Source organism: Streptomyces sp. NPDC057616, from assembly GCF_042800575.1.
Classification (GTDB): Bacteria; Actinomycetota; Actinomycetes; order Streptomycetales; family Streptomycetaceae; genus Streptomyces.
Window position 1 is genome coordinate 186,023 of the sequence record NZ_JBHVGU010000003.1, and the last position, 56,878, is coordinate 242,900.

General features: G+C 71.0%; 49 protein-coding genes and 2 pseudogenes (2 of these 51 cut by a window edge). 21 read left to right on the plus strand and 30 right to left on the minus strand.

Features of this window, described 5'->3' with window-relative positions:
* Positions 1 to 733, plus strand: partial view of an ABC transporter ATP-binding protein gene (locus ACFU97_RS04405; RefSeq protein ID WP_384250677.1) — the 3' portion only. It extends 311 nt beyond the left edge of the window; the window shows 733 of its 1,044 coding nt (coding positions 312-1,044); the start codon falls outside the window, past its left edge; it ends in the stop codon at positions 731 to 733.
* A 139-nt stretch (positions 734 to 872) separates the two neighbouring features.
* Here the strand turns inward: ACFU97_RS04405 and ACFU97_RS04410 are convergent, their stop codons facing one another.
* Genes ACFU97_RS04410 through ACFU97_RS04420 form a run of 3 tightly spaced genes read right to left on the minus strand, consistent with a single transcriptional unit; the run spans position 873 to position 3,065 of the window.
* Entirely contained in the window at positions 873 to 2,147 is a 1,275-nt protein-coding gene (locus tag ACFU97_RS04410; RefSeq protein WP_384250679.1) for an MFS transporter, read from the minus strand.
* Between the two features lie 45 nt (positions 2,148 to 2,192).
* Positions 2,193 to 2,534 carry a hypothetical protein gene (locus ACFU97_RS04415; protein WP_384250681.1) on the minus strand — a complete coding sequence of 114 codons (342 nt, stop codon included), beginning with the start codon at positions 2,532 to 2,534 and terminating at the stop codon, positions 2,193 to 2,195.
* 48 nt (positions 2,535 to 2,582) lie between these two features.
* Positions 2,583 to 3,065: a hypothetical protein gene (locus tag ACFU97_RS04420; RefSeq protein ID WP_384250684.1), complete on the minus strand. Its 483-nt coding sequence runs from the start codon at positions 3,063 to 3,065 to the stop codon at positions 2,583 to 2,585.
* Positions 3,066 to 3,186: 121 nt separating this feature from the next.
* Between ACFU97_RS04420 and ACFU97_RS04425 the strand changes: the two are divergent.
* Positions 3,187 to 3,744 (plus strand): annotated as a pseudogene (locus tag ACFU97_RS04425) (DUF5753 domain-containing protein); the annotation flags it as partial.
* Between the two features lie 8 nt (positions 3,745 to 3,752).
* Positions 3,753 to 3,953, plus strand: coding sequence for a DUF397 domain-containing protein (locus ACFU97_RS04430; protein ID WP_384251128.1), 201 nt, complete (start codon positions 3,753 to 3,755; stop codon positions 3,951 to 3,953).
* Here the strand turns inward: ACFU97_RS04430 and ACFU97_RS04435 are convergent.
* The 7 genes from ACFU97_RS04435 to ACFU97_RS04465 form a co-directional block, all read right to left on the minus strand.
* Positions 3,950 to 5,065, minus strand: a complete 1,116-nt coding sequence (locus tag ACFU97_RS04435) for an ABC transporter ATP-binding protein (protein WP_384250687.1) — start codon at positions 5,063 to 5,065, stop codon at positions 3,950 to 3,952. The two genes, ACFU97_RS04430 and ACFU97_RS04435, sit on opposite strands and share 4 nt — an antisense overlap.
* An 11-nt stretch (positions 5,066 to 5,076) precedes the next feature.
* Positions 5,077 to 6,138: an ABC transporter ATP-binding protein gene (locus tag ACFU97_RS04440; RefSeq protein WP_384250690.1), complete on the minus strand. Its 1,062-nt coding sequence runs from the start codon at positions 6,136 to 6,138 to the stop codon at positions 5,077 to 5,079.
* A 21-nt stretch (positions 6,139 to 6,159) separates the two neighbouring features.
* Positions 6,160 to 7,140 (minus strand): ABC transporter permease, encoded by a 981-nt coding sequence (locus ACFU97_RS04445; protein WP_384250693.1) that lies wholly within the window; start codon positions 7,138 to 7,140, stop codon positions 6,160 to 6,162.
* A 95-nt stretch (positions 7,141 to 7,235) separates the two neighbouring features.
* Positions 7,236 to 9,044, minus strand: coding sequence for an ABC transporter substrate-binding protein (locus ACFU97_RS04450; RefSeq protein ID WP_384250696.1), 1,809 nt, complete (start codon positions 9,042 to 9,044; stop codon positions 7,236 to 7,238).
* A gap of 82 nt (positions 9,045 to 9,126) precedes the next feature.
* Positions 9,127 to 10,164 (minus strand): ABC transporter permease, encoded by a 1,038-nt coding sequence (locus ACFU97_RS04455; RefSeq protein WP_384250700.1) that lies wholly within the window; start codon positions 10,162 to 10,164, stop codon positions 9,127 to 9,129.
* A 541-nt stretch (positions 10,165 to 10,705) separates the two neighbouring features.
* Entirely contained in the window at positions 10,706 to 12,613 is a 1,908-nt protein-coding gene (typA, locus tag ACFU97_RS04460; protein WP_384250703.1) for a translational GTPase TypA, read from the minus strand.
* 137 nt (positions 12,614 to 12,750) lie between these two features.
* Positions 12,751 to 14,874, minus strand: coding sequence for an ABC transporter family substrate-binding protein (locus ACFU97_RS04465; RefSeq protein WP_384250706.1), 2,124 nt, complete (start codon positions 14,872 to 14,874; stop codon positions 12,751 to 12,753).
* Positions 14,875 to 15,210: 336 nt separating this feature from the next.
* Between ACFU97_RS04465 and ACFU97_RS04470 the strand changes: the two genes are divergently transcribed.
* Genes ACFU97_RS04470 through ACFU97_RS04485 form a run of 4 tightly spaced genes read left to right on the plus strand, consistent with a single transcriptional unit; the run spans position 15,211 to position 19,080 of the window.
* Positions 15,211 to 15,501, plus strand: coding sequence for a hypothetical protein (locus ACFU97_RS04470; RefSeq protein ID WP_384250709.1), 291 nt, complete (start codon positions 15,211 to 15,213; stop codon positions 15,499 to 15,501).
* A gap of 30 nt (positions 15,502 to 15,531) precedes the next feature.
* A complete protein-coding gene (locus ACFU97_RS04475) occupies positions 15,532 to 16,353 on the plus strand; it encodes a hypothetical protein (protein ID WP_384250712.1) in 822 nt (273 codons plus the stop codon).
* 16 nt (positions 16,354 to 16,369) lie between these two features.
* On the plus strand, positions 16,370 to 18,313 hold the full coding sequence (locus ACFU97_RS04480; protein ID WP_384250715.1) for a fumarate reductase/succinate dehydrogenase flavoprotein subunit: 1,944 nt from the start codon (positions 16,370 to 16,372) through the stop codon (positions 18,311 to 18,313).
* A complete protein-coding gene (locus tag ACFU97_RS04485; protein WP_384250718.1) occupies positions 18,310 to 19,080 on the plus strand; it encodes a succinate dehydrogenase/fumarate reductase iron-sulfur subunit in 771 nt (256 codons plus the stop codon). The genes ACFU97_RS04480 and ACFU97_RS04485 overlap by 4 nt, the downstream gene beginning before the upstream one ends.
* Here ACFU97_RS04485 and ACFU97_RS04490 read toward each other — a convergent pair.
* Complete coding sequence (locus ACFU97_RS04490; RefSeq protein ID WP_384250721.1) at positions 19,061 to 19,390, minus strand: hypothetical protein; 330 nt, start codon at positions 19,388 to 19,390, stop codon at positions 19,061 to 19,063. The two genes, ACFU97_RS04485 and ACFU97_RS04490, sit on opposite strands and share 20 nt — an antisense overlap.
* A gap of 46 nt (positions 19,391 to 19,436) precedes the next feature.
* Positions 19,437 to 20,583: pseudogene (locus tag ACFU97_RS04495) on the minus strand (hypothetical protein).
* Between the two features lie 80 nt (positions 20,584 to 20,663).
* Here ACFU97_RS04495 and ACFU97_RS04500 point away from each other — a divergent pair.
* The gene (locus ACFU97_RS04500) at positions 20,664 to 22,241 is read left to right on the plus strand and encodes a hypothetical protein (protein ID WP_384250723.1); all 1,578 of its coding nucleotides are present in this window, start codon (positions 20,664 to 20,666) and stop codon (positions 22,239 to 22,241) included.
* Positions 22,242 to 22,308: 67 nt separating this feature from the next.
* Here ACFU97_RS04500 and ACFU97_RS04505 read toward each other — a convergent pair whose 3' ends face one another.
* The 8 genes from ACFU97_RS04505 to ACFU97_RS04540 form a co-directional block, all read right to left on the minus strand.
* Positions 22,309 to 25,014, minus strand: coding sequence for a SpoIIE family protein phosphatase (locus ACFU97_RS04505; RefSeq protein WP_384250726.1), 2,706 nt, complete (start codon positions 25,012 to 25,014; stop codon positions 22,309 to 22,311).
* Between the two features lie 306 nt (positions 25,015 to 25,320).
* Positions 25,321 to 25,749 (minus strand): ATP-binding protein, encoded by a 429-nt coding sequence (locus ACFU97_RS04510; RefSeq protein ID WP_384250729.1) that lies wholly within the window; start codon positions 25,747 to 25,749, stop codon positions 25,321 to 25,323.
* A gap of 98 nt (positions 25,750 to 25,847) precedes the next feature.
* Positions 25,848 to 26,258: a (deoxy)nucleoside triphosphate pyrophosphohydrolase gene (locus ACFU97_RS04515; protein WP_384250732.1), complete on the minus strand. Its 411-nt coding sequence runs from the start codon at positions 26,256 to 26,258 to the stop codon at positions 25,848 to 25,850.
* 54 nt (positions 26,259 to 26,312) lie between these two features.
* Entirely contained in the window at positions 26,313 to 26,504 is a 192-nt protein-coding gene (locus tag ACFU97_RS04520; protein WP_384250735.1) for an SPOR domain-containing protein, read from the minus strand.
* Positions 26,505 to 26,857: 353 nt separating this feature from the next.
* A complete protein-coding gene (locus tag ACFU97_RS04525) occupies positions 26,858 to 27,610 on the minus strand; it encodes a GntR family transcriptional regulator (protein ID WP_384250738.1) in 753 nt (250 codons plus the stop codon).
* Positions 27,611 to 27,757: 147 nt separating this feature from the next.
* Positions 27,758 to 28,963 carry a DUF4190 domain-containing protein gene (locus tag ACFU97_RS04530; protein ID WP_384250741.1) on the minus strand — a complete coding sequence of 402 codons (1,206 nt, stop codon included), beginning with the start codon at positions 28,961 to 28,963 and terminating at the stop codon, positions 27,758 to 27,760.
* Positions 28,964 to 29,107: 144 nt separating this feature from the next.
* Positions 29,108 to 31,300 (minus strand): DEAD/DEAH box helicase, encoded by a 2,193-nt coding sequence (locus ACFU97_RS04535; RefSeq protein WP_384250744.1) that lies wholly within the window; start codon positions 31,298 to 31,300, stop codon positions 29,108 to 29,110.
* A 114-nt stretch (positions 31,301 to 31,414) separates the two neighbouring features.
* Positions 31,415 to 32,245: an oxidoreductase gene (locus ACFU97_RS04540; protein ID WP_384250747.1), complete on the minus strand. Its 831-nt coding sequence runs from the start codon at positions 32,243 to 32,245 to the stop codon at positions 31,415 to 31,417.
* A gap of 115 nt (positions 32,246 to 32,360) precedes the next feature.
* Between ACFU97_RS04540 and ACFU97_RS04545 the strand changes: the two genes are divergently transcribed.
* Positions 32,361 to 33,278, plus strand: coding sequence for a LysR family transcriptional regulator (locus ACFU97_RS04545; protein ID WP_384250750.1), 918 nt, complete (start codon positions 32,361 to 32,363; stop codon positions 33,276 to 33,278).
* 114 nt (positions 33,279 to 33,392) lie between these two features.
* Here the strand turns inward: ACFU97_RS04545 and ACFU97_RS04550 are convergent, their stop codons facing one another.
* From ACFU97_RS04550 to ACFU97_RS04560, 3 genes are all read right to left on the minus strand, one after another.
* Complete coding sequence (locus ACFU97_RS04550; RefSeq protein ID WP_384250753.1) at positions 33,393 to 33,581, minus strand: hypothetical protein; 189 nt, start codon at positions 33,579 to 33,581, stop codon at positions 33,393 to 33,395.
* A 124-nt stretch (positions 33,582 to 33,705) separates the two neighbouring features.
* Positions 33,706 to 34,059, minus strand: a complete 354-nt coding sequence (locus ACFU97_RS04555; RefSeq protein ID WP_384250756.1) for a PRC-barrel domain containing protein — start codon at positions 34,057 to 34,059, stop codon at positions 33,706 to 33,708.
* A 193-nt stretch (positions 34,060 to 34,252) separates the two neighbouring features.
* Entirely contained in the window at positions 34,253 to 34,438 is a 186-nt protein-coding gene (locus ACFU97_RS04560; RefSeq protein WP_384250758.1) for a hydrophobic protein, read from the minus strand.
* A 156-nt stretch (positions 34,439 to 34,594) separates the two neighbouring features.
* On the opposite strand from ACFU97_RS04560, the gene ACFU97_RS04565 reads away from it, so the two are divergent.
* Positions 34,595 to 36,163: an FMN-binding glutamate synthase family protein gene (locus ACFU97_RS04565; RefSeq protein WP_384251131.1), complete on the plus strand. Its 1,569-nt coding sequence runs from the start codon at positions 34,595 to 34,597 to the stop codon at positions 36,161 to 36,163.
* A 37-nt stretch (positions 36,164 to 36,200) separates the two neighbouring features.
* Entirely contained in the window at positions 36,201 to 37,961 is a 1,761-nt protein-coding gene (locus ACFU97_RS04570; protein ID WP_384250761.1) for a thiamine pyrophosphate-dependent enzyme, read from the plus strand.
* Positions 37,962 to 38,279: 318 nt separating this feature from the next.
* Here ACFU97_RS04570 and ychF read toward each other — a convergent pair whose 3' ends face one another.
* Positions 38,280 to 39,368 carry a redox-regulated ATPase YchF gene (gene ychF, locus ACFU97_RS04575; RefSeq protein ID WP_384250763.1) on the minus strand — a complete coding sequence of 363 codons (1,089 nt, stop codon included), beginning with the start codon at positions 39,366 to 39,368 and terminating at the stop codon, positions 38,280 to 38,282.
* A gap of 201 nt (positions 39,369 to 39,569) precedes the next feature.
* Here ychF and ACFU97_RS04580 point away from each other — a divergent pair, with 201 nt between their 5' ends.
* Positions 39,570 to 40,190, plus strand: a complete 621-nt coding sequence (locus ACFU97_RS04580) for a DUF6542 domain-containing protein (protein WP_384250765.1) — start codon at positions 39,570 to 39,572, stop codon at positions 40,188 to 40,190.
* Positions 40,191 to 40,200: 10 nt separating this feature from the next.
* Here ACFU97_RS04580 and ppgK read toward each other — a convergent pair whose 3' ends face one another.
* Both ppgK and ACFU97_RS04590 read right to left on the minus strand, forming a co-directional pair.
* Complete coding sequence (gene ppgK / locus ACFU97_RS04585) at positions 40,201 to 40,944, minus strand: polyphosphate--glucose phosphotransferase (RefSeq protein WP_384250768.1); 744 nt, start codon at positions 40,942 to 40,944, stop codon at positions 40,201 to 40,203.
* A 29-nt stretch (positions 40,945 to 40,973) separates the two neighbouring features.
* Positions 40,974 to 41,975, minus strand: a complete 1,002-nt coding sequence (locus ACFU97_RS04590; protein WP_384250770.1) for a 4-hydroxy-3-methylbut-2-enyl diphosphate reductase — start codon at positions 41,973 to 41,975, stop codon at positions 40,974 to 40,976.
* Between the two features lie 114 nt (positions 41,976 to 42,089).
* Between ACFU97_RS04590 and ACFU97_RS04595 the strand changes: the two genes are divergently transcribed.
* The 4 genes from ACFU97_RS04595 (at position 42,090) to ACFU97_RS04610 (ending at position 46,095) form a co-directional block, all read left to right on the plus strand.
* Entirely contained in the window at positions 42,090 to 43,475 is a 1,386-nt protein-coding gene (locus ACFU97_RS04595; protein ID WP_384250772.1) for an APC family permease, read from the plus strand.
* 428 nt (positions 43,476 to 43,903) lie between these two features.
* Positions 43,904 to 45,112: an exodeoxyribonuclease VII large subunit gene (gene xseA, locus ACFU97_RS04600; protein ID WP_384250774.1), complete on the plus strand. Its 1,209-nt coding sequence runs from the start codon at positions 43,904 to 43,906 to the stop codon at positions 45,110 to 45,112.
* A 9-nt stretch (positions 45,113 to 45,121) separates the two neighbouring features.
* Positions 45,122 to 45,355: an exodeoxyribonuclease VII small subunit gene (locus tag ACFU97_RS04605; protein WP_384250776.1), complete on the plus strand. Its 234-nt coding sequence runs from the start codon at positions 45,122 to 45,124 to the stop codon at positions 45,353 to 45,355.
* 149 nt (positions 45,356 to 45,504) lie between these two features.
* Positions 45,505 to 46,095, plus strand: a complete 591-nt coding sequence (locus tag ACFU97_RS04610) for a malonic semialdehyde reductase (RefSeq protein WP_384250779.1) — start codon at positions 45,505 to 45,507, stop codon at positions 46,093 to 46,095.
* A 63-nt stretch (positions 46,096 to 46,158) separates the two neighbouring features.
* Here ACFU97_RS04610 and ACFU97_RS04615 read toward each other — a convergent pair whose 3' ends face one another.
* Complete coding sequence (locus ACFU97_RS04615) at positions 46,159 to 46,686, minus strand: DUF4245 domain-containing protein (RefSeq protein ID WP_384250781.1); 528 nt, start codon at positions 46,684 to 46,686, stop codon at positions 46,159 to 46,161.
* A gap of 127 nt (positions 46,687 to 46,813) precedes the next feature.
* Between ACFU97_RS04615 and glpX the strand changes: the two genes are divergently transcribed.
* The gene (gene glpX, locus ACFU97_RS04620; RefSeq protein ID WP_384250783.1) at positions 46,814 to 47,848 is read left to right on the plus strand and encodes a class II fructose-bisphosphatase; all 1,035 of its coding nucleotides are present in this window, start codon (positions 46,814 to 46,816) and stop codon (positions 47,846 to 47,848) included.
* A gap of 94 nt (positions 47,849 to 47,942) precedes the next feature.
* On the opposite strand, the gene ACFU97_RS04625 is transcribed toward glpX, so the two are convergent.
* Complete coding sequence (locus tag ACFU97_RS04625; RefSeq protein ID WP_384250785.1) at positions 47,943 to 48,317, minus strand: WhiB family transcriptional regulator; 375 nt, start codon at positions 48,315 to 48,317, stop codon at positions 47,943 to 47,945.
* Positions 48,318 to 48,491: 174 nt separating this feature from the next.
* The gene (locus tag ACFU97_RS04630) at positions 48,492 to 49,199 is read right to left on the minus strand and encodes a DUF1707 domain-containing protein (protein WP_384250787.1); all 708 of its coding nucleotides are present in this window, start codon (positions 49,197 to 49,199) and stop codon (positions 48,492 to 48,494) included.
* Positions 49,200 to 49,345: 146 nt separating this feature from the next.
* Between ACFU97_RS04630 and ACFU97_RS04635 the strand changes: the two genes are divergently transcribed.
* The 4 genes from ACFU97_RS04635 to ACFU97_RS04650 all read left to right on the plus strand — a co-directional run bounded on the left by ACFU97_RS04635 (position 49,346) and on the right by ACFU97_RS04650 (position 55,821).
* Entirely contained in the window at positions 49,346 to 51,013 is a 1,668-nt protein-coding gene (locus ACFU97_RS04635; protein ID WP_384250789.1) for a fumarate hydratase, read from the plus strand.
* Positions 51,014 to 51,263: 250 nt separating this feature from the next.
* Complete coding sequence (locus ACFU97_RS04640) at positions 51,264 to 52,649, plus strand: class II fumarate hydratase (RefSeq protein ID WP_384250791.1); 1,386 nt, start codon at positions 51,264 to 51,266, stop codon at positions 52,647 to 52,649.
* 72 nt (positions 52,650 to 52,721) lie between these two features.
* A complete protein-coding gene (locus tag ACFU97_RS04645; protein WP_384250794.1) occupies positions 52,722 to 53,417 on the plus strand; it encodes a DUF402 domain-containing protein in 696 nt (231 codons plus the stop codon).
* Positions 53,418 to 53,739: 322 nt separating this feature from the next.
* Entirely contained in the window at positions 53,740 to 55,821 is a 2,082-nt protein-coding gene (locus ACFU97_RS04650) for a SpoIIE family protein phosphatase (RefSeq protein ID WP_384250797.1), read from the plus strand.
* 64 nt (positions 55,822 to 55,885) lie between these two features.
* Here ACFU97_RS04650 and ACFU97_RS04655 read toward each other — a convergent pair whose 3' ends face one another.
* Positions 55,886 to 56,878: the 3' end of a transglycosylase domain-containing protein gene (locus ACFU97_RS04655; protein WP_384250799.1), read on the minus strand. It continues 1,383 nt past the right edge of the window; only the last 993 of its 2,376 coding nucleotides appear in the window; its start codon lies off the right edge, out of view; the stop codon is at positions 55,886 to 55,888.

Genomic DNA, 56,878 nt, shown 5'->3' on the forward strand with positions numbered 1-56,878 from the left:
CCCGTACGCGTCGCTGAACCCGCGGCAGACGGTCGGCAAGATCATCGCCGGTCCGATGGAGATCAACGGCGTCAACCCGGCGGGCGGCCGCGAGAAGCGCGTGCGCGAACTGCTGGAGATCGTGGGTCTCAACCCCGAGCACTACAACCGCTTCCCGCACGAGTTCTCCGGCGGCCAGCGCCAGCGCATCGGCGTGGCACGGGCGCTGGCCCTGGAGCCGAAGCTGATCGTCGCCGACGAGCCCGTCTCGGCCCTGGACGTCTCCATCCAGGCGCAGGTCGTCAACCTGCTGCAGAAGGTGCAGCAGGAGCTGGGCATCGCCTTCGTCTTCATCGCCCACGACCTGGCCGTCGTCCGGCACTTCTCGCAGCGCGTGGCGGTCATGTACCTCGGCAAGATCGTCGAGATCGCCGACCGCGACGACCTGTACGGCAACCCGCGCCACCCCTACACCCGCGCCCTGCTGTCCGCCGTCCCCGAGGCCACGGTGGAGGAGACGCCGGCCCGCGAGCGCATCCGGCTCCAGGGTGACGTCCCCTCCCCCATCTCGCCGCCCTCCGGCTGCCGCTTCCGCACCCGCTGCTGGAAGGCGACGGACAAGTGCGCGAGCGAGGCGCCGCCGCTGGTGCAGGTCGAGGGGAACAAGCCCGGCCATCTGACCGCGTGCCACTACCCCGAGACGGCGGAGGCCGTGCCCGCCGTGCTCTCCAAGGACCCCGAGGCGGCGGTCTGACACACCCCTTTCGTCAGCCGCCCCCTTGCGGAACGGACCTTCAAGGCCCATTGACCCGAGCCCCGAACGTCCGCTTCCCGGGGATCTAGGCCCACGCCGCGCTCTCGCGCCGCGTGGGCCTTTCTCCGCCCTCGGGCTGTCAGGTACCCGTCTGGTGCTCCGGGGCGGGCGAGGCAGCCTCCACGGCCCCGGACGGGGCGTTCTCCGTGCCGAGCGTGCGCACCTGGGGCGAGAGCAGGGCGGCCCCGGTGGCCAGGACGATCAGGGCGGCGCAGCCCGCGAGGGCCTGGCCGGTGCCCACGGCCTGGGCGACCGGCCCCGCCACGAGCAGGCCGAGCGGGGCCAGCGCGAGGGAGCCGAACCAGTCGTAGGAACTCACCCGGGACAGGGCGTGTTCGGGGACCTGGCGCTGGATGGTGGTGGCCCACAGGACGCCGAAGACGTCGCTCGCGATGCCGGCGCAGAACATGGCCGCCGCGATCAGCCATACGGGCGCCCGGGCACAGAGCAGGGCGATGGGCACCGCGCCGGGGAAGGTGCACAGCACCGCGACGAGCATGGGCCGTCGCACCCTCACGCGGGCGGCGAGTCCCGCACCGGCGATGGTGCCCAGGGCCTGCGCGGCCACGATGACGGACCAGGCCCGCGCCCCGCCCAGGTGCTGTTCGGCCGACAGCGGTCCGAGCACCCCGACGTTGGCGTTGAGCGCGGCGATCACGACCGCGTACTGGGCGACCACGACCCACAGCCACTGCCGGGAGGAGAACTCGCGCCAGCCCTCGCGCAGATCGGCCCACCCGGACGCCTTCTTCCGAGGGGCCGAGGTCACGCCGAGGCGGGAGGTCAGCGCGGCGCTGACCACGAAGGAGGAGGCGTTGATCGCGAGGGCCCAGCCGGCGCCGGCGAACGCCACCGTGACGCCGGAGAGGGTGAGGCCGAGCAGCAGGGCGCTGTTGGTGCCCATCCGCAGCAGGCCGTTGGCGCGCTGCAGCCGGTCGGCCGGCACGATCAGGGGCAGCAGGCCGTCCATCGCGGGTGCGAACAGGGCCGTCGCCGAGCCCGCCAGGGCGGCGAGCACGCACAGCGCCACCAGGGGCGCGTGGCCGGTCAGCACCATGGCGGCCAGGCCGCCGTACGCCCCGGCCCCCAGGACGTCGGCCAGGGCCATCAGCCTCGACCGTGACATCCGGTCCGCGACGACGCCGCCGGCCAGGATGAACACCAGCTGCGGCAGGGCCTGGCAGGCCACCACCAGCGACAGCCGGCCCCCGTTGCCCCCGGGGAGCGCCAGCACCGCGAACGCGAGCGCGACCCGCGCGAATCCGTTGCCCAGGATGGAGATGACGCGCGCGCCGGCGAGCATCACGAACCGCCGGTCGCGCCACAACGGCGCTCCGCTCGAAGAAGATGTCACGGCCAAGCACCTTACGTCCGCGAGGTGGTACGCGGGCAGGACGGGTCAGGTGAGTCGCCGCCCCATCCTGGCCGACTGCCGGTTGTGTCCCTTCGTGTCCCACCACTCCTCCAGATGGGCGCGGACGAGATGCACGAGCTGCGGCAGCCGGTCGGGCTGGGGTGCGGGCGAAGTGAGCACATCCGCAAAGGACTTGTCGTCCCAGGCGAGGGTGACGACCCACCGCTCGTCCGGGTGGCCCGGGCGGCCCACGGTCAGCCGGTACGTCAGCGTCGCGGTGCGGTCCGCACGGTGCTCGACCGTCATTCCGTCGATGTCGAACCGGACTCCGTCAGCGGTGACGTACGAGCGGCTCAGGGCCCGCTCGGCCGGCGTCTGTTCCTCCACAGGGGTCGACCACCCTTTCTCACTTCGGCCCGCACCCGGGCACCGTGTTCAGCAGCGGGCGGCACCGGCGACGGCCGGCTGGTCCACCTTGTATGCCGTCAGGAGGTCGTTGTGACCGCCCGGAGTACCGATGATGGTGCGGAACTTCTCGATGCGCGGGCACTGGTTGGCATAGGTGGAGTAACCACCGCGGCCGTTGGGGTCCCCGGTGCCGATGGCGGCGCTGATCTTCCGGTCCATCGTGCTGTTCCAGCCGTGCCGCGCCTTGATGTGCTTCCAGCCCCACGTGCTGGTGCCGCAGCGCAGGGTGACGAAGGTGGGCGGGCCGACGGGCACCTGGCGGTAGTACTTCTTCAGGACGTAGGTGCGGCTGTGGCTGCGGCACTTGGCGTCGTAACTGGTGGCCTGTGGTGTGACGGTCCGCCCGGACGCGGGTGACGCGGCGGACGCGGAACCGGCCGCCGGGATCAGCAGGGCCGATATGACGGCAGCACCGGACAGCGCTGCCTTGACGGCAGTGCGGTGAAGCATGTTTCCCCCTCTGTTCTCCCCGTGGTCAGCGGGGAGTCGAGTACGAAGCGCCCCGTGCGGAACGCGGCTTCACCGTTCCATCGCCCGCCGCATGCCGTCAATCGAATACCTCCCGGGCCGATCGTTCCTGGACCTGTCCGAGCTGGAGCACCACGCCGCCTACCGGTGGGACGTGGACTTCCTTCATGTTCCCGGCCTGCTCCAGACCGAGGACTACGCCCGGGCCCTGTTCTCGCACCGCGTGCCCGAACTTCGGGCGGAAGAGCTCGAGTTGCGCGTCAGGCACCGGATGCAGCGGCGCGTCGTCGTGGAGAGGGAGGAGACCCCGTACAAGGCCGTGATCCACGAGGCGGCGCTGCGCATCAAGGTGGGCGGCCGAGCCACGTCACGTGCTCAGCTCGCCCGCATCCTGGAGCTCTCCGAAGCGGCCCACATCACCGTGCGCGTCATTCCCTTCGCGCTGGAGGCGTTCGCCGACATCACGGCCGCCATGGTGTACGCGGGCGGCGCCGTCCCGGCATTGGACACCGTCGTACGCGACGGTCCTCACGGCTCGCTCTTCATCGACTCCGAGGCACAACTCGGCGTCTTCCGAACACTCTTCCGTAGAGTGGAGGCGGCGTCGCCCGAACCCGAGCGGTCGCGTGATCTCATCCACACGCTGACGAAAGAGCTGTGAGGCACCCGATGGTCACCCCCGGCAACTGGCGGAAGTCCTCGTACTCGGGAAGCGGCGACGGCAACGCCTGCGTGGAGATCGCAGCCCACCCCACGCACATAGCCGTCCGCGACTCCAAGACCCCGGCCGGAGCAACCCTCACCTTCCCGGCCGAGGCCTTCACCCCCTTCATCGACGCCCTGAAGACCCCGCACCGCCCGGAGGGCTAGGCGTCCTCCTCCAGTGCCGCCAGCGCCGGGTCCAGCACGATGTCCTCGTCCCGCGCCTCGATCGTCGGCTCCTCCGGGAAGTGGCAGGCCGTCAGGTGGCCCTCGTGGTTGCCGGAGAGCCGGACCAACGGCGGCTCCTCCGTCGCGCACTTGTCCTGCGCCTTCCAGCAGCGGGTGCGGAAGCGGCAGCCCGAGGGCGGGGAGATCGGGGACGGGACGTCGCCGGCGAGGCGAATGCGTTCGCGCTGGGCGGCGTCCTGGTCCTCGGACAGGCTCACCTCGGGGACGGCGGAGAGCAGGGCGTGGGTGTAGGGGTGGCGGGGGCGGGCGTAGATGGACGCGCGGTCGCCGACCTCGATGATCTTGCCGAGGTACATGACCGCGACGCGGTGCGAGAAGTGCCGTACGACCGCCAGGTCGTGGGCGATGAACAGGAACGCGATCCCCAGCTCCCGCTGGACCTCCTGCAGCAGGTTCACGACCTGCGCCTGGATGGAGACGTCGAGCGCCGAGACCGGCTCGTCCGCCACGATCAGTTTCGGCTCCAGGGCCAACGCCCGTGCCACCCCGATACGTTGACGCTGGCCGCCGGAGAACTCGTGCGGGAAGCGGTTGTAGTGCTCGGGGTTGAGGCCGACGATCTCCAGGAGCTCGCGCACGCGCTTCTCGCGGCCGCCCGTCGGCTCGATGCCGTTGATCTCCATCGGGCCGGAGATGATCTTGCCGACCGTCTGGCGCGGGTTGAGCGAAGAATACGGGTCCTGGAAGATCATCTGGATCTCGGAACGGATCGGCGCCAGCTGCTTGCGGCCCGCGTGGCTGATGTCCTGCCCGCGGTACGAGATGGTGCCGGAGGTCGGCTCCAGCAGCCGCGTGATCAGCCGGCCGGTCGTCGACTTGCCGCAGCCCGACTCCCCCACCAGACCGAAGCTCTCGCCGACGTGCACGGTCAGGTCGATGCCGTCGACCGCCTGCACGGCGCCGATCGTGCGCCGGATCGGAAAGCCCCCCTTGACCGGGAAGTGCTTGGTCAGCCCGCTGACTTCGAGCAGCGGCTCCCCGGCGGGAACGTCCGCGTCCCTCGGGGCGGGGAGGACGAGGTCCTCTGTCATTGGGTCTCCTCCTAGCCCAGCCGGGGCCTGATCTCTTCCACGAAAATGGTGTGCTTCTGCTCCGCGGTGAGATGGCACGCGGACGAGCGGTCCGGGGCCAGCAGCGGGCGTTCGGTGACACAGCGGGTGCCGTCGACCCGGTCCTGGAAGGTGCAGCGCGGGTGGAACCGGCAGCCCGACGGCGGGTTCAGCAGCGAGGGCGGGGTGCCCGGAATGGGCGCGAGGGGCGCGGAGAGGTCCGAGTCCAGTCGGGGCATGGAGTTCAACAGGCCCCAGGTGTACGGGTGTTGCGGCGCCCGCAGCACCTCCGCCGTCGTGCCCCGCTCCACCGCCCCGCCCGCGTACATCACCATGATGTCGTCGGCCATGTCGGCGATGACCCCGAGGTCGTGCGTGATGAAGATGATCGCCGAGCCGAACTCCTGCTGCAGGCTCTTGAGCAGGTCGAGGATCTGGGCCTGGACGGTCACGTCCAGGGCCGTCGTCGGCTCGTCGGCGATCAGCAGGTCGGGGTCGCAGACCAGCGCCATGGCGATCATCGCGCGCTGGCGCATACCGCCGGAGAACTGGTGCGGGTAGTCGCTCGCCCGTTCCTTGGGGTTGGGGATGCCGACCTTGCCGAGCATCTCCACCGCCCGGTTCCAGGCGGCCTTCTTGGAGGCGCCGGTGTGCTTCATGAAGGGCTCGGCGATCTGCCGGCCCACCGTGTAGTACGGCGACAGGGCGGTCAGCGGGTCCTGGAAGATCATCGCGACCTTGTTGCCGCGCAGCTTCTCCAGCTCCGACTCCCGGGCCGTGGTCAACTCCCGGCCCTCCAGGAGGATTTCGCCCTCGACAGTGGTGAACATCGGGTTGTGCAGACCGAGGATGGTCAGATTGGTGACGGACTTGCCCGAGCCGGACTCGCCCACGATCCCCAGCGTCCTGCCGCGGGCCAGGTCGAAGGAGAGCCCGTCGACGGCCTTCACCACGCCGTCCTCGGTCCTGAAGCTGACGTGCAGGTCCCGCACGGACAGGAAGGCACCCGCGTCGGCCGGTACGGGAGCCCCTGCTTCCTTGGTCACAGTGGTCACGACAGTCTCCTCATACCCGACCTAGGCGAGCCGCACGCGCGGGTCGATGAAGGCGTACGCGGCGTCTACGACGATGTTGCAGAGCAGGATCATGGTGGCGGAGAACAGCATCACGCCCAGCAGCAGCGGCAGATCGCTGAAGGACACCGCCTCCACCGCGAGCCGGCCGAGCCCCGGAAGGCCGAAGGTGTACTCGGTGATGATGGCGCCGCCGAGCAGTGAGCCCAGGTCGATGCCGAAGATGGTGATGATGGGGATCAGCGAGCCGCGCCAGGCGTAGCGGAAGAAGACGTAGCGGCTGGACATGCCCTTCGCGCGGGCGGTGCGCACATGCTCTTCCTGGAGCTGCTCGATCATCGACGAGCGCGCCATACGGGTGTACTGCGAGGCGAAGATCGTGGACAGCACCACCCAGGGAACGATCAGTCCTGTGAACCAGGCGACCGGATCGCCCGAGATGGGGACGTACGCCGGCTTGTCGAAGACATGGGTCTGGTAGACGAGGATCGCGAGGGCGAGCGGGCCGAGGAAGTAGATCTGCATCGAGCTGATCACCATCGCGCCGGCCGTGAAGGTCTTGTCGACCAGCGTGCCGCGCTTCCAGGCGGCGACGAGTCCGGTGCCCAGGCCGAGGATCAGGAAGCAGACGGCACCGCCCAGGGTGAGCGAGAGAGTGGTGGGCAGCCGGTCCATCAGCGTGCCCCAGACCTCCTCGTTGGTGTGGTACGAGTACCCGAAGCAGGGGGCGGGGCACGGCCCTTGGGCGAATTCGTTGCTGCCCAGCACGAGGTTGTGCAGGAAGATCCAGTACTGCTCGGGGATCGACTTGTCGAGTCCGAGCACATGGTGGATGTTCTCGATGTTGGCCGGCGTGCATCCCTTGCCGCACATCAGGAGCGCCGGGTCCCGTGGCATGCCGAAGAACAGCAGGAACGCGACGATACTCAGCAGGACGAGGATGACGAGGGCGCCGAGCGACCGGCGGACGAGGAAGCGCAGCATGGCAGTGGCAGCTCTCAGGCGTCAGCGGACCGGGAGGTGCCCGGCGCGCGCCGCACGAGGCGGGCGAACGCGCCGGACACCAGGTCGGGAGTGGGCTACTTGACGTACACGCGGCGCGGGTCGATGCCGGCGATGATGTCGTCGTAGGCGAGGCCACCGATCTTGGAACCGGCGATCTGGACCTGCTTGAAGTAGCCGGTCGGAACGATGCTGATGAGGTTCTTCACGATGTACTTGTCGAGCTTCTCCCACTCGGCCGCGGCCTTGACCGGGTCGGTGATCTTGTTGATGCGGTCGATCTCGCTGTTCACCTTGGGGTCGTTGGTCTGCGAGTAGTTCGACGCACCGTCGGCGATCTGGCGGCCGTCGAAGGACGGCGGGATCACGGTGGAGGCGGAGGGCCAGTCGGCGCCCCAGTTGCTGTTGAAGATGTCGTAGTTGTTCTTGATCTTGCTGACCTGGTCGTAGTACGACTCGGCGGGGATCTCCTGGCGCTGGACGTCGAAGCCCGCCCGCTTCAGGCCGGCCGCCATGGCGGTCGAATAGGCCTGGCCCTCCTGGGAGTTGATGTAGCCGAAGGTCAGCTTCATGCCGACCTTGCCGGCCTCCTTGAGGAGCTTCTTGGCCTTGGCCGGGTCACCGGCCGGCTTCTCCTTCTTGCCCCACGGGTCGAAGTTCGGGTCGTAGCCGCTGACGGTCGGGCTGATGATGCCGCCCGGGATGTCCATCGCGTCGGAGCCGCCGTAGGCGCGCTGGAACGGCGAGACGGGCAGGGCGTACGCGATGGCCTCACGGACCTTCTTGTCCTGCATGGCCGGGTGGCTCAGGTTGATGTTCATCTGACCCACGAACGGCTGGTAGCCCTTGACCGTACGGGACTTCATCTTCGGGTCGTTGAGCACCTTGGACAGGTTGCCCGCGTCGACCGAGTTCTGGAAGCTGACCGAGGTCTGGTCACTGCTGCCGTTCGCCAGCAGCGCCTTGGTGGAGTCCTCGAACTGCTGGTTGAACGTGATGTTGAACTGGTCGACGTACTGGTGCCGCAGCGGGTCCGTCTTCGGGTCCCAGTTGGGGTTCTTGACGAGCACCATCGACTTGCCGGACTTGAACGACTGGATCTTGTACGGGCCGCTCGTCACCGGCTTCTTGTCGTACTTCTCCTTGGTGTCGCCCTTCTGGGAGACCATCGCGTAGCCCACCATGCCGAGCGCGTACGGCAGGTCGGGGTGCGCCGTCTTGAAGTGGAAGATGATGGTCTTGTCGTCCGGCGTCTCAAGGATGCTGTTCGGCAGGTGCTTGCCCTTGTACGGGCCGTCCGGCAGCAGCTTGCGGTAGTCGGCGCCCGGTGTGTTCGCCAGCCACTGCTGGAGATAGGTCGGGCCGGTGTTGATGAAGGGCGCGAAGAGGCGCTCGACGGACTGCCGGACGTCCTTGGACGTGACCGGCGACCCGTCCTCCCACTTGACGCCGTCCTTCAGCGTGTACTTCCAGGTCTTGCCGCCGTCGGTGGTGGTGCCGGCGTCCGTTGCCAGGTCACCGACGACCTCGTGCTGTTTGCCGTCGTTGCTGGTGGCTTTGAAGCCGGTGAGCCCTCTGTGGTAGAGCTGCGCGAGCTGGCTCTCGTTGGAGACGTAGATCTGGCCCGGGTCCAGGTGCGCGATGCTGTCGCGCTGCGGCACGGAGATCGTGCCGCCTGTTTTTGCGCCCGGCACCGCGGCGGCCGGCCCCTGGGAGTCGGCGGCGTCACCGAACTTGATGGACGCCTGCTGCCGCTGGGCGTTCTCCTTGTCCTCTTTCTTGTTGTCGCTCGAGTCGCTGCCGCCCTTGCTGCAACCGGTCAGCACGAGTGCCCCGGCCGCAAGCACTGAGAGTGCGGCGTATGCGTGGCGTCCGCCCTTACTCATCACTCAGTTTCCACCCATCTGTGTGTCACCAGTGCGAACGAAGTGCCATCCGGTATCCGGGCGAGGACGCCCAATCCGTAGGTCAGCGAGCCGTCTTGGGGTCGAAGGCGTCCCTGACCGAGTCCCCGAGCAGGTTGAAGGCCACGATGAAGATGATCATCGAGATGCCGGGGAAGAACATGTAGGTGATGTCGTTCTGCATCACGAGTTCGGTCGACGCCTTGGAGAACATCTGGCCCCAGTCGGGCGTCGGTTCGACGATGCCCACGCCGAGGAAGGACAGACCGGCCTCGGCGGTCACGAAGTTGGGCAGCATGTAGGTGCCCTGGACGAGGATCGGCGTGACCACGTTCGGCAGGATCTCCCGGCGGATGATCCGCCAGGGCGGCGCTCCGCTCACCCGGGCCGCCTCGATGAACTCCCGCTCCCGCAGGGCGAGTGTGGTGCCTCGCAGGATGCGGCCGAGGCTCATCCAGCCCAGGAACCACTGCACCATGATCAGCGCGACCACCCGGACGTAGACCGGTGTCTCGTCGGTCGGGCTGACGAACAGCGACACCACGACCGGCATGCTGGCGATGAAGAACAGCTGCGCCGGGAAGGCGAGCAGGAAGTCGATGAGCCGGCTGATGAAGTAGTCGGCCTTGCCGCCGAGATAACCCGCCGTCACACCGAGGAGGATGCCGGTGAGGACGGTCGCCACCGTGACGGCGAGGGAGATCATCAGCGAGGTGCGGATGCCGTAGAGGAGCTTGGTGAAGACGTCGTAGCCGTTGCCGGGCTCGAGGCCGAACCAGAACTCGCTGCTGATACCGCCGTTGGGCTGTACCGGCACACCCGCGCTGTCGAAGAGCTCGGGACGCTCGTCCGCGTACACGGTGTAGGGGTTCTTGCCGTAGAGCTTCGCGATGAGGGGGGCCGCCGCCGCGATCAGGAAGAAGAACGCCACAACACCGGCCGAGATGACGCCTGTTCGGTCGCGTTTGAAGCGGATCCACATCAACTGGCCGGGAGACCGGCCCTGAAGTTCCTTGGCCTCGAGTGCCACGGGTGGCTGCGTTGCTCCGTCGATCACGACCGACGTGCCGCCGCTGCCCTCGACGTCGATAGGACTTGTCACAGTTCGCCCATTTCACAGGTGTGGGTGTGAGAGGTTCCTGTTACCGCGAGGACGCGCGAACCCCCAGGGGAACGCGCGTAGTTCCAGGACCTGATCACACAGCCGGAAGCGACGAACCGAACCAGCTGACCCTTGTGACACCGCACATGGGGCTCCTCCTCATGACTCCACGTGTCCACCAACAGCTGGGGGTACGTTTCTGCCCTCCGACACCCCTGACGGAAGGTCAGGCACCCCCGGGTGCTCGCGAGTCGGGCGCTGTCCCCACAGCGTCTGACCCATTGACCCGAGCTACGCGGCTAACTATCTGCCATGAGCAAGGGGCCGACCACCGTCTGTAAATCTCAATTCAGTCACAGCTGACGCGTAGAACTTCCAAAACTCGGACAAACCCTCTGGGAGGAGAAGGCCACGAAACGGACTTGTTACATGGGTATCGGGCGCATCGGTCCGCATTCCGGACGACGTCGGCCCGAAAACCGGTTGCAAAAAGCCCGGCCGCCCCCACACTTGGGGCGACCGGGCTTCAACCCGTGGGAAATCAGCCGTGCTTGGCGCGGCTCGCGGCGCGGGCGCGCTCGCGGGCGTCCAGGTTCACCTTGCGGATGCGGACCGCCTCCGGAGTCACCTCGACGCACTCGTCGTCGCGGCAGAACTCCAGCGACTGCTCCAGCGACAGCTTGCGCGGCGGCACGATCGACTCGGCCACGTCGGCCGTCGAGGACCGCATGTTGGTGAGCTTCTTCTCCTTGGTGATGTTGACGTCCATGTCGTCGGCACGGGAGTTCTCGCCGACGATCATGCCTTCGTACACCTCGGTGCCCGGCTCGACGAACAGCACGCCGCGCTCCTGGAGGTTCGTCATCGCGAACGCGGTGACGGAGCCGGAGCGGTCGGCCACCAGGGAACCGTTGTTGCGGGTCGTCAGCGTGCCGAACCAGGGCTCGTGGCCCTCGTGGATGGAGTGGCCGATGCCGGTGCCGCGGGTCTGCGTCAGGAACTCGGTCCGGAAGCCGATCAGACCGCGCGAGGGCACCACGAACTCCATGCGGACCCAGCCCGAGCCGTGGTTGGACATGTTGTCCATCCGGCCCTTGCGGACACCCATGAGCTGGGTGACGGCGCCCATGTGCTCCTCGGGCACGTCGATCGTCATGCGCTCGACCGGCTCGTAGACCTTGCCCTCGACGTCCTTGGTGACGACCTGGGGCTTGCCGACGGTGAGCTCGTAGCCCTCCCGGCGCATGGTCTCGACGAGGATGGCGAGCGCCAGCTCACCACGGCCCTGGACCTCCCAGGCGTCGGGCCGCTCGGTGTCGAGGACGCGCAGCGAGACGTTACCGATCAGCTCGCGGTCGAGGCGGTCCTTGACCTGGCGGGCGGTGACCTTGCGGTCCTTGACGGCCGCCTTCGCGTCGGCGCCCTTGCCGGATCCGCCGCGGCCGACCATCGGCGAGGTGTTGGTGCCGATCACCATCGAGATCGCGGGCTCGTCGACCGTGATCAGCGGCAGCGGGATCGGGTTCTCGGTGTCGGCCAGGGTCTCGCCGATCATGATGTCCGGGATGCCGGCGACGGCGCAGATGTCGCCCGGGCCTGCCTTCTCGGCGGGCTTGCGGGTGAGCGCCTCGGTCATCATCAGCTCGGAGATGCGGACGTTGGCGACGCTGCCGTCGCGCTTGATCCAGGCCACGGTCTGGCCCTTGCGCAGCTCGCCCTGCTCGACGCGCAGCAGCGCGATACGGCCGAGGAAGTTGTCCGCGTCGAGGTTGGTGACGTGGGCCTGCAGCGGCGCGCCCTCGTCGTAGGTCGGGGCCGGGATGTGCTCCAGGATCGTGGAGAAGAACGGCTCCAGGCTGGTGGAGTCGGCCGGCACGGTGCCGTTCTCCGGCTTGGTCAGCGAGGCGATGCCGTCACGGCCGCAGGCGTAGACGATCGGGAACTCGATCTGCTCCTCGTCCGCGTCCAGGTCGAGGAAGAGGTCGTAGGTCTCGTTGACGACCTCGTCGATCCGGGAGTCCGGGCGGTCCGTCTTGTTGATGCACAGGATGACGGGCAGGCGCTGCTGGAGCGCCTTGCGCAGCACGAAGCGGGTCTGCGGCAGCGGGCCCTCGGAGGCGTCCACCAGCAGCACGACGCCGTCGACCATCGACAGACCGCGCTCGACCTCGCCACCGAAGTCGGCGTGGCCGGGGGTGTCGATGATGTTGATCGTGATGACGTCCCCGCCGTCCTTGGGGTGGTACTTCACCGCCGTGTTCTTGGCGAGGATCGTGATGCCCTTCTCACGCTCCAGGTCGTTCGAGTCCATCATGCGGTCGTCGACCGAGTCGAGCTGGTGGGCGGCGAAGGCACCGGCCTGCTTCAGCATGCCGTCGACGATGGTCGTCTTCCCGTGGTCGACGTGGGCGACGATGGCGACGTTGCGGATGTCGTGGCGCGTGGCCATGAAGGCGTACTCCTGGAGTGTGAGGAAGGCCGTTCGCGTACGTCCGTGTGACGCGGGCCCTGCCGGGCTGGACACGCCACGGCCTTACCCCATGGTACGTGGCCCCGGCGGAGGTGGCTTTCGCAGGGCCGCGCGGCTCAGTGGCCGGACGGGCTCGGCGAGGGCCTGGCCCCCTTCTTCAGGAAGCCCATGTCCTCGTAGACGGGCGTCTGGAACCCGAACGAGCCGGCGTTCGCCAGGCCCTTCTTCGCGGCCGTGAGCTGCGGGCGCTGGTAGAGCGGGATGGAGGCGGCGGCGGCCCAGATGCGGGAGTCGGCCTTGCGCAGCAGGGAGCGGCTCTCGCTGCCGTCCAGGGTGCCCGCGGCCTGGTCGAAGAGCTGGTCGACCTGGTCGGTGCCGATGCGCGTGTAGTTCTGCTCGACGTCGAGGGAGCCGTCGGCGGCCGGCACCGGCTTGGCGTAGACGGGCCGTGCGTCGGTCGCGGGGAAGGCGGAGGCGGGCCAGGAGTACAGGGCGAGGTCGAACTGGCCGGAGGCGATGTGGTCCTTGAAGTAGCTCTCGTCGGAGACCTTGGTGATCTGCGTGGTGATGCCGACCCGCTCGAGCATGCGGCCGATCCGGTCGGCGACGGTGCGCAGCACCTCGGAGCCCGCGCCCGACGGGAGCACGAAGCGCAGGGTGAGCGGCTTGCCGTTCTTGGCCAGCGGGCCGGCCGCGACGCCCGCCGGGGCGGCGGTGCCCTTGGGGGCGTACGCGCCGGGGGCGCCGCCCTGCTGCCCGGTGTACTGCCGGCCGTCGGCGAGGTGCTTGCCGCCCTCCTCGCTCCCCTTACCGTTCTCCTGCTTCTTCGCGTGGTCCCGGGGGTCCTTGTCGTCCCCGCCGCGGCTGTCCCCGTTCTTGTCGTCCTCGCCGACGATGTACGTGCCGTCGTCGCCCTCGGACTCGTCGTCGGACTTCTTGCCGGCGGCGCCCGCGGCCTTCTCGCCCTTCTTCTTCTCCTCCGCGACCGGGCCGCCGCGAACCCACCCGGCGTCCGCGAGCAGCGCCTGCGCCTTCGCTGTGTCCTCGCCCCCGAGGACGCCGCTGCCGTCGGCGTAGGCGGCCTGCCCGGACAGGGCGAGGTGGCTGCCGACGGGCACCGCGGGCAGCCCGAGCGGCTTGAGCACGGTCTGGGCGATGGACAGCCGGTCCAGGGAGCGGGCCACCGCCCGGCGGACCCGCTCGTCCGCGAGGGGACCCGCGGAGCCGTTCAGGGCGAGCTGGGTGTAGGCGGGCTCCAGCGACTTGCGTACGGCGAAGCCCTGCAGGGCCTTGGCGGGGGTGCGCCGGGAGCCGGGGCCCATCAGCGGGGTGCCGGTGCCGTTGGCGCGGCCGGCCAGGGTGAAGCGGCCGGCGTCGGACGGGTCGATCTCGGCCAGGTCGAGCTTCCCGTCGGCCAGCGCCTCGGCGCGCTTGTCGAGCGGCACGGCCTTCAGGTCGATCTCGTCGAGCTTGGCGGGCCGGCCCCACCAGCGCGGGTTGCGGACCAGGGTGACCTGCTGACCCTTGGTGTCTACCTGCTTCAGCGAGAAGGGTCCGGCGGTGACCTTGAGCTTGCGGCGGGCGCCGTCGTTGAAGGCGTCCGGCGTCCCCATGACGTCCTTGGGGTACAGCGGTGTGAACAGCGACTGCCAGTCGGCGTAGGGCTTGGCGAAGGTGACCTTGACCTCGAGGTCGCTGGCGCCGCGCTCGATCTTCTCGATGCGGTCGTAGCCGGCGTTGCGGGCCGTCCAGTACGCGCTGTCCTTGCCGGACAGGGCGCGCCACTGGGCGGCGAAGTCGGCGGCACCGATCTCCCGGCCGTCGCTCCACACCGCCTGCTGGTTGAGCTTGTAGACCACGACCTGCTTGGGCTCGGTCTTGACGACCTTCGCGGACTCCAGGTAGTCGGCGTTGCGCACCGGCCGCCCCTTGCGGTCCAGCCGGTACATCGACGGCAGGACGGCCTGCGCGATCCGGCCGGTGGCCGCGTCGGCGTCCGACTGGAAGGAGTTCAGCGTCTCCGGCACGTCGTCCACGGCCCAGCGCAGCGTGCCGCCGTCGGCGACCAGGTCACGCGCGGCGGGCGCGAGGTCCGGACCCGCGAGCGGCTTGCCCGCCGGATCCTCGGCGCTGCAGCCGGTGAGCGCGGACACGGCGAGCGCGCCCACGGCGAGGAAGGCAGCCGAGCGCAGTGCAGCGCTGGGCCGGACAGACATGGGTCCGACGCCGTCGTGGGACATCCGTTCCTACCTCCGAGCAGCCGCTCCGGCCGGCGACACAAGTGGGGTTCTGATCACATTTGGCGGTATTTTGGAGCTGATCAGATCTATGGCCCCACTGAAGAGGAAAGGGTTCGCCACTCGACGGCGACACGGCGGCGGGCGCGGGGAAGGTCACTCGTGCGGCGCAACGTGCGCCGGGGGCGCATACAGAGCGCATGCGGGCGTGCACGTGGAGGCGTGCAATCCGCCAATCGCTGCACATCCCTTCCCACCGGCAGGTGTGACGCGCAACACTCGCAGGCGCATGAACGTTGCCACCTGGGGCCGGACGGCCCATGGAAGTGAGGTCACGTCATGTCCGTGCAAGACGACCTGACGACAATGCAGCGCTGCCTGGACGACCTGTCCCGGTCCGTGGGGCGCCTGGAGAAGCAGCTGGGCAGTGGCGGGCTGGACATGCGCCGCGTCCGCGCCGACACCGATCACCTGCGTGAGAGCGTCGCGCTCCTGCGCTCTGCGGCGTCGAGTCCGGCCGCACCACGCAAGCCCGAGCTCGTCACCATCCCCGACACCCCGTACGACGACTCGCTGTGGGTCGACACGGACGACGAGGGACTGGGTGCGCGCCACGGCGACCACCACTGAGCGCTCCCCGACACCGACCGGAGTCATGAGTTGGCCACTGGTACGGAACCACATCTGAACAGCGGCGGCGTACGGACCGGTACGCGCGCCGCGATCGACGCCCCGCATCTGCGCACCGACCGCTGGTGGCTGGCCCCCGCCGCCACCGCGGCCGGTCTGCTCGCCTTCATCGTGTACTCCACCTGGCGGGCCTTCGCGAACGCGGACTACTACTCGGCGCCGTACGTCTCCCCGTTCTACTCGCCCTGCCTGGCGACCAACTGCCAGCACATGCCCTCGGGCCCCAACGCCGACCTCTTCGGCGACTGGTGGGCGATCTCCCCGGCGATCATCATCCTGATCTTCCCGCTGGGCTTCCGCCTGACCTGCTACTACTACCGCAAGGCCTACTACCGGGGCTTCTGGGCGTCCCCGCCGGCCTGCGCGGTGGCCGAGCCGCACAAGAAGTACACCGGCGAGACGCGCTTCCCGCTGATCCTGCAGAACATCCACCGGTACTTCTTCTACGCGGCCATCCTCGTCGCGTGCGTGCTGACGTACGACACGGTGCTGTCCTTCCGCGACACGGACGAGAACTGGGGCCACATGGGCCTCGGCACCGTCGTGTTCCTGATCAACATCACGCTGATCTGGGCGTACACGATCTCCTGCCACTCCTGCCGGCACATCGTGGGCGGCAAGCTCAAGCACTTCTCCAAACATCCCGTGCGCTACAAGGCCTGGCAGTTCGTCGGCAAGCTGAACGCCCGTCACATGCTGCTCGCCTGGGCGTCGTTGGTGAGCGTGGCGGTCGCCGACTTCTACGTCTATCTGCTCGCCTCGGGCGCTTTCGACGATCCGCGATTCTTCTAGTGAGTGGGGCCTTGTGATGTCCGTGGTCGACCGCCAGGAGTGGGACGTGGTCGTGGTCGGCGCCGGGGGCGCCGGACTGCGTGCCGCCATCGAGGCGCGCGAGCGAGGAGCCCGCACGGCAGTCATCTGCAAGTCCCTGTTCGGCAAGGCGCACACCGTGATGGCCGAGGGCGGCATCGCGGCGGCGATGGCGAACGCCAACGAGCACGACAACTGGCAGGTCCACTTCCGCGACACGATGCGCGGCGGCAAGTTCCTCAACCAGTGGCGCATGGCCGAACTGCACGCCCAGGAGGCCCCGCAGCGGGTGTGGGAGCTGGAGACCTGGGGCGCCCTCTTCGACCGTACGAAGGACGGCCGGATCTCCCAGCGCAACTTCGGCGGCCACGAGTACCCGCGCCTCGCGCACGTCGGCGACCGCACCGGGCTGGAGCTGATCCGCACGCTCCAGCAGAAGATCGTCTCGCTCCAGCAGGAGGACAAGAGGGAGACCGGTGACTACGAGTCCCGCCTGAAGGTCTTTCAGGAGTGCACGGTCACCCGGATCCTGAAGGACGGCTCCCGCGTTTCGGGCGTCTTCGCCTACGAGCGCGAGAGCGGCCGCTTCATGGTGCTGGAGGCCCCCTCCGTCGTCGTCGCGACCGGGGGCATCGGCAAGTCCTTCAAGGTGACGTCGAACTCGTGGGAGTACACGGGCGACGGGCACTCGCTCGCGCTGCTCGCCGGAGCGCCGCTGCTGAACATGGAGTTCGTGCAGTTCCATCCGACCGGCATGGTCTGGCCGCCGTCGGTGAAGGGCATCCTCGTCACGGAGTCCGTGCGCGGCGACGGAGGGGTGCTGCGCAACTCCGAGGACAAGCGGTTCATGTTCGACTACATCCCCGACGTCTTCAAGGAGAAGTACGCGGAGTCGGAGGAGGAGGCGGACCGCTGGTACGAGGACCCGGACAACAACCGGCGTCCTCCCGAGCTGCTCCCCCGCGACGAGGTCGCCCGGGCGATCAACTCCGAGGTGAAGGCGGGCCGCGGCTCCCCGCACGGCGGGGTGTTCCTCGACGTGTCGACGCGGATGCCGGCCGAAATCATCAGGCGCCGGCTGCCGTCCATGTACCACCAGTTCAAGGAGCTGGCGGACGTGGACATCACGGCGGAGGCCATGGAGGTCGGCCCCACCTGCCACTACGTGATGGGCGGGATCGCGGTCGACTCCGACTCGGCGGCCGCGCGCGGGGTGCCGGGGCTGTTCGCCGCCGGTGAGGTCGCGGGCGGCATGCACGGTTCGAACCGGCTGGGCGGCAACTCCCTGTCCGACCTGCTGGTGTTCGGGCGCCGGGCGGGCTGGCACGCGGCCGAGTACGCGACGGGGCTGGCGGGCGGGCGTCCGCCCGTGGACGACGCCCAGGTCGACTCGGCGGCGGCGGAGGCCCTGCGGCCGTTCTCCGCGGAGGGGCCGGCGCCCGGCGAGGACGACGGCCGCCCGCCGGAGAACCCGTACACCCTGCACCAGGAACTCCAGCAGACGATGAACGACCTGGTCGGCATCATCCGCCGCGAGGGCGAGATGGAGCAGGCGCTGGAGAAGCTGGCGGAGCTGCGGGTACGGGCCCGCCGGGCCGGTGTCGAGGGGCACCGCCAGTTCAACCCCGGCTGGCACCTGGCGCTGGACCTGCGGAACATGCTGCTGGTCAGCGAGTGCGTGGCGCGGGCCGCGCTGGAGCGCACCGAGTCGCGCGGCGGCCACACCCGCGAGGACCACCCGACCATGGAACGCAAGTGGCGCAACATCAACCTGCTGTGCCAACTGACCGACCCCACGGGCGGGTTGGCGGCCACGGACCCCGTCCGCGGTCAGATCACCCTCACCCGCGAGACCACCGACCCCATCCGCGCCGACCTGCTCGCTCTCTTCGACAAGGAGGAGCTGGTCAAGTACCTCGCCGAAGAGGAGCTGTACGAGTGAGCAGCTACGAGGCCCGCTTCAAGGTATGGCGGGGCGATCCGAAGGGCGGCGGCCTGGAGGACTTCAAGGTCGACGTCAACGACGGCGAGGTGGTGCTGGACATCATCCACCGCCTCCAGGCCACCCAGGCGCCCGATCTCGCCGTGCGCTGGAACTGCAAGGCGGGCAAGTGCGGTTCGTGCTCCGCGGAGATCAACGGGCGTCCGCGCCTGATGTGCATGACGCGCATGTCGGTGTTCACGCGCGAGGAGACCATCACGGTCACCCCGCTGCGGGCCTTCCCGGTCGTCCGCGACCTCGTCACCGACGTCGGCTTCAACTACCAGAAGGCGCGCGAGGTCCCGGCCTTCGTGCCGCCGGCCGAACTCGCCCCCGGCGAGTACCGGATGATGCAGGAGGACGTGGACCGCTCGCAGGAGTTCCGCAAGTGCATCGAGTGCTTCCTGTGCCAGGACACCTGCCATGTCGTCCGCGACCACGAGGAGAACAAACCGGCCTTCGCCGGCCCCCGCTTCCTCATGCGCGTCGCCGAACTCGACATGCACCCCCTGGACGCCGCCGCCGACAGCGGCCTGGACCGCAAGAAGACCGCCCAGGACGAGCACGGCCTCGGCTACTGCAACATCACCAAGTGCTGCACGGAGGTCTGCCCCGAGGGCATCAAGATCACGGACAACGCACTGATCCCCCTGAAGGAACGCGCCGTCGACCGCAAGTACGACCCACTGGTGTGGCTGGGGTCGAAGATCAGGAGGCGGACTTCGTAGGCGTCGGGGACGTACGCCGGGGGCGCCGGGACAGGTACTGCACGATCAGCCCGGCGAAGAACACGGCCATGCCCGCCATGGCGAGACCGAAGTGGCGGGCGGCCGGCCCCTGGTAGGGCCCCAGGAAGAGGAACGTGCCCATCCCGGCCAGGGCGATCAGCGTGCCGTAGCCCCACAGCCGCGGCCGGAACACCGTGCCGCGCCGCGGTGCCGAGAACTGGGCGACCCGGCCGGTCGTGATCGCGACGAGCGCGGACACGGTGCCGAATGCCAGCACGACGACACCGGCCACCTGCCACTCCATGCTCATGCCTCTCCCCCTCCGCAGGGGGTGATGATGGCACGCGGGACCGCGTTCAGCGCACCCAGCCCTCGCGGTACGCCGTCCAGTCGCCCTCCGTGGCCGCGAAGTCGACGTAAAGGGCTACGCCGAAGTTCTCGCGGTGCGCGTCCGTGCGGGACAGGCCGAGGCGGACTCCGTGGACGGCCGCGGGGACCGTCTCGGCGTGGGCCCAGTGGCCGAAGCGGTTCTCGTGGTAGAAGGGCAGGCCCATCAGCAGGTCCGTCGACTTCGGGGTGACCTCCAGGGCGAGCGAGGTCTGCTGGGCGACGTAGCCGCCGTAGAGGCTCTGCAGCGGCTGCATGGTGTCGTACGACATCACGGCGATCTGGTCGACGCGGCGCGCCACCTGGCCGAAGTACGCCTGCGACCACCACTTGGGGTGGCCGGTGAGCGTGCCCCAGACGGAGTGGAACGCGGGGAGCGGGTCGATCTGGTGGGCCGCGACGGACAGCGGGACGCCGGCGGCCGCGGTGACCTGGTGCAGGGCGTCCAGGAGGGCCAGGTAGTCGCGGTCACCGGAGTGCAGGGGTTCGAGGTCGAAGTGGGCGCCGTCGAAGCCGGCGGCCAGGATCTGGCGGGTGGAGGTGACCACGGCGGCCCTGGTGGCCGGCCGCTCCAGCCGCAGCCCGTCGGGCCCCTCGCTCGCGAGCACGTCGCCGAGCCAGGCCTGGACCCGGATGCCCGGGGCCGCGCGGTGGACGGCGCCGATGAGCCAACGCGCCTTGGGACAGGCCGACTTGGGCAGGGTGCCGTCGTGTTCCAGGGGACCGGCGTGCACGTACAGGTCGTGGATGCCGGTGTCCCTCAGGCGGTGCGCGAGGGCCGTGACGTCCGCGTCGGTGGCGGCCGTCGACCCACGCGTGGCCGAGCCAGATCGCGTCCCGGTTCCGGGTGTGCGTGCCGGCGGCCGGGTCGCCGTTGTAGTTCAGGCGGAGGGCCAGTTCGGCGGCGAGGACGGGGAGCAGGAGCACGAGGACCAGCGCCAGGGCGGTGCGTCTGAGCCGGCGGCGCCGTTTCGCCTTGCGTGCGGGCGCGGGGTCGAGGCGCGCGGGATCCGTCACCGTCTGCGCCGCCGGCTCCTCCTCCGTGGCCGGCTGCCCCTCCGTCCCCACCGTCGGCTCCATGCCCGTTCCCCCTCCGCCGTCCGCGTTCTCGCTCATCCGTCTCCCCGGGTCACCCCTGCCCCACCCCGGACGTATCCCGGTCGCGCGCCCGCATTCCTGCTCATACGCTCCGAAATGTGACGTCACCCTTGATCCGGGGCCGGCCGCGGCGGGCCGCCTCCCACATATCCGTACGGGTCGCGCACGCCCTGGTGGGCGGCGTCGCCGCGGTCGTGTGGCTGGTGCTGCCCTGGATGACGATCAACCACGACGTGCCGGTTCCGGCCACCCGTGCGGTCCCGTCCGCCCCGAGCGCGGCCGGGGCCCAGCGGGACGAGACGTCGGCCACCGATCTGGTGCTGCCGCTGGCCGTCGTGGCCGCGGTCGTCGTGCTCGCGGGCTACGGGTACGTGCGCCGCACCCGGCGGGCCCGGACCCGTACGACGCCGGGCGGCGCCGTCGCCCGCGCCGGCCCGGCCGCGGGGCCGCTCTCCGAGGACGACGAGCGCGCGCGGGCGGCCCTGGTCGAGGCGGACGACTGCGTCCGCACCAGCCGGGAGGAGCTCGCCTTCGCCGAGGCGCAGTGCGGCAGCGACGCCGTGGCCCCCTTCGCCCTGGCCGTGCGGGACGCGGCTTCCGAGCTGGCGGCCGCCTTCCGGATGCGGCAGCAGTACGACGAGGGGGTTCCGGAGGACGAGACGTCCCGGCGGCACGCGCTCGCGGGGATCGTCGGGCGGTGCCGGGAGGCGGGGCGGCGGCTGGACGCGGAGGCCCCGGCCTTCGACCTGCTGCGCGCGCCCGAGCCGGGCGGCCCGGACACGGCGCTGGAACCGGCCGAGACCCGCTTCCGCGAGCTGACCGCGCGGACCGGGGCCGCCGGGACGACGCTGGCCGGGGCCACCGAGCGGTACGGCCCCGCCGCGACCGCCGCCGTCACCGGCCACGTCGAACAGGCCAAGGACCGCCTGGTGTTCGCCACGGTCCGGTTCAACCAGGCCCGCCAGCGCGCCGATACGGGGGACCGTGAGGGCGCGGCACGTCATCTGCGCGCCGCGGAGGGCGCGACCGCGCAGGCCGGTGTCCTGGTGACCTGCGTCGAGCGGCTCGTCGCGGACCTGGCGGCCGCGGCGGAGCTGGTGCCCGCCGCGCTGACCGGCGCGGAGGCGGAGCTCGACGCCGCGCGGACCTCGGACACCGCCCTGCCCACCGGCGAGTTGCACGCCCTCGCGGGGCGCGCCGACCTCGTCCTGACCGCCGTACGGGAGGAGGTGACCGCCGGGCCGTACGACCCCCTCGACGCGCTGCGCAGGATCACGGAGGCGGTCGCACCGGTGGCGACCGGGCGGGCCGGCGCGCCGCCGGCCGGCGCGCTGCTCGCCGCGCGCAGTGCCGTCGCCCTCGCGGACGGCTTCGTCGCGGCGCACCGGGGCGCCCTGGGCAGCACCGCCCGCACCCGGCTGGCCGAGGCGGAACGGCTGCTCGGCACCGAGCCGCCCGACGCGCAGGCCGCCGACGCCCTGGCCCGCCAGGCCCTCGCGCTGGCCGAGCAGGACGTGCGGATCTACGGCAACCCGATCGCCGGCGCGGCCGAGCACGCGAGCGGCGCCGCGGGAGCCGTCGTCGGCGGGATCCTCCTGGGCGGAGGCCCCGACGGCGGCCCGCCCGCAAGCTTCGGCGGCCCACGCACCCGCGCCCGCCGGGTCAAGCCCGACTAGCGCGCGCTCGTGGAGCGGGCTCGGCGGCGCACTCCAGAACAGCCGGGACAGGCCCGGCCGCACACGCCTAGAACAGACTGAGCAGCGCCTCCGCCGGGTCCGTCAGCCCCGTCTCCCCGTCCGGCAACGGCAGTTCGAACCAGACCGTCTTGCCGCGGGGCGTGCGGCGGGAGCCCCAGGCCGCGCTGAGGAGGCCGACGAGCTGCAGGCCGCGGCCGCCCTCGTCGGTGTCGCGGGCGCGGCGGCGGCGCGGCTGGACGAGCCCGGAGTCCCAGACCTCACAGACCAGGGTGCGGTCGAGCAGGAGGCGGAGTCTTATCTCGCCCTCGCCGTACCGCAGGGCGTTGGTGACCAGCTCGCTGACGAGCAACTCCGTGGTGTCGACGAGGGGTTCGAGGTCCCAGGACAGCAGCTGGCCGCGGGCGTACTCGCGGGCCCGGCCCACGCTGCGCGGCTCGCGCGGCAGCGTCCAGTCGCCGACCGAGTCGGTGGGCAGCCCCTGGACCCGGGCCATCAGCAGCGCGATGTCGTCCTCGCCGTGGTGGGTGTCGAGGGTGTTGAGGACGTGGTCGCAGACGTCCTCGAGCGGGAGGGTCGGGTCCGTGAGCGCCCCCACGAAGGCCTGCAGGCCCTCGTCCAGGGGGTGATCGCGGCTTTCGACCAGTCCATCCGTGTAGAGCGCGAGCAGGGCGCCTTCGGGTAGTTCGACCTCCACCTCCTCGAAGGGCTCGCCGCCGACGCCGAGCGGCATGCCCGGCGGCACGTCCAGCATCAGCGCGTCCTCGCCGGGCTCGACCAGCACGGGCGGCAGATGCCCCGCGTTGGCGAAGGTGCACCGGCGGGTGACGGAGTCGTAGACCGCGTAGACGCAGGTCGCGAGGTACACCTCGGAGAGGTCCGCCTCCCGGGGCCGGCGGGCCGCCCGGGTCGCCTGCTGGACGCCGCCGGGGGCGCCGAGACCGCGGGCGATCTCGTCCAGCGCGCTCAGCACCTCCGCCGGTTCGAGGTCGAGGAGGGCCAGCGTCCGTACCGCGGAACGGAGTTCGCCCATCGCCACCGCGGCGCGCAGCCCGCGCCCCATCACGTCCCCGACCACCAGCGCCGTCCGGTGTCCGGGCAGTTCGATGACGTCGAACCAGTCGCCGCCGACCTCGCTCGGGCGGTCCGCGGAGGAGGCGCCGGGCAGATAGCGGCAGGCGATGTCCAGGCCGGAGGCCACCGGGTCGCCCGGCGGGAGCAGCGACCGCTGCAGGATCAGCGCGCGCTCGTGCTCACGCCGGTACAGCCGCGCGTTGTCGATGCACACCGCCGCCCGCGCCGCGAGCTCCACCGCCAGATCCCGGTCCCGGTCCCCGAACGGCTCGCTCCCCTTGGTCCGGGCGAACTGCGCCAGTCCTACGACGGTGTCGTGCGCGACCATCGGCACGGCCAGCGTGGACTGGACGAGGCCGCCCTCCTCGGCGGGCACCAGCCGGGGCCGGGCGGTGCGCAGGGCGTCCGCACACGGGGAGTTGAAGGGGTAGTGGTGCACGGCGCCCACGGCGACGGGCGCGCCCCCGCCCACGAAGGGCGCGTCGGAGACCGCGCTGGCGAACGCGACCCGGCGCAGCTCCGCACTGCCGTCGGCGAGCCCGGGCGGCGTCTCGTCGCCCGCGAGCAGCCCCTGGTAGAGGTCGACCGTCGCGAGGTCGCAGAAGCCGGGCACGACGACGTCGAGGAGTTCGCGGGCCGTGGTCTCCAGGTCCAGGGAGTTGCCGATGCGGGCGCCGGCCTCGTTCAGAAGGGCGAGATTGCGCCGCGCCGCGGCGGCCTCGCGGGCGGCCGCGCGACGGGAGGTGATGTCGGTTCCGAGCCACGCGATGCCGATGGGGCGGCCGGAGCCGCTGTGCACGCGGTAAAGGTTGATGGACCAGTGACGGCGGTCGTCCGAGCCCGGCACGAAGCCCGTGACGTGCATGTCCGTGATGGAGTCGCCGGTCTCCAGGACCCGGCGCAGGGTCGCCGAGACCCGCTCGGCCTCCGGGCTGCGCAGATAGTCGTGGACGCCGCGGCCGCGGTGGTCGTCGGGCGTGCCGCCGAACGTGCTGGCGAACTGCTGGTTGGCCCGGCGAATGCGCAGATCGGGGTCGATCAGCAGGAAGCCGAAGGGAGATTGACCGAAAATCGACTGCGAGGCGGCGAGGTCGGTCTCGATGCGGCGCAGTGTGCGGACGTCGACCACGATGCAGACGGCGGCCTTCTCCCCGTCCTCGGTCCGCGTCGGCATGACGTAGACCTCGGCGAGGGCCTCCTGACCGCCGCCGTCCTCGGCGGTCCCGGGCGTGCGGAACGGCACGACGCCGGTCCACTCCCGGCCGTCGAGGATCTCCGCCATCTTGCGCTGGCCCTGTTCCCGCAGGTCGGGGTCGACGAACGCCTCGATGGGGTCCATGCCGACCGCGCGGCCCGCCGGGATTCCGAAGAGCTGCTCGGCGCGCAGGCTCCACTGGTCGACGAGCCCGTCGGGGCCGATGGAGAAGGACGCGACCTTGATGTAGTCGTACATGGAACCGGGCGGGCTGCTCTGCCAGATGGCGTCACCGGCGGGCGCGTCCTCGCCGAGGCCGGTGTCCCGGCTCCCGGCGTGGGAGGCCGAGAGGTCCTCGCGGGCGGGCATGCCCGCCCCACCCGTCGTACCGCTCGGCGCGCCGGCCGCGGTCTCACCCGCGGCCTCCGTCCTCGCGCCGTCCGACGGGTCCTCGGACTCCGTGGCCTTCGCTGGTATCTCGCTCACGCGAACCGTCCCCTCCAGCTCACCGCGTCCGGCATCGGTCACCGGGGGCGGCTGCCCGCAGTATCCAGCACTACGGCGCCGCACAACACGGTGTTCACGATCACAGCACGGTCCCGACGGTTTTCGGTCCCGGCTGCGACAACACTTCCAGTCTTCTAACCAGCCAACACCTCGTCGAATCACACTCGTCGCACCCTGCCAGTGGCCTGAACCAGAGCCTGTACACGATCATGACCCGCGTACAGGGCCCGCGGACGGTGCGCAGCCCTTCGTGCAGCGCACGGCGGGCCCGGCCTCCCGGCCCTCTCAGCCCGGCACGGCGAGCTCGAACCACACCGTCTTGCCCGCCTCGCCGGGCCGGGTGCCCCAGCGGCGCGAGGCGAGGGCGACCAGCTGGAGTCCGCGTCCGCTCTCGTCCTCGGGGCGGGCGACGCGCTCGCGCGGCGGGTCCGGGAGCGGGTCGGAGACCTCCACGAGCAGCACGTCCTCCAGATTCGCGGGACGCACCAGGCGCACACCGATGGGTCCGGTGGCGTGCCGCAGGGAGTTGGTCACCAGCTCGCTGACGAGCAGGGCGGCGAGATCGCCGAGGGCGTCGAGCTCCCAGGTGTGCAGCTGGGCGCGGACCGCGGCGCGCGCCTTGCCGACGGCACCCGGCTCCGCGGGGAAGCTCCACTCGGCGCAGCCGCCTTCGGTGTCGATCACGCCGATCACTTCCCAGCCAAGCCCGCCCATGTCCGGTTTCGTGGGGTTAATGGCCACATACCCGATATCCGGGGGCAAGTACCGTCCAGCGCGGCGCACAGTGGCACGAACGGCGTAGGAAGGGGCGCTCAGCGGGTGGAGGCGTCGAGCCGCGCGCTCACCTCGCGCACCGCGGCCACGTCCTGGTCCAGCCAGTCCACGTCCCAGATCTCGTCCGGGGCGAGCCAGCGCAGCGCGTCGTGGTCCTGGAGGGGCCGGGGGGCGGCGGAGCCGGGGTGCAGCCGGGCGGTCCACACCTGGAGGACGTACGGAGACCTCAGGGGCCACTCCCCCGGGATGCGCGCGACGGTCCCGGACTCGACGCCGAGCTCCTCGCGCAGCTCGCGCACCAGGGCCGCCTCGGGCGTCTCGCCCGGCTCCACCTTGCCGCCGGGCAGTTCCCAGCGGCCGGCCAGCTCGGCGGGCGCGCTCCGGCGCGCGGCGAGCAGGCGGCCGGCGTCGAAGAGCGCGGCTCCCACCACCACGATCCGTTCCGTCATGCGCGGGAGCCTACGGGACCGGGGGGCGCGCTCGCGGAGCCGGGCACGGGCCGGTCAGTTGCGGGACGCGTCTCCGTTCTGGCCGATGCGCTCGACCCAGTACAGCTGCTTGTGCTCACGACCGTCGAGGCTGTCCGCGATCTTCTGGGCCTCGGCCCTGGTCGCGTACCTGCCCACGCGGTAGCGATTGCCGTTGTCGTCCTGCCGTATGACGAGCCAGGGAAGTGTGATCGTGCCGTCGTTCATCACGCCCCACCGCTCCTTCCCGTCCCGGCCCGACCGCTGCCCGTCCGCGGTTCGTGCCGTGCCCCACCCGATAAGGAAACCGCAATCCGCATATGCCTGAGCCTACGCCTAACCTTTACGCAGCGAATACGACTTCTTACAAGGAGGTACGCAACCGGCCAGGCCGCGGGGGGCGCACGACGGTGAGTGCGCCGCGCGGGGACGACGACGCATCCGGTCAGGGGCATGTCGGACATGGGCGGGAGCGACCTGCGAGAACGGCCAGAATCCACCGGCGGACGGGCGCGCTCCGGGGGCGCCCGGCGGGGGTGGCGGCGCGGGGGCGCCCGGGCCCGCCGCCGTGAGGGTGTGCGCTACTTCACTGGGAGGTGGTACGCGACGCGGTAGCGGTCGGCCGGCACGACGACGTCCGCGGTCTCCACGGGGCGGCCCGAGGCGAAGAACGTCCGCTGGATGACGAGGACGACATGGCCGGGCACACCGCCCAGGGCGTGCAGCTCCTCGGCGAGGCCCGGGCGGGCGCCGACCTCCTCGGTGACGTTGTCCACGATCACGTCGATCGCCGCCATGCGCTCGACGACGCCCATGCCGCCGAGCGGGCCCTCCTCGGGCAGCATCACGGGGGTACGGCCGGTGACTGCGAGGGGCTCCCAGGAGGTGGAGAGCATCATCGCCTCGCCGGCCTCCCGGAAGACGTATCCGGTGCGCATGACGCGGTCGCCGGGCTTGATGGAGAGCCGCTCGGCGACCGAGGCGCTGGCCTCGGTCTGGGCGCTGCTCGACTCCCAGGTGCCGCGCCCGTCACCGTCGGCCTGCTCCTGGCGGAAGGGTGTGGCCCCGCCCACCGGGCGGTAGCCGGAGCGGGCGACGCTGCGGGGCACGGGACGCTCGCGGACGTAGGTCCCCGAACCCGAGCGGCCCTCGACCAGGCCCTCCGCCATCAGCACCTTGCGGGCCTCCAGCGCGACGGTGTCCGAGACGCCGTACTCCTCGCGGATCCTGGCCTGGGACGGGAGACGGGTGTGCGGCGGCAGCGAGCCATTGACGATCTTCTGGCGGAGATCACCCGCGACGCGCAGGTACGCCGGCTGCTCACCGAATGTCACTGGCCGCTCCCATCAGGTTGTACAGACAGCAACAGCGTGGCAACCGTGGGTTCGGCGGTGCAAGTAAAGGCCAGAGAATCACTCGATGTAGTGACATGTGCGTGGGGAGGGCTTCACGCAGGCACTTTCTCCCCACTATGGCGGCGATCACACATCGAACCCCGAACCGTCGCCCCCGTCGTCCCCTCCGCCGCTCCCGTCGCCGGACACGGGCGGGGTCGTGGCCAGGCCCAGAGCCTTGCGTGCGGTGACGGAGGTGTCGGGGTCCGCGAGCACCATGGCCCGGTCGTAGTGCGCGTAGAAGCCGTCCGCGTCGGTCGCCTTCGCGGCCAGGGCCCACTCCTTGCGGCCCGCCGCCACCTTCGCGGCGACCTTCGCGACCGGCTTCGCGGCGCCCGCCGGCCAGGTGTGCCCGCGCAGCAGCGTGGCCTCGCGCGCGAGCGCGGCCGACATCTGCCCGGCCCACGCGCGGCTGCCCTCGAGGTCGTCGTCGGGACTGTCCACGGGCTGCCGGTCCAGGACCGCGTTCTCCACGTCGACCGCCTTGAGATAGGCGACCTGGTCGTCGCTCAGGCTCTGCTCGTCGTTGCGCAGCGAGCCCGTCAGACCGGCCGTCTCGTCGGTGTTGCCGAACAGGCAGGTCACCTCGCGGTCGCCGAATCCCCAGCTGTCCCGGGTCGGCGTCATGTAGTAGACGTAGACGTCGTCCGGTACCGCCCAGGCGTCCATGGCGTAGCGGTAGCGCAGCTGGTAGCACCGGGTGTCGGCGGTGTCGGTGACCTTGCGGTCGCCGGGGTAGGCGGAGCCGCCCTTCATCTGGAAGACGGCGAAGACCTCGCCGTCGTGCTCCTTCTCGCAGAGCACCTTGTCGACGTCGTAGGCCGTGCCCTCCAGGGAGCCGCTCGGGGCGTGGAAGCAGTCGCCCTCGGTGAGCGAGTAGGCGCTGCCGTGACTGCCCGCGGCGTCCTTGACCCCGGACCAGGTGTAGAAGTGCACGCCGCCGGCGAGCGCCAGCGCCCACAGCGCGAGCCCGACGGTGGAGAGGATCGAGCCCGCGACGGCCAGGCCCTTGCCGCGGCCGCCCCGCTTCCGGATCTGGGCGAGCGCGATGACGCCGAGCACCAGCCCGACGGCCGGGACGAAGCAGAGGATGCCGAGGACCAGGGAGGCGATGGCGACGCCGTTGACCGGGGCCGGGCGGTTGAAGGGGCTGTAGCCCTGGCCCCAGGGCTGGTACGGATACGGTCCGGGAGCGCCGTAGGGGCCCTGGGGATACGAAGGGAACTGGCCCTGCGGGTACGGCCCTTGGGGTTCCTGGGGCTGGTGGGGCCCAGGCGGCGGAGGTATGGACACGGGCACCGTGCTCCTGCTTCGGACACTGACGCACTGAACCGGCGTACGACTGGGCGCATGGTAAGCGTGAGGTGAGCGGGGACGGAACGGTGATCGCGGAACCCGTCGCCCGCGGTGAACTGCCTGGCCACACGGCGGGCCGGGTCAGGAGTCGGCGGCCGTGTCCCCGGCGCCCGCGAGCCTGCGCTGCTCCTCCTCCACGATGCGCCGCGCGATGCCTCCGTCCGAGACGTCGATCGCGTCCGGGGTGGCGTCGGCGACGTCGCTGCGGCGGGCGTAGGCGTCGAAGAGGCGGTCCTTGTTCTCCAGGATGCGCAACAGGCGCTCGTCGACGCTGTCGGTGGCGAGGAGGCGGTGCACCTGGACCGTGCGGAGCTGCCCCATGCGATGGGCGCGGGCCACGGCCTGGTGCTCCAGGGTGGGTTTGACCTGCGGCTCGCACAGGATCACCACGGACGCGGCCTGGAGGTTGAGACCGACGCCGCCGGCCTCGATCTGCGACAGCAGCACCGCGTGCCCGTCGGCGGCCGTGAAGTCGTCGACCAGCCGCTGGCGCCGGGCCGCGGTCACGGAGCCGGACACCGGCCCGAACACTTCGTCCCCGAGGGCGAGCCGCACGGTGGCGAGCACCTCGCGGAAGTACGAGAACACGACCACCTTCAGGCCGTTCTCGGCGGCCTCCGCGACCAGTTCGCGCAGCCGCTGCAGCTTCGCGGACTTCTCCGGGTCGGCGTACGCGGCCCGCCGCATCGCCATGAAGTTCCCCTCGGCGACCGCCGTGCGGTAGGCGTCCTGGTCCGCCGCGCCGAGCTCCTCCCACTCGTCGACCTGGAGCAGCGCGGGCAGTTCGGTGAGCACGTCCTGCTGGTTGCGGCGCAGATAGGCGGGCGCGACCGATCTGCGGAAGACGTACGGGCCCGCGACGGCGTCGCTGTCGCGTATGGCGGGCACCAGCTCCGGGCGGAGGTACCGCACCAGGGCGCGGAACTCCTCCACCCGGTTCTCCATCGGTGTGCCGGTGAGGAACAGGACGCGGTCGCAGGCCCCCGTCCAGCTCGCGATCGAGCGGGCGCGGCGGGTGACGGGGTTCTTCACGTAGTGCGCCTCGTCGACGACGAGCATGCCCGGCGGCGTGCCGTCCGGCGCGGGGAGCGTGTGCAGCAGGTCGAAGGTGGTGAGGGCGACGCCGCCGCGCTCGCGCCAGTCGGCGTACGCCTCCTGCCGGTCGGGCCCGTGCACCGGCACCGCGCGCAGGGCGCTGCGGGAGCGGATCTCCCGCGTCCAGTTGATCAGGACGCTGGCCGGGCACACCACCAGGAAGTGCGTCTGCCCCTCGGCCGCGAGGTGGGCGAGCGCGGCGATGGCCTGGACGGTCTTGCCGAGCCCCATCTCGTCGCCGAGGACGACGCGGCGCTGGGCGAGCGCGAACCGGGCGCCGAAGGACTGGTAGCCGCGCAGCGAGACCCGGCGGTGGGTGTCGTCCAGCGGCTGGGCGTGCACCCGCTCGGCCACCTCGGAGGGCAGGAAGCCCTCGGCGGCGGCCTCGTCCGGGCGGTGCTCGGAGACCTCGGCGAGCTGGCTGTAGTACTCGGCGGAGCGCAGCTCGAAGTCGACCCAGGCCTCGATGTCGGAGGCCGGCCCGCGCAGCAGGTCGGTGGCGGCCTGGGTCAGCTGGAGCCGGGTGCCCTTGTCCCTGGCCTCGGAGGTCAGCGCGCGCAGCTCCGCCGTCGCCGCGAGGGCGGCCTCCCTGCGGCGCCGCCCGGTGAGGGCCAGCCGCAGCCGGCCGGTGGCCGGGCGGGCGGCGGGGAGCAACTCGCGCAGCCTGCGGTCGAGTTGCTCCGCGGTGTCCACCGCCCGGCGCAGTTCCGGACCCGCCTCGACCAGCCGGTGCAGGGCGACGACCAGCGCGGTGGTGCGCGGCTCCGGCCGGTCGACGTCGATCCGGACGGTGACCGTCTCCTCCACCGCCCGGGCGATCTGCCGTGCCGCGGCCAGGGCCTGGTCGGCGGTCTGGGCGCCGACCCCGGGGATCTGCCGGAGCTCGTAGCGGCTCGCCTCGTACACCGCGCGCACCGAGGAGAGGCCGGCCGCCTCGACCGCCGCGAGGCGCAGCCGGCCCTCGGTGGCGTCCTTGAGCCGACCGATCGGGATGGACTCCAGCTCCTTGACGACGAGTTCGTCCCTCAGCGGGGCCAGGGCGGAGCGCACGGCCTCCAGGGCGCGGGCATGGTCGGTGAGCACGGTGCGGGCGGCGTCGTACAGCCGCGTGCCCTGCGTGCACAGCTCCCGGGCCCGCCGCCCCACGGGCGGCTCCCGCACCTCCCCCGTCTGTGCCATGCCACCCCTCCCGCGCCGTCCGTCCCGGTCCGCACATCTTGGCACCGGGGTACGACAACGGGAGCGGTGGCGGACGGCCGGCTCCGCCACCGGCCGCGGGTGGCCTGGGGTGCCTCAGTCGCCGATGGCCGTGGCGCGCGTACGCTTCTCCCAGGCGGCGATCTCCGTGCGCACCTGGTCGAGCTTGCCGAGGACCGCCTCGACGCCGTCCTCGCCGAGCGGCAGGTGCAGCGGCGTCTCCTCGGCGTCCAGGGCGGCGAGGACCAGGGCCGCCGCCTTCGCCGGGTCACCGCCCTGGGTGCCGTCGCCCCCGGCGACGACGGAGCGGGTCCGGCTCACACCGTCGTACACCCCGCTGTCCGCGCTGACCCCCGCACGGCTGCTGTCGAACAGCGCCGTCCGGAAGGACCCCGGCTCCACGATCAGCACCTTGATGCCGAACTCCCGCACCTCGTCGGCGAGCCCCTCCGACAGGCCCTCCAGCGCGAACTTGGTGCCGCTGTATGCCGAGAACCCCGCGAAGGACATCTGGCCGCCCATGCTGCTCATCTGCACGATCGCGCCCGAGCGCCGCTCGCGCATGTGCGGCAGCACCGCGCGCGTGAGGGCCGCGGGCCCGAAGACGTGCACGTCGAACAGGTCGCGCAGCTCGGCGTCGGTGGTCTCCTCGAAGGCGCCGACATGCGTACGGCCGGCGTTGTTGACCAGGACGTCGATCCGCCCGTGCCGCGCGATCACGTCCTGCACCGCGGGCCCCGCGGCGGCGACGTCGGCCACGTCCAGCCGCAGCGCCTCCACCTGGTCGGGGTGGGCGGCCACGAGGTCGTCGAGGCCCTCGGGCCGCCGGGCGGCGCCCACCACGACATCGCCCGCGGCGACGGCCGCTGCCGCGACGGCCCGCCCGAGTCCGCTGCTCGCACCGGTGATCAGCCACACCTTGTTCATGACACCCAGCCTCCGTAGGGAGCGCTCCGAACGGCTCTCCTCGGCCGTCCTCGTCGCTCGGGAACCAGGCTGCTCCCGTGGACCCCCGCCCGTCCAAGACCTACGGTGACAACCGATGGTTATGACGACGGACGTCCATGTGCGGGACCTGCGGTACTTCGTCACGGTCGCCGAGGAGCTGCACTTCACGCGCGCGGCCGAGCGGCTCTACGTCTCGCAGCCCGCGCTGAGCAAGCAGATCCGGGCGCTGGAGCGGCAGTTGGGCGTCGAGCTGCTGCGCCGCGACCGGCACGGCGTGGCGCTCACGGCGGCCGGGACCGCGCTGCTGCCGCACGCCCGGCGGGTGCTGGACGCCTGGGCGCGGGGCGCGTCGGCGATGGAGCAGGCGCGGGCCGCGCTGCGCAGCACGCTGGTGGTGGGCATGAGCACCAGTCCCGGACGCGGCGGGCTGCTGCCCGCGATCCGCTCCCGGTTCACGGCCGCGCACCCCGAGGCCGCGGTCCGGCTGCGCCAGGTGAGCTGGGAGGACCCGACCGCGGGCCTCGCGGACGGCGACGCGGACGTGGCCTTCGTCTGGCTGCCCCTGCCGGACCAGGAGCGCTTCGCCTGGACGGTGGTCGCCGAGGAGCCGCGCCACGTCGCCCTGCCGGAGTCCCATCCGCTCGCCGGCCGCTCCGCGATCGACTTCGCGGACCTGGCCGACGAGCCCTTCCTCGCCCTGCCGCCGGAGACGGGACCGCTCCGGGACCACTGGCTCGCCCTGGAGGAGCGGGCCGGCCGCCCGCCCCGGATCGGCGCGGAGATCGCGAGCACGGAGGAGACGTACGAGGCGCTGGTCGCGGGCCTCGGCGTGTGCCTGGTGGCCGCGGGCAACATCCCGCTGCTCACCCTGGGCGGCGTGGTGACACGGCCGGTCCGCGGCATCGCCCCCAGCCGGTACGTCCTGGCCTGGCGGGCACAGGACCGCAGGCCCCTGGTGCGGGCCTACGCGGAGGCGTGCCTGCGGGTGACGGAGGGGGAACTCGGACGTTGAAGCGGAACGCGATCACAAGCCCCGGCGAGAGCGACGTGCCCTGGGCTGACGGCCGGCTCCACCGAACGGCCGCCGACCAGAATCCGCAGCGGGGCTCGGGACGGCGCGATCGTCTCACGGTTCCCCGGCGACGGCCGCGGGGACGGCGACGAGGGCGCCGATGATGCCGAGGAGCGCCCCGCCGACAAGTTCGAGTTCACCGACGCCCCCTGAGGACTTCGGAGCGGGCAGGTCTCCGGTCCTCGACGCGGCCCGGCCCGCATCGTCGGCCGCGTGGAGAGCCTGATCGACCGCGGCGGCCATGAGCTACGTGAGTGACCTCCATGCCGGGGCCCCACGCATCGCCCGAACCCGCGCCCCGGGCACACGAGAGCCCCGCGACTCGTCGAAGAGTCCCGGGGCCGTGGTGCTCGGAGCGGGTGTCGGGTCAGGCGTGCGGACCGGTGCCGTAGTAGGTGCCCAGCTCGTCGTGGTAGCCCGGGTCGCCGAGATGCTTCTCCCGGTCGAACTCCGGGGCTTCCTTGATCTGTTGCTTGGTGAGGCCGACGAAGACCTTCCGCTCGTTCGGGTCGATGCTCACGACCGTGCTCGCCGGGAGCATGACCTCCTTGCCGAAGATCCACACACCGGTGTCGACGACCAGGTAGGCGTCATCGACCTCGTCGGAGTGCTTGTCGACCTTGCCGATGCCGCCGTCCGTGGCCTCGACCTTGTATCCGGTGAGGTCCGCGTCCGCAAGACGACCCGCGGTCGACCTGTAACTCCACACATTCTCAGTCACGCGAAAAACAACTCCTCCAGTAAACGGAGGCGGCAGGAATTCCCGCCGATCCTCCTTCGCCGCACGTCGCACACTGCGGTGTCTTCGACCTTCTTGCCTGCGAGTGCCCGCGGTTCCGGGTTGAACACCTCGCGTTCAAGCCAGAATTCATAATTATCTCGGACCCTTGCCCGGAAATATTTCTGCCGGTCAACTACCAGCGATACCAGCGGCCACTCCCACCCTTCGGACGTGCGACGAAGCCGACGAGCCACAGAACCAGCACGACGATCGCAACCCACCAGAGAATTTTCAGCGCGAAACCCGCACCGAAGAGAATCAGAGCCAGCAGAAGAACGAGAAGCAGGGGAACCATAATTGTCAACCTCCGAACCGGCATGTGCCCACCGCTTCCTCGTCCACGCCTGCATTTTCGTAACAGGATCCTTTTCAGGCTCCCCGGTGGACGACGGCGTGTGGGCACCGCCGGGACGGTGCGGTCGGTCCGCATGAGACGGGCCAAGCGGGTTACTCGTGGCTCGTGTTGAGAACCGGAATGGTCGCGGCGGTCGTGTGCGCCGCCCTCGCAGTGGTCGGTACGGCCGTGGTGGTGTCGCCCTGGTGGTGGCCGGCGACGGTGCCGTTGGCCGTACTCGGCACGATCGGTGTGTGGGACCTGGCCCAGCGACGGCACTCGGTGCTGCGCAACTATCCGGTGATCGGGCACGCCCGCTTCCTGTTGGAGCGCATCCGCCCCGAGCTGCAGCAGTACTTCGTCGAGCGGAACTTCGACGGGCGGCCCTTCGACCGGGACATCCGCAGCATCGTCTACGAGCGGGCCAAGGGCACCGCCGCCGAGGAGCCGTTCGGCACCGAACGCGACGTGTACCAGGCGGGCTACGAGTACTTGGTTCCCTCGATGGCTCCCCGCCCGGTGCCCGAACACCCGCCGCGCGTACGCATCGGAGGCCCCGACTGCACCCGCCCGTACGACATGGCCCTGCTGAACGTCTCCGCGATGAGCTTCGGCTCGCTGTCCGCGAACGCCGTCCTGGCACTCAACCAGGGGGCCGCCGCCGGAGGTTTCGCGCACGACACCGGCGAGGGCGGACTGTCGGAGTACCACCTGCGCCCGGGCGGTGACCTGGTCTGGGAGATCGGTACCGGTTACTTCGGCTGCCGGACCCGGGACGGGGATTTCGATGCCGGGGAGTTCGCCGAGAAAGCGGCGGGCGACAGCGTCAAGTGCGTGTCCCTCAAGCTGTCACAAGGTGCCAAACCCGGTATCGGGGGTGTACTGCCCGGAGCCAAGGTGAACGCGGAGATCGCCCGGGTGCGGGACGTCCCCGAGGGACGGACCGTCATCTCGCCGCCCTACCACCGGGTGTTCTCCACGCCTCGTGAGCTCGTCCGCTTCATCGCGCGGATGCGTGAGCTGTCCGGCGGCAAGCCGGCCGGTTTCAAGCTGTGCCCCGGTTCACGGCGCCAGTTCCTCGCCGTGTGCAAGGCGATGATCGAGGAGGGCACCGCACCCGACTTCATCATCGTCGACGGCGCGGAGGGCGGCACGGGTGCCGCACCGCTCGAATTCGCCGACCACGTCGGCACACCGCTCACCGAAGGTCTGATGACCGTGCACAACGCCCTGGTCGGTGCCGGTCTGCGGGACCGGGTCCGGATCGGCGCCAGCGGCAAGATCGCCACCGGGACGGACCTCGTCAAACGCCTGATCCAGGGCGCCGACTACGGCAACGCGGCCCGCGCCATGATGTTCGCGGTCGGCTGCATCCAGGCCCAGCGCTGCCACACCAACACCTGCCCCGTCGGCGTCACGACGCAGGACCCGCGACGGGCCCGCGCGCTGGACGTCGGCGACAAGGCCGCACGGGTGCGGCGCCTCCAGGAGGCCACGGTGGGCAGCGCACTGCACATCATGGCCTCCATGGGAGTCACCGACCCCGCACAGCTCCAGCCGCACATGCTGCGACGGCGCATCGACCCGCAGACCGTGCACTCCTACGACGAGCTCTACGACTGGCTGTCGCCCGGACAACTGCTGGTCGAGCCACCCGCCGGCTGGGCCGCCGACTGGAAGGCCGCCGACCCCGACCACTTCACCGTCTGACCTGGGCCCACTTCGTGATCCGACCTGGAGGAAATCCGTGGCACGTACCGTCGCCCGCGTCATCGTGGACGCCCTGAGCGAACTCGGCGTCCGTCAGGTGTTCGGCGTCGTAGGAGACGCGCTCAACCCCCTCACCGACGCCATCCGCACCACCGACGACGTGGAGTGGGTGGGCTGCCGTCACGAGGAGGCGGCCGCCTTCGCCGCGAGTGCCCAGTCCCAGCTCACGGGCCGCCTGGGGGTGTGCATGGGCACGGTCGGCCCCGGCTCCGTCCATCTGCTCAACGGCCTCTACGACGCGGCCAAGAGCCGTACGCCCGTACTGGCGGTCGCCGGCCAGGTCCCCCTGTCCGAGCTGGGCAGCGACGCGTTCCAGGAAATCGACAACGACCTGCTCTTCCGTGACGTGGCGGTGTTCCGCGCCACGGTCACCGACCCCGACCAGCTGCCACAGCTCCTTGAGACGGCGGTGCGCAACGCCCTCGGCCACAAGGGCGTCGCGGTCCTCACCGTGCCGGGCGACATCGGCGACCGGGAACTGCACACGGACCGCCCGGCCCGCCTCTCCCTCACCACGCCCACCACCCGCCCCGAGGCCCCCGCCGTACGCCGGGCCTGCGACCTCCTCGACCACGCGGACCGGATCACCCTGCTGGTCGGGCAGGGCGCACGAGCCGCCCGCGAGGACGTCCTCGCGCTCGCGGACCGCCTCGCGGCCCCGATGGTGCTGACGCTGAAGGCCAAGGAGGGCTTCGAGGGCGACAACCCCTTCCAGGTGGGACAGACCGGTCTGATCGGAAACCCGGCGGCGGCCGCGGCCATGCAGTCCGCGGACACCCTGCTCCTTCTGGGCACCGACTTCCCCTACCGCGACTGGTATCCCGAGGGCCGCACGGTCGTCCAGGTCGACACCGAGCCGGCACACATAGGCCGCCGCGTCCCGGTGGACCTCGGTCTCGTCGGCGACGTCGGAGCCACCGTGCGCGACCTTCTCGACCACCTGCCCGCCGGGTCGGCCCGCGCGGGCGGAACCCGCGACCGGGGGCACCTGGAGGAGGCGCGCAAGCATTTCCGGAGCTGGCGGAAGGACCAGGCACGGCTTGCTGACCCCGCGCACGACAAGGGTCTGGTCGGCAGGGTGCGCTCCGCGCTGGACAACCGCGAGCACGGCATCCGACCGGAGGCACTGGCCGCCGCCGTGGACCGCAGCGCCGCCGACGACGCGATCTTCACCTCGGACACCGGAATGGCCACCGTCTGGCTCTCACGGTTCGTCGAGATGCGCGGGACGCGTCGGCTGCTGGGCTCCTACAACCTGGGCTCCATGGCCAACGCCATGCCGCAGGCACTCGGCGCACAGTACGTGGACCGCGACCGCCAGGTCGTCGCCTTCTGCGGCGACGGCGGCCTGAGCATGCTCCTCGGCGACCTCATCACGCTCAAGTCCTACCAACTGCCGGTCAAACTCGTCGTCTTCGACAACCGACGCCTCGGCATGGTCAAGCTGGAACAGGAGCAGGCCGGGCTCCCCGAGTTCGGGACCGTCCTGGACAACCCCGACTTCGCCGCCGTCGCCACAGCCATCGGCATCACCGGTATCCGCGTCACCGATCCGGCCGACCTCGCCGACTCCGTACGCCGTGCCTTCGCCACTCCCGGCCCGGTCCTCCTCGACGTCCTCACCAACCCGGGCGAGATCGCCGTCCCCGCCAAACCCACCGTCGAACAAGGCTGGGGCTTCGCCGTCGCCAAGACGAAGGAGCTGCTGCGCAGCCACGGAGACGAAACCCCCCACTGACCACGTGTCCCCTGGGCGGACCGAGCCCGCCCGGGGATCCTGGGAAAGCGATCCGGGGCGGGCTGGGGTCAGGACGGATCGTGCGGCACGAGGGGCACGGGTCAGCGGCGGCGCATCATCATGACGACGGCGACGATGACAATGATGATGACGACGGTACCCAGACCTATGTACACGGGTTTCTCTTTCCTTCAGGGACCGGCACCCATCGGCGCCGCAGAAGGCCGAGTGCCCCCGCCGAGGCCTTTCAGACCGCACCCTGGCCGGCGTCTGCGGCCCGCGCCCGAAGTCGGCACTCCGCAGGTGGTAGATCACCCGCTACACGTTGAAGCGGAACTCCACGACGTCCCCGTCCTGCATGACGTAGTCCTTGCCCTCCATGCGCGCCTTGCCCTTCGCGCGGGCCTCGGCGACCGAGCCGGTCTCCACCAGGTCGTCGAAGGAGATGACCTCCGCCTTGATGAAGCCCTTCTGGAAGTCGGTGTGAATGACGCCGGCGGCCTCGGGGGCGGTGGCGCCCTTCTTGATGGTCCAGGCGCGGGATTCCTTGGGGCCGGCCGTCAGGTAGGTCTGCAGGCCGAGGGTGTTGAAGCCCACGTGCGCGAGGGTGGCGAGGCCCGGCTCGTCCTGGCCGACGGACTGGAGCAGTTCGAGCGCCTCGTCCTCGTCGAGCTCGGCGAGGTCGGCCTCCAGCTTGGCGTTCAGGAAGATCGCCTCGGCGGGGGCGACGAGAGCACGCTGCTCGTTCTTGAACTCCTCGTCGACCAGCTCGTCCTCGTCGACGTTGAAGACGTAGAGGAAGGGCTTGGTGGTGAGCAGGTGCAGGTCGTGCAGGAGCTCCTCGTTGCCGGAGCCCTGGACGATGCCCGCGGAGAAGAGCGTGTCGCCCTTCTCCAGGATCGCCTTGGCCTCCTCGACCGCCTTGACCTTGGGCGCGACGTCCTTCTTGATCCGCGACTCCTTCTGGAGCCGGGGCAGGACCTTCTCGACGGTCTGCAGGTCGGCGAGGATCAGCTCGGTGTTGATCGTCTCGATGTCGTCCTTGGGCGAGACCTTGCCGTCGACGTGGACGACGTTCTCGTCCTTGAAGGCGCGGATGACCTGGCAGATCGCGTCGGACTCACGGATGTTCGCGAGGAACTTGTTGCCCAGGCCCTCGCCCTCGGAGGCGCCGCGCACGATGCCCGCGATGTCGACGAAGTCGACCGTCGCCGGCAGCACCCGCTGCGAGGCGAAGATTTCGGCCAACTTGGTCAGTCGCGGGTCGGGGACGCCGACCACGCCCACGTTGGGCTCGATCGTGGCGAACGGGTAGTTGGCCGCGAGCACGTCGTTCTTGGTCAGGGCGTTGAAAAGGGTCGACTTGCCGACATTCGGCAGACCGACGATTCCGATCGTGAGCGACACGTTGCGACTTCCCGTACGTGAGAGACATCAGGGGGACTGGGGGCTGCGGGCCCGGTCCTTCTGCGGTGCGGGGGCGGGCCGATCCACCAGTCTACGGCGTGCCGTGGCCCGCCCCGGCGCCCCGTCGAACGCATGGCCAAGCTCTTCCCATCGGCGTGTCTGATGGGCGATTCGACACATAAGCCGACCTAAGTTGGTCCGGTGGAGCAACACAGGACGCCACCCCCGCGCAACGGAACGCAACGCGGCAGGTCCCCGCTGCCCCCACAGGCGAAGCGCGGCGGCCGCGGCGGTGCGGGCGGCGGCACCGGCGACGGCGTGCGGCCCGCCGCGCAGCGCTCCCCGACCGCCCGTCCCGCGGAGCGCCCGGCGGGTGTACGGCCGCCCGCCGCGCCGCTGGCCGAGGCCGTACGGCGGGTGCGGCGGATGCCCAATCCGCGGCTGACCGGGCTCGGCGGCGGCCTGTTCTGCGGGGCGCTGATGTTCGTGCTGGGCTGTCTCGACCGGCTGCTGTTCGGGGCCTCGCCGACGGTCTACGGCGTGCTGTTCCTGCCCGTCTGCCTGCTGACCGCGCTCTGGGTGCGCAAGGGCGACCTGGCGTCCCCGCCCGTCGTCGTGCCGATCGCCTTCGCGGTGGGCCTGCTGCCCGTGGCGGACGGCGACGGAGGCATGTCCGGCCGGCTGATGGGACTGGTGACGGCGCTGGCGACGCAGGCCCTGTGGCTGTACGCGGGGACGTTCGTCGCGGGCGCGGTCGCGACCGTACGGAAGGTCAGCCTGATGCGCAGGCGGGCCGACCGGCGCCGCCCGCCCGCGCTCTGAGGACGGGGTCCTAGCTCTCCGCCGCCCGCATCGCCGCCCCCACGATGCCCGCGTTGTTCTGCAGCTGGGCCGGGACGATCTCGGCCTTGATGCCCTCGATGAAGGGCAGGAACTTCTGCGCCTTGCGGCTGACGCCGCCGCCCACCACGATCAGTTCGGGCGAGAAGAGCATCTCGACGTGGGCGAGGTACTTCTGCACCCGGCGCGCCCAGTGCTCCCACGTCAGCTCGCCGTCCTCCTTGGCCTTGCTGGAGGCGCGCTTCTCCGCGTCGTGGCCGTTCAGCTCGAGGTGGCCCAGCTCGGTGTTGGGCACGAGCCTGCCGTCGACGAACAGAGCGCTGCCGATGCCGGTGCCGAAGGTCAGCAGGATGACCGTGCCGGCGCGGTCCCTGCCCGCGCCGAAGTGCACCTCGGCGACGCCCGCCGCGTCCGCGTCGTTGACGACCGTCACCGGCAGGCCGCCGAGACGCTCGCCGAACAAGGCGCGCGCGTCGGTGTCCACCCAGCTCTTGTCGACGTTCGCCGCCGTACGGACGGTGGAGCCGCCGGTGACCACGCCGGGGAAGGTGAGGCCGACCGGGCCCTGCCAGCCGAAGTGCTCGACGACCTCGCGCACCCCGTCGGCCACGCTGTCGGGAGTCGACGGATGCGGGGTGAGCACCTTGTAGCGCTCGGCCGCCAGGTCGCCCTTGTCCAGGTCCACCGGGGCGCCCTTGATCCCGGACCCGCCGATGTCCACACCGAAGATCTGCATGGCCCTACGTTACGACGGACGACTGACCGTCACTCCTGCGAGCCGCCCGTTCGCTCCGCGATCAGCGCCGCCGCCTCCTCGCGCAGGTCGCGGCGCAGCTCCTTGGGCAGCGAGAAGGTGATGGACTCCTCGGCCGCCTTGACGATCTCCACGTCCTCGAAGCCGCGCCCGGACAGGTACTCCAGGACCTGCTCGACCAGGATCTCCGGGACGGAGGCGCCGGAGGTGACGCCGACCGTGGAGACGCCCTCCAGCCACGTCTCGTCGATCTCGTCGGCGAAGTCCACCAGGTACGCCTCGCGCGCACCGGCGAGCTTGGCGACCTCGACGAGGCGCTTGGAGTTGGAGGAGTTGCGGGAGCCGACGACGATCACCAGCTCGGCCTCGGCGCCCATCTGCTTCACCGCGAGCTGGCGGTTCTGCGTGGCGTAGCAGATGTCGTCGCTGGGCGGGGAGATGAGCTGCGGGAACTTCTCCTTGAGCGCGTCGACGGTCTCCATGGTCTCGTCGACGGAGAGCGTGGTCTGGGAGAGCCAGACGACCTTGGAGGGGTCGCGGACCTCGACCTTGGCGACGTCCCCGGGGCCGTCGACCAGCGTGATGTGGTCGGGGGCCTCGCCGGAGGTGCCGATGACCTCCTCGTGGCCCTCGTGCCCGATCAGGAGGATGTCGTAGTCCTCGTTGGCGAAGCGGACGGCTTCCTTGTGCACCTTGGTGACCAGGGGGCAGGTCGCGTCGATGGTGGCGAGACGGCCGCGCTCGGCCTCCTCGTGGACGACGGGGGCGACGCCGTGCGCGGAGAACATCACGATGTTGCCCTCCGGGACCTCCTCGGTCCGCTCGACGAAGATCGCGCCCTTCTTCTCCAGGGTCTGCACGACGTACTTGTTGTGGACGATCTCGTGCCGGACGTAGACCGGAGCCCCGTACTGCTCCAGGGCTTTCTCGACGGCGATCACGGCGCGGTCCACACCCGCGCAGTAGCCCCGGGGGGCGGCGAGCAGGACACGGCGGCCAGGCGAAGCAGTCATACGTCCATCGTAGGGCCACGTTCGGGGGGTCGAAGATCGCCTCCTCGGGGAGACTGGCCGTGGAGTGGGAGGGGTGGGGAAGGACACGACGGACGAGGCACCTGCGGAGGCACCATGTCCAGTACCGGCACGGCGGCGCGGACCACAGACGACGGGCATGACCTGCGGCGCAGCCTCGGCCTGCGGGATCTGGTGGTCTACGGGCTGCTGTTCATCGCACCCATGGCGCCGGTCGGCGTGTTCGGCACCCTGGACGCGAAGTCGCACGGGGCCGTCGCGCTCGTCTACGTCGTCGCCACGGTCGCGATGGCGTTCACGGCGTTCAGCTACGCGCAGATGGTGCGGGTGGTGCCCCAGGCGGGGTCGGTGTTCGCCTACGCGCGTGCGGCGCTCGGCAGGGAGGCGGGGTTCGTCGCCGGGTGGATGGCGATGCTGGACTACCTGCTGATTCCGGCGGTCGCCTACCTCTTCTCCGGGATCGCGATGAACGCCCTGGTGCCGGGGGTCTCGCGCTGGGTGTGGACGGCGCTCGCCGTCGTCGTCACGACGGCGCTGAACCTGTGGGGCGTGCGCGCCGCGGCCCGCGCCGGCTTCCTGGTGCTGGCCATGGAGATCGTGGTGCTGCTGGTGTTCGTCGTGTCGGCGCTGGTGGTGCTGGGGCAGGACGGCGCGGTGCGGAGCTGGTGGTCGCCGCTGTCCGGGGACGGGACGCAGGGGCCGTTCGCGCTGTCGGCGGTGATCGGCGCGGTCTCCGTGGCCGTGCTGTCCTACCTGGGCTTCGACGCCATCGCCACCTTCGCGGAGGAGGTCACGGGCGGCTCGCAGAAGGTCGCGCGGGCCCTGCTGTTCTGCCTCGCGCTCGCGGGCGTGCTGTTCATCGCGCAGACGTACCTGGTGGCGCTCCTGGAGCCGACGACGTCGGCGCAGCTGGCCGCCGATCCCGGCAAGCAGGGGTCCGCCTTCTACGACGCCGTGGACACCTCGGTCGGTACGTGGCTGCACGACCTGGTGGCGGCGAGCAAGGCGATCGGGGCGGCGTTCGCGGCGCTGGCCGGGCAGGCGGCGGCCGGGCGGCTGCTGTTCGCGATGGGGCGGGACCGGAGGCTGCCGCGTGCGCTGGCCAGGACCGATTCGGGGCTGCCGCGGGTGGCGCTGCTGTGCGCGGCCGTGATCACGCTCGTCGCGGCGGTGTGGGCGGCCCGCCGCGACGACGGCATGGACCGCCTGGTCTCCGTGGTCGACATCGGCGCCCTGACGGCCTTCACACTCCTGCACGCGAGCGTGGTGGGCTGGTTCGCGGTACGCCGGGCGGGAGGCCCGGTGATCTGGTGGCGCCACGTCCTGATCCCTGTGCTCGGGGCGGCAATCACGGTGGCGGTGATCGTGGAGGCGTCCGGAGCGGCACAGGTGGTGGGCGCGGTGTGGCTGGGCATCGGGCTGATCGTGCTGCTGGTGCAACGGGGGCGGCGGGCCGGCCTGCCCGCCGGGCAGGCGGGCTGAGGGCGGGGCGGGTTGGCGGCGGTCACGCTGCTGAGCACCGTGACTGGCGGTGCTGCTGGTGCGGCGCAGGCGGCGCGGGCGGCGGTGGGCAGCGGGCGGGCCTTTACCGGCCGGGCAGGCGCGCTGACGGGCTGCCTTTGCAGGCCGGGCAACCGCTCTGGCGGACAGGAGGCGGTCACGCGACTGCGAGCCGTGAGGTCGTGGCGCTGCTGACGCGGCACGGACGGCGGGCCGCCCCGCCCGCGCGCGGGCGCGAGACCGCCTCGCCCGCCGGGCCGACGGGCCGACGGCCGTCACGCTGCTGCTCGCCGTGAGCTCGTGGTGCTGCGTGCTGCTGAGGTGCAGCCCGGGCGGCTGCCCGCCTAGCCCACCGCACCGGCCTGGTGACGGCAGGTCGTGTTGTCGGTCGGGGCCGTTACGCTCGCGGCATGGCTCTCAACACGTCCGCGGACGCTCCGCTGCCCGTCGGCGAGGTCTCGCGGCTCATCGGAGGGTGGATCGACCGGCTGGGGGCCGTCTGGGTGGAGGGGCAGATCACCCAGCTGTCGCGGCGGCCCGGCGCCGGCGTCGTCTTCCTGACGCTGCGCGATCCCTCGCACGACATCTCCATCAGCGTCACCTGCTACCGCCAGGTGTTCGACGCCGTCGCCGACGTCGTCAGCGAGGGCGCGCGGGTCGTCGTCCATGCCAAGCCGGAGTGGTACGCGCCGCGCGGCCAGCTCTCCCTGCGGGCCGCCGAGATAAGGCCCGTCGGCATCGGCGAACTCCTCGCCCGGCTGGAGCAGTTGAAGAAGTCCCTGGCCGCCGAGGGGCTGTTCGCGCCGGGGCGCAAGAAGCCCCTGCCCTTCCTGCCCCGGCTCGTCGGGCTGGTCTGCGGCCGCGCCTCGGCCGCCGAGCGCGACGTCCTGGAGAACGCCCGCCACCGCTGGCCCGCCGTCCGCTTCGAGGTGCGCAACGTCGCCGTGCAGGGCGTGCACGCCGTCCCCCAGGTCGTCCAGGCCGTGAAGGAGCTCGACGCGCTCGGCGAGGTGGACGTGATCATCGTCGCGCGCGGCGGCGGCAGCGTGGAGGACCTGCTGCCCTTCTCCGACGAGCAGCTGGTGCGCGCCGTGGCCGAGTGCCGCACGCCGGTCGTCTCGGCGATCGGTCACGAGCCCGACAACCCCCTCCTGGACCATGTCGCCGACCTGCGCGCCTCCACCCCGACCGACGCCGCCAAGAAGGTCGTCCCCGACGTGGGCGAGGAGTACGAGCGGGTGCGGCTGCTGCGGGACCGCGCCCGGCGGTGCGTCGGGGCGCTCGTCGAGCGGGAGGAGCGCGGGCTCGCCCACGCGCTCGCCCGGCCCTCGATGGAGGACCCGCACCGGATGGTCGACGAGCGGGCCGACCACATCGCCTCGCTGACCGACCGCTCGCGGCGCACGCTCCGGCATCTCCTGGACCGCGCCGACTCCGAGCTGACGCACACGCACGCGCGCGTGGTGGCCCTCTCCCCCGCCGCCACCCTCAAGCGCGGGTACGCCGTGCTGCAGAAGGAGGACGGTCACGTGGTCCGCGACCCCGCCGAGGTCACGGCACAGGAGACGCTGCGCGCGCGGGTCTCCGAGGGTGAGTTCTCCGTACGAGTCGACGCATAGGGTGGCCGGATGACCAGCAAGGTGGCGGAAGAGGCGCTCGGCTACGAGCAGGCGCGGGACGAGCTGATCGAGGTCGTACGGCGGCTCGAGGCGGGCGGCACCACGCTCGAGGAGTCCCTCGCACTCTGGGAGCGGGGCGAGGAGCTGGCCAAGGTGTGCCGGCGCTGGCTGGACGGCGCGCGGGCCCGGCTCGACGCGGCGCTGGCCGAGGAGGACGAGGACGGGGAGACGGACGGCGAGTAGCCGTCCCGGCGGTGGTCTGCTGTGAAGCGGATCACTACGCCCTGTTTTTTGTTGAACCTTGAACTTCATTGTCGTACGGTCATGGCTGTCAGCTTAACCGGACCGCGGTCCGGTTGGGAACCGGACGCCGTTACCAAGGAAGTTCAGCCATGTCTCTCGTTCTTGACTCCGCCGCCCAGGACCTGCTGTTCCGCGAGGCCCGCACCGCGAACACCTTCACCGACGAGCCGGTGACCGACGCGCAGGTGCAGGCGATCTACGACCTGGTCAAGTACGGCCCCACCTCCATGAACCAGTCCCCGCTGCGCGTCACCCTGGTCCGCTCCGCCGAGGCCCGCGAGCGCCTGGTGCAGCACATGGCCGAGGGCAACCAGAAGAAGACCGCCACCGCCCCGCTGGTCGCGATCCTCTCCGCGGACAACGAGTTCCACGAGGAGCTGCCGGCCCTCTTCCCGCACTTCCCGCAGGCCAAGGACGCCTTCTTCGGCGACCGCGCGGTCCGCGAGGGCAGCGCCGCCCTGAACGCCGCGCTGCAGGCCGCCTACTTCATCATCGGCGTCCGGGCCGCCGGTCTCGCCGCCGGCCCGATGACCGGTCTCGACTTCGAGGGCGTCCGCAAGGAGTTCCTCGACGACGACCACACCCCGCTGATGGTGGTCAACATCGGCAAGCCGGGCGAGGACGCCTGGTTCCCGCGCTCCCCGCGCCTGGAGTACGACGAGGTCGTCACCACGGTCTGAGCCGACCGCGTATGACAGAGGCCCCCGGCGTCACCGCCGGGGGCCTCTGCCGTGTCCGCGGGGCTACGACTTCGCCAGCTTCAGCGCGCCGGCCATCTGCGTGAGCTGCTCGAAGGAGCCCGTGCCCGCGACCACCGTCGTCGAGCCCTTGCCCGGGAGCACGAGGGCGTCGTAGCGGCCGCCGGTGTAGTGCGTCCAGGTCCGGCCGTCGATCCGCTGGGTGGTCTTCGTCGCCCGCGCGCCCTGGCTCGCCTCGTCGATGAACTCGGCCGGCTTCCGAGTGGACTGCTCGATCTGCACGTACTGGTCGTCGGGGGTGTGGAAGCCCAGATGCCAGGAGTCGAATTCGTCCCCCTGGAAGCGCACGGAGGTCGCCGTCCAGGTCTTGGGCAGGCCCTCGGGGGCGGCGACCGGGTAGGCCGCGGCGCGTCGGGCCGTGAGGAGCTCGACGCGGTAGTCGACCGGCTTGATGTCCGGTTGCGAGTCGTTGTGCGGGATGAAGACGTAGATGACTGCCGCCGCGATCCCGATGATGCCCAGGGACAGAACCATGTCCCGGACCGTCTTCTGCTTGCCGTTCGAACCTGCCACGCCCTCTATCGTCGCAGGTGCCGGGTCCGCTCATCCGTGGGGTCCCCTGCTCATTTTGTCGGACTGACGATAGAGTCGTGGGTCGAACCCTCATCCGGCCGTCGTCGTATCAGAAAGGTGCGCCTCGATGACCGAGCATCATCACTTGCCGTCCGAACTCGAAGTCCCCAGCGAAGCCCCCGACCGGAACCTCGCCCTGGAACTCGTCCGGGTGACCGAAGCAGCCGCGATGGCCGCGGGCCGCTGGGTCGGGCGGGGCGACAAGAACGGCGCCGACGGTGCCGCGGTGCGCGCCATGCGGACCCTCGTCTCCACCGTGTCGATGAACGGCGTGGTCGTCATCGGCGAGGGCGAGAAGGACGAGGCCCCGATGCTCTTCAACGGGGAGCAGGTCGGTGACGGGACCGGGCCCGAGTGCGACATCGCCGTCGACCCGATCGACGGCACCACGCTGACGGCCAAGGGCATGCCGAACGCCATCGCCGTGCTGGCCGCCGCCGACCGCGGCTCGATGTTCGACCCGTCCGCCGTGTTCTACATGGACAAGCTGGTCACCGGGCCCGACGCCGCCGACTTCGTGGACATCAACGCCCCGGTGTCGGTGAACATCCGCCGGGTCGCCAAGGCCAAGCGCTCCACGCCCGAGGACGTCACCGTCGTCATCCTCGACCGGCCCCGGCACGAGGGGATCATCAAGGAGATCCGGGAGGCCGGCGCCCGGATCAAGCTGATCTCCGACGGCGACGTGGCCGGTTCGATCTACGCGATGCGCGAGGGCACCGGCGTCGACATGCTGCTCGGCATCGGCGGCACGCCCGAGGGCATCATCTCGGCCTGTGCGGTGAAGTGCCTGGGCGGCACCATCCAGGGCAAGCTGTGGCCGAAGGACGACGAGGAGCGGGCGCGGGCCGTCGACGCGGGCCACGACCTGGACCGGGTGCTGATGACCGACGACCTCGTCTCCGGCGAGAACGTCTTCTTCGTCGCGACGGGCATCACCGACGGCGAGCTGCTGCGCGGTGTGCGCTACCGCTCGGAGACCGCGACGACCGACTCGATCGTGATGCGGTCGAAGTCGGGGACGGTGCGCCGGATCGATTCCGAGCACCGGCTGAGCAAGCTGCGGGCCTACAGCGCGATTGATTTCGACCGCGCCAAATAGGCCGGAAACCGTTCACCGAATCCGTTCGGCGGACAACGGGAAATCGGGCGCCCCCTGGTGCGGAAGGGGGCGCCCTTTCTGTTGCCTCTCGCGACTATCCGGCCTGGGCTATGCGCGCGGGCGGGACCGCTTTCTTGAGTTCCATCTCGCGGCGGCGGCGCCGGGCCAGGACCACACGGCGCTCGGCGGCCGTGAGACCGCCCCAGACGCCGTAGGGCTCAGGTTGCAGGAGTGCGTGCTCGCGGCACTCGACCATCACGGGGCACCGGGCACAGACGCGCTTGGCCGCCTCCTCGCGGGAGAGCCGGGCGGCGGTGGGTTCTTTTGAGGGGGCGAAGAACAGGCCTGCCTCGTCGCGCCGGCACACCGCTTCGGTGTGCCATGGAGCGTCTTGGTCCCTGTCCCGCACTGGCACCCGCTGGGCCGGAACAGCAGCTACCTGCAGGGACGAATGCGGCGGTTGCAGCACGGTCTACTCCTGACGACGGCTTCGCGAGCGAGAGACGATGCAGCAAGGCCTACCCGCTGTGCGCGTGCCTATGCACTGAGTTCCGAACCGCTGGATTTCGGGTACTCGTGGGGGTCGACGTGCCCCGGCCGGGGGTGGACCAATTCCCTTCCGGTGCGACCGGATTAGCAAACGTCAACGATCCAGATGTTTGCGCAAATTCCGGTCGACCTTGCGCTGAACCCGGTCCAGAATGTCGGCGACGAGCCTGCCGCGCTTCGGCCGCGCCTCGACGTTGCCGAGGACGGCCCAGCCGTCGACGTAGACGACCGGGGCGTCCGGTTCGGCCGAGTCGAGGGTGTCCACCTCGAAGTTGCCGAGCACGCCGCCGCCGGTGCCGCGCAGCGACACGTTCTCCGGGACGCGGATCTCGACGTTGCCGAAGACCGAGACCGTCTTGACCACGACCTGCTGGTACTCGAAGAGCGCCTCGCTGAGGTCGATCTCCACGCTGCCGAAGATCGCGTACGCGTGGATGCGGCGTCCGGCGCGCCAGCGGCCCTTGCGGACGGCGCTGCTGAACACCGCCACAACGTTGTCGTCCGGGTCGGCGGGGATCGCGCCCGCGGTGGGGCGGTTGGGGGCCGCGGCGAAGGCGGGGGCCCCGCGGCGCTGGTGGGCGGCCGGCAGGTCCCGTATGAAGACGTCCAGTTCGCCGACCGTCTTGGCGGCGAGCACGCCCTCCACCCGCTCGGCGTGCTCCTCGGCGGTCAGCCGGCCCTCGGCGAGGGCGTCACGCAGGATGTCGGCGACACGGTCGCGGTCGGCGTCCGAGGCGCGCAGCTCGGCCGGCGCGGGTGCGGGTTCGGCGCGCTGGTGAAGGTCCTGCTTCTGAAGGTCCACGGCAGCAGCGTACCGAAACGCGATAGATCGCGACTACCCCCAACTGAGGACAACCTCACAAGCCCGCCCTTCACGGCAGGTTCTACGCTGGTGAGCGCCCGCCAGTGTCGGCGGGCGGCCGTCTGTCGAGTGAGGAATGGGCTGCGATGCCTGAGTTCGCGTACACCGATCTGCTCCCCATGGGAGAGGACACCACCCCCTACCGGCTGGTGACCTCCGAGGGTGTCTCCACCTTCGAGGCCGACGGGCGGACCTTCCTCAAGGTGGAGCCGGAGGCGCTGCGCAAGCTGGCCGCGGAGGCCATCCACGACATCCAGCACTACCTCCGCCCGGCCCACCTGGCGCAGCTGCGCCGCATCATCGACGACCCCGAGGCGTCGAGCAACGACAAGTTCGTCGCCCTCGACCTGCTGAAGAACGCGAACATCGCGGCCGCGGGCGTGCTGCCCATGTGCCAGGACACCGGCACGGCGATCGTCATGGGCAAGCGCGGGCAGAACGTCCTCACCCAGGGCGGCGACGAGGAGGCGCTGAGCCGGGGCATCTACGACGCCTACCACAACCTCAACCTGCGGTACTCGCAGATGGCTCCGCTCACCATGTGGGAGGAGAAGAACACCGGCTCGAACCTGCCGGCCCAGATCGAGCTGTACGCCACCGACGGCGGCGCCTACAAGTTCCTGTTCATGGCCAAGGGCGGCGGCTCCGCCAACAAGTCCTTCCTGTACCAGGAGACCAAGGCCGTCCTGAACGAGTCCTCCATGATGAAGTTCCTGGAGGAGAAGATCCGTTCGCTGGGCACGGCCGCCTGCCCGCCGTACCACCTGGCGATCGTCGTCGGCGGCACGTCCGCCGAGTACGCGCTCAAGACCGCCAAGTACGCCTCCGCGCACTACCTGGACGAGATCCCGGCCGAGGGCTCGGTGCTCGGCCACGGCTTCCGGGACAAGGACCTGGAGCAGAAGGTCTTCGAGCTGACGCAGAAGATCGGCATCGGCGCGCAGTTCGGCGGCAAGTACTTCTGCCACGACGTGCGCGTGGTGCGCCTGCCGCGGCACGGCGCCTCCTGCCCGGTGGCCATCGCGGTGTCCTGCTCCGCCGACCGCCAGGCCGTCGCGAAGATCACCGCCGAGGGCGTCTTCCTGGAGCAGCTGGAGACGGACCCGGCGCGGTTCCTGCCGGAGACGACGGACGAGCACCTGGAGCAGGACGGCGACGTCGTCAGGATCGACCTCAACCAGCCGATGGACGACATCCTCGCCGAGCTGACCAAGTACCCGGTCAAGACCCGGCTCTCGCTCAGCGGCCCGCTGGTCGTGGCCCGCGACATCGCGCACGCCAAGATCAAGGAGCGCCTGGACGCGGGCGAGGAGATGCCGCAGTACCTCAAGGACCACCCGGTCTACTACGCGGGTCCCGCGAAGACCCCCGAGGGATACGCGTCCGGTTCCTTCGGTCCCACGACGGCCGGCCGCATGGACTCCTACGTCGAGCAGTTCCAGGCCGCGGGCGGCTCCAAGGTGATGCTGGCCAAGGGCAACCGCTCCCAGCAGGTCACCGACGCGTGCGACGCGCACGGCGGCTTCTACCTCGGCTCCATCGGCGGCCCGGCCGCCCGCCTCGCCCAGGACTGCATCAAGAAGGTCGAGGTCGTCGAGTACGAGGAGCTCGGCATGGAGGCCGTCTGGAAGATCGAGGTCGAGGACTTCCCGGCGTTCATCGTGGTGGACGACAAGGGCAACGACTTCTTCCAGAACCCGGCGCCGCAGCCGACGTTCACGTCGATCCCGGTCCGGGGCCCTGGCCTGGCGTAGCACCTGGGGTGCGGCGGGAGGCGGTCTCGCCCCCGTCGCCCCTACCCGTCCCGGCCCATGGGCTGCCACCCCCTCGACCCCGCCTCCTGGACCCCATCGGCCCTGGAGGCCCCGTCCTCAACGCCGGACGGGTCGAAGGGGTGCCGTCGAACGCCCAAGTCGAACGACGTAGTTCCGCCGGGTCTTGCGCCGGTCCCGCGATCGGCGCAAGACCCGGAACATCCGGAGCCCGCCGGTCGCTGTACCGGGCATGAGCGATTACCGCATCGAGCACGACTCCATGGGCGAGGTCCGGGTACCGGCGGACGCCAAGTGGCGGGCCCAGACGCAGCGTGCCGTGGAGAACTTCCCGATCTCGGGGCAGCACATCGAGCGGGCCCACATCGAGGCGCTGGCGCGCATCAAGGGCGCCGCCGCGAAGGTGAACGCGCGGCTGGGGGTGCTCGACAAGGACGTCGCCGAGGCGATCCAGGAGGCGGCCGCGGAGGTCGCCCGCGGGGAATGGGACGAGCAGTTCCCGATCGACGTCTTCCAGACCGGCTCGGGCACCTCGTCCAACATGAACACCAACGAGGTCGTCGCCACGCTCGCGAGCGAGCGGCTCGGCCGGGACGTGCACCCCAACGACCACGTCAACGCCTCGCAGTCGTCCAACGACGTCTTCCCCTCCTCCATCCACATCGCCGCCACCGCCGCCGTCACCCGCGACCTCATCCCGGCGCTGGAGCACCTCGCCGCCGCCCTGGAGCGCAGGTCCGAGGAGTTCGCCGACGTCGTGAAGTCGGGCCGGACGCATCTGATGGACGCCACCCCGGTGACGCTGGGCCAGGAGTTCGGCGGATACGCGGCCCAGGTGCGGTACGGCGTCGAGCGGCTGTACGCCTCGCTCCCCCGCCTCGCCGAGCTGCCCCTCGGCGGCACCGCCGTGGGCACCGGCATCAACACCCCGCCCGGGTTCTCCGCCGCCGTGATCGAGGAGGTCGCGCGGGTCACCGGCCTGCCGCTGACCGAGGCCCGCGACCACTTCGAGGCGCAGGGCGCGCGGGACGGCATCGTCGAGACCAGCGGGCAGCTCAGGACCGTCGCGGTCGGACTGACCAAGATCGCCAACGATCTGCGGTGGATGTCGTCCGGGCCCCGGACCGGGCTCGCCGAGATCAACCTGCCGGACCTGCAGCCCGGTTCGTCGATCATGCCGGGCAAGGTCAACCCGGTGATCCCCGAGGCCGTGCTCATGGTCGCCGCCCAGGTCGTCGGGAACGACGCGACCGTGGCCACCGCGGGCGCCGCCGGGAACTTCGAGCTCAACGTGATGCTGCCGGTCATCGCCAAGAACGTCCTGGAGTCGGTGCGGCTGCTCGCGAACGTCTCCCGGCTGCTCGCCGACCGGACCGTGGACGGGATCACCGCCAACCGGGAGCGGGCGCGCGAGTACGCCGAGTCGTCCCCGTCCGTGGTCACCCCGCTCAACAAGTACATCGGCTACGAGGAGGCCGCGAAGGTCGCCAAGAAGTCGCTCGCGGAGCGCAAGACGATCCGCCAGGTCGTCCTGGAGGGCGGCTACGTGGACCGCGGCGACCTCACCGAACAGCAGCTCGACGAGGCACTGGATGTCCTGCGGATGACACGTCCGTGACGTTTCGACGCCCCGGCGCGAACCGTGACGCGCGCCGCAGCGTCGTATGCCTGTGGCACCTAATATCTGTTCATGGCAGAGGGTGGAGCGGTGAGAGCGGACCTGGCGGCGGACGGCGGGACGAGCTTCTGGGCCCCCGGGACACAGATCCTGTGGCGGTACCGGGAGAACGGCGGCGCGCGCTTCCACATCGCCCGCCCCGTCACCGTGGTCCGCGACGACTCCGACCTGCTCGCCGTCTGGCTGGCGCCGGGCACCGAGTGCGTGCGGCCCGTCCTCGCCGACGGCACCCCCGTGCACGTCGAGCCGCTCGAGACGCGTTACACCAAGCCCCGGACCGTCCAGTACGACCGCTGGTTCGGCACGGGCGTGCTGAAGCTGGCCCGGCCGGGCGAACCCTGGTCGGTCTGGCTGTTCTGGGAGCCCGGCTGGCTGTTCAAGAACTGGTACGTCAACCTCGAGACGCCGCTGACGCGTTGGGGCGGCGGAGTCGACTCCGAGGACCACTTCCTCGACATCTCCGTGCACCCGGACCGCAGTTGGCACTGGCGGGACGAGGACGAGTTCGCGCAGGCCCAGTGGGACGGGCTGATGGGCGCCGAGATCGCCGAGCGGGTGCGGGAGGCGGGTCGCTCGGCCGTGGAGGTGATCAGCGCCTGGGGCCCGCCGTTCAGCGACGGCTGGCAGCACTGGCGCCCGGATCCGTCCTGGGCTGTACCGTCTTTGCCGGAGGATTGGGACCGTACGCCCGCGCACGTGTCCACATGAGACCCTTGATGCGCCCCCGGTCCGCAACCGTAGGATCGTCCTCCGCAAGGGTGCGCAGTAGCAACTCCCGGAGCATGCGCTGGGCTTGACCGATCGTCACCGAGGGGCGGCAGGACGTGAGCGAGGGGTACGAGGGCAACATCCGCGGGGTGCGCCCCGCGAGCCGCAGTCGGTGTGCCCGCGGCACAGGAACAGCCTCTGACCACGCGGGAATTCCGTTCCGGGGACACGTATTCCGGGTATCGGCATTCCTGCGGGACGAACTGCGCACGCCAGGCGCAGCCCCGGACGGACGGATTCGACACGCGTGACGGAGCACCCCATGTCCTTCGAGCGCCCGCAGCCGGGCGCCGACCCTGCGGCGGACCCCCGCGGGGCGCTCCTGCACACCCCGGCGCCGGTCCCGCCCGCGGCCGCCTTACCGGCACAGGCCCGCACCGGAGAGACGCCGTCGACGCCGGGCACGGCCAAGCCGTGCGGCAAGGGAAAGGAACCGGCCTCGCCTCCCTCCGACACCACCGGCCCCGAGCACTCGCAGCCCGCCGCCGTCGAACCCGGAACGCATCGCCCGCGCCCCGCGCCCGAGGCCATCCCGGACCAGCCCGGCGCCGAGCCGGCGCGTCCGCAGGACGGCGGAGGTCAGGAACGCCGTAGCGGACAGGCCCTGTCGCCCGGGCGTCCCACGCCGATGCGGCGGGACGGCGACCGGCTGCGCTTCGTGGGCGCCGCCACCCGGCGGATCGCCCGCGGCATCGACCTCGACGAGATCGTCATGGGGCTGTGCCGGGCGACCGTGCCGACCTTCTCCGACGCGATCCTCGTCTATCTGCGCGACCCGCTGCCCGTCGGCGACGAGCGGCCCACGGGCCCGCTCCTGCTGCGGCTGCGGCGCACCGACCGGATCCCGGCGGAGCGCGACACCGAGGGCGGTTTCTCGCCGGCGCTGCAGCCCGAGCCGCCGGAGATGACCGGTCTCGACGCGGTCGGCTCCGAGATCTGCGAGGTCCGGCCGGGCAGTGCGCTCGCGGAGGTGCTGCGAGGGGTGCGCCCGGTCTTCACGGACGCGCCCGCCGCCCGCGCCGCCCTGCCCGAACTCCTCGGCGAGACGGGTGAGTTCCTGGTGCCCGGCGGCCAGCGCGCGATCCTCGCCCCGCTGCGCGGCCGGCGGCGCGTGATCGGCGCGGCGCTCTTCCTGCGCCGCCCGGAGCGCCTCGCCTTCGAGGCCGACGACCTCCTGGTCGCCGCCCAGCTCGCCACGCACAGCGCGCTCGGCATCGACAAGGCGGTGCTCTACGGCCGCGAGGCGTACATCGCCGACGAGCTGCAGCGCACCATGCTCCCGGAGACGCTGCCGCGGCCCACGGGCGTGCGCCTGGCCTCCCGCTACCTGCCCGCTGCGGAGACCGCGCGGGTGGGCGGCGACTGGTACGACGCCATCCCGCTGCCCGGCAGCCGGGTCGCGCTGGTCGTGGGCGACGTGATGGGCCACTCCATGACGTCGGCGGCCATCATGGGCCAGCTGCGCACGACCGCGCAGACGCTGGCCGGACTCGACCTGCCGCCGCAGGAGGTCCTGCACCACCTCGACGAACAGGCGCAGCGCCTGGGCACCGACCGCATGGCGACCTGCCTCTACGCGGTCTACGACCCGGTCTCGCACCGCATCACGATCGCCAACGCCGGCCATCCGCCGCCGGTCCTGCTGCACCTGGGCGGCCGCGCCGAGGTGCTGCGGGTGCCGCCGGGGGCGCCGATCGGCGTGGGCGGCGTCGACTTCGAGGCCGTGGAGCTGGACGCGCCCGCCGGGGCGACCCTGCTGCTCTACACCGACGGGCTCGTCGAGTCGCGCCTGCGGGACGTGTGGACCGGCATAGAGCAGCTGCGCGAGAAGCTCGCCGCGACCGCGCAGCTGACCGGACCGGACCATCCGCCGCCGCTCGAGGCCCTGTGCGACGAGGTGCTCGACATGCTCGGCCCCGGCGACCGGGACGACGACATCGCGCTGCTGGCGGCCCGCTTCGACGGGATCGCGCCCAGCGACGTGGCGTACTGGTTCCTGGAGCCCGAGGACGCCGCGCCCGGGCGGGCCCGCAGGCTCGCCCGGCGCGCGCTGTCCCGCTGGGGCATGGAGGACCTCAGCGACTCCGTGGAGCTGCTCGTCAGCGAGGTCGTGACCAACGCCGTGCGCTACGCGTCCCGGCCCGTCACGCTGCGGCTGCTGCGCACCGACGTGCTGCGCTGCGAGGTCGGCGACGACGTGCCGCAGCTGCCGCGGCTGCGGCAGGCGCGGGCGACCGACGAGGGCGGCCGCGGGCTGTACCTGGTGAACAAGCTGGCCCGGCGCTGGGGCGCGACGCGGCTGAGCACCGGCAAGGTGGTCTGGTTCGAGCTGAACCGGATCTAGGGGGCCGTACACGTGCGAGGGGCGCCCGGCGTACTGCCGGGCGCCCCTCGCCGTGCCGTCGCTCCTACTGCTGCTGGCGGTTGTTCGGATCCAGCGGGTTCTCGACGCCGCCGGTCGTCGGTGTCCCGGTCGGGGTCTGGGTCGGCGTCTGGGTGGGGGTCTGCGTCGGCGTCTGCGTCGGCGTCTGGCTCGGCGACTTCGACGGCGACTGGGACGTCGGGGGCTCGCTCGACGGTGTCTCGGAGGGCGTCTCGCTCGCCGACTTCGTGGGGGTCGGCGTGAAGGTCGGCTGGACCGCCGCGCCCTGCGTGGTGTCCAGGTCGAACTTCAGGCCCGTGGCGGAGACACCGAAGGTGTACGCCGCCCAGATCTGCGCCGGGAAGCCACCGCCGTTGACGCGGTCGAAGCCGCCCGCGTGGTACATCGAGACCTGGGCGCCGTTCTTCTTCGACTCGCCGAACAGGCCGACCGAGGTGACCAGGTCGGGCGTGTAGCCGGTGAACCAGGCCGAGCGGTTCTCGTCGGACGTACCGGTCTTGCCGGCGACCTTGCGGCCGTCACGCTGTGCGTTGTCCCGCACCGACACCTTGGCCGTACCGTCGTCGACCACGCCTGTCAGCACCGAGGTGACCGTGTCGGCGGCCTCGCGGCTGATGACCTGCTCGCCGACCGCCTTCGGCAGGGTGACCTGGTGCCGGCTGTTCTCCACCGACTTGAGGATGGTCGGCGTGACCTTCTTGCCGTGGTTGTCGAGGGACGCGTAGACCCCGGCCATCTGCAGCGGGCTCGCGCCCATGGTGCCCAGGGTCTGCGCGGGCACCGCCTTGAGGTCGCCGGTGTCCATGCCGAGGGCGCTGCCGACCTTGAGCACCTTGTCCATGCCGACGTCGACGCCCATCTGCGCGAAGACGGAGTTGACGGACTTGTTCATCGCCGTCTGGACGCTGATGTCGCCGTAGTCCGCGTCGTCCTCGTTCTGGGGCGCGAAGCCGACCTTCGTGCCGTGGTCCACGACCGGGCGCCTGCTGGTGCCGTCGTAGACCGTGTTGGCGGCGAT

What these genes read in the sequence shown, in the direction of transcription:
- ACFU97_RS04545 (WP_384250750.1), top strand. Translation starts at nt 32,361, where the DNA reads ATGGTTATGACGACGGACGTCCATGTGCGGGACCTGCGGTACTTCGTC.
- ACFU97_RS04430 (WP_384251128.1), top strand. Translation starts at nt 3,753, where the DNA reads ATGGTCACCCCCGGCAACTGGCGGAAGTCCTCGTACTCGGGAAGCGGC.
- ACFU97_RS04515 (WP_384250732.1), bottom strand. Translation starts at nt 26,258, where the DNA reads ATGACGGAACGGATCGTGGTGGTGGGAGCCGCGCTCTTCGACGCCGGC.
- ACFU97_RS04450 (WP_384250696.1), bottom strand. Translation starts at nt 9,044, where the DNA reads ATGAGTAAGGGCGGACGCCACGCATACGCCGCACTCTCAGTGCTTGCG.
- ACFU97_RS04635 (WP_384250789.1), top strand. Translation starts at nt 49,346, where the DNA reads ATGCCTGAGTTCGCGTACACCGATCTGCTCCCCATGGGAGAGGACACC.
- xseA (WP_384250774.1), top strand. Translation starts at nt 43,904, where the DNA reads ATGGCTCTCAACACGTCCGCGGACGCTCCGCTGCCCGTCGGCGAGGTC.
- ppgK (WP_384250768.1), bottom strand. Translation starts at nt 40,944, where the DNA reads ATGCAGATCTTCGGTGTGGACATCGGCGGGTCCGGGATCAAGGGCGCC.
- ACFU97_RS04535 (WP_384250744.1), bottom strand. Translation starts at nt 31,300, where the DNA reads ATGGCACAGACGGGGGAGGTGCGGGAGCCGCCCGTGGGGCGGCGGGCC.
- ACFU97_RS04480 (WP_384250715.1), top strand. Translation starts at nt 16,370, where the DNA reads ATGTCCGTGGTCGACCGCCAGGAGTGGGACGTGGTCGTGGTCGGCGCC.
- ACFU97_RS04645 (WP_384250794.1), top strand. Translation starts at nt 52,722, where the DNA reads ATGGCAGAGGGTGGAGCGGTGAGAGCGGACCTGGCGGCGGACGGCGGG.
- ACFU97_RS04435 (WP_384250687.1), bottom strand. Translation starts at nt 5,065, where the DNA reads ATGACAGAGGACCTCGTCCTCCCCGCCCCGAGGGACGCGGACGTTCCC.
- typA (WP_384250703.1), bottom strand. Translation starts at nt 12,613, where the DNA reads ATGGCCACGCGCCACGACATCCGCAACGTCGCCATCGTCGCCCACGTC.
- ACFU97_RS04650 (WP_384250797.1), top strand. Translation starts at nt 53,740, where the DNA reads ATGTCCTTCGAGCGCCCGCAGCCGGGCGCCGACCCTGCGGCGGACCCC.
- ACFU97_RS04605 (WP_384250776.1), top strand. Translation starts at nt 45,122, where the DNA reads ATGACCAGCAAGGTGGCGGAAGAGGCGCTCGGCTACGAGCAGGCGCGG.
- ACFU97_RS04490 (WP_384250721.1), bottom strand. Translation starts at nt 19,390, where the DNA reads ATGAGCATGGAGTGGCAGGTGGCCGGTGTCGTCGTGCTGGCATTCGGC.
- ACFU97_RS04590 (WP_384250770.1), bottom strand. Translation starts at nt 41,975, where the DNA reads ATGACTGCTTCGCCTGGCCGCCGTGTCCTGCTCGCCGCCCCCCGGGGC.
- ACFU97_RS04550 (WP_384250753.1), bottom strand. Translation starts at nt 33,581, where the DNA reads ATGGCCGCCGCGGTCGATCAGGCTCTCCACGCGGCCGACGATGCGGGC.
- ACFU97_RS04420 (WP_384250684.1), bottom strand. Translation starts at nt 3,065, where the DNA reads ATGCTTCACCGCACTGCCGTCAAGGCAGCGCTGTCCGGTGCTGCCGTC.
- ACFU97_RS04560 (WP_384250758.1), bottom strand. Translation starts at nt 34,438, where the DNA reads ATGCCGGTTCGGAGGTTGACAATTATGGTTCCCCTGCTTCTCGTTCTT.
- ACFU97_RS04470 (WP_384250709.1), top strand. Translation starts at nt 15,211, where the DNA reads ATGTCCGTGCAAGACGACCTGACGACAATGCAGCGCTGCCTGGACGAC.
- glpX (WP_384250783.1), top strand. Translation starts at nt 46,814, where the DNA reads ATGACCGAGCATCATCACTTGCCGTCCGAACTCGAAGTCCCCAGCGAA.
- ACFU97_RS04610 (WP_384250779.1), top strand. Translation starts at nt 45,505, where the DNA reads ATGTCTCTCGTTCTTGACTCCGCCGCCCAGGACCTGCTGTTCCGCGAG.
- ACFU97_RS04445 (WP_384250693.1), bottom strand. Translation starts at nt 7,140, where the DNA reads ATGCTGCGCTTCCTCGTCCGCCGGTCGCTCGGCGCCCTCGTCATCCTC.
- ACFU97_RS04565 (WP_384251131.1), top strand. Translation starts at nt 34,595, where the DNA reads ATGGTCGCGGCGGTCGTGTGCGCCGCCCTCGCAGTGGTCGGTACGGCC.
- ACFU97_RS04595 (WP_384250772.1), top strand. Translation starts at nt 42,090, where the DNA reads ATGTCCAGTACCGGCACGGCGGCGCGGACCACAGACGACGGGCATGAC.
- ACFU97_RS04520 (WP_384250735.1), bottom strand. Translation starts at nt 26,504, where the DNA reads ATGAACGACGGCACGATCACACTTCCCTGGCTCGTCATACGGCAGGAC.
- ACFU97_RS04640 (WP_384250791.1), top strand. Translation starts at nt 51,264, where the DNA reads ATGAGCGATTACCGCATCGAGCACGACTCCATGGGCGAGGTCCGGGTA.
- ACFU97_RS04510 (WP_384250729.1), bottom strand. Translation starts at nt 25,749, where the DNA reads ATGGGCGGGCTTGGCTGGGAAGTGATCGGCGTGATCGACACCGAAGGC.
- ACFU97_RS04465 (WP_384250706.1), bottom strand. Translation starts at nt 14,874, where the DNA reads ATGTCCCACGACGGCGTCGGACCCATGTCTGTCCGGCCCAGCGCTGCA.
- ACFU97_RS04540 (WP_384250747.1), bottom strand. Translation starts at nt 32,245, where the DNA reads ATGAACAAGGTGTGGCTGATCACCGGTGCGAGCAGCGGACTCGGGCGG.